Annotated in this window: 62 protein-coding genes and 2 pseudogenes (2 of these 64 cut by a window edge); 32 read left to right on the plus strand and 32 right to left on the minus strand. The window is 68.9% G+C overall.

What is annotated here, in order from left to right; all coding sequences use genetic code 11:
* Both ACFFC4_RS05015 and ACFFC4_RS05020 read right to left on the minus strand, forming a co-directional pair.
* Positions 1-284: the start of a YncE family protein gene (locus ACFFC4_RS05015; protein ID WP_375498394.1), read on the minus strand. It extends 712 nt beyond the left edge of the window; 284 of the gene's 996 nt are visible here — the first part of the coding sequence; its start codon is at positions 282-284; its stop codon lies off the left edge, out of view.
* A 45-nt stretch (positions 285-329) separates the two neighbouring features.
* Positions 330-1,073 (minus strand): YcnI family protein, encoded by a 744-nt coding sequence (locus ACFFC4_RS05020; protein WP_375498396.1) that lies wholly within the window; start codon positions 1,071-1,073, stop codon positions 330-332.
* 173 nt (positions 1,074-1,246) lie between these two features.
* On the opposite strand from ACFFC4_RS05020, the gene ACFFC4_RS05025 reads away from it, so the two are divergent.
* From ACFFC4_RS05025 to ACFFC4_RS05035, 3 genes are all read left to right on the plus strand, one after another.
* The gene (locus tag ACFFC4_RS05025) at positions 1,247-1,366 is read left to right on the plus strand and encodes an ArsR family transcriptional regulator (RefSeq protein WP_375498398.1); all 120 of its coding nucleotides are present in this window, start codon (positions 1,247-1,249) and stop codon (positions 1,364-1,366) included.
* A 6-nt stretch (positions 1,367-1,372) separates the two neighbouring features.
* Positions 1,373-1,513, plus strand: coding sequence for a hypothetical protein (locus ACFFC4_RS05030; protein ID WP_375498400.1), 141 nt, complete (start codon positions 1,373-1,375; stop codon positions 1,511-1,513).
* Between the two features lie 570 nt (positions 1,514-2,083).
* Positions 2,084-2,386, plus strand: coding sequence for a hypothetical protein (locus ACFFC4_RS05035; RefSeq protein WP_375498402.1), 303 nt, complete (start codon positions 2,084-2,086; stop codon positions 2,384-2,386).
* A 212-nt stretch (positions 2,387-2,598) separates the two neighbouring features.
* Here ACFFC4_RS05035 and ACFFC4_RS05040 read toward each other — a convergent pair whose 3' ends face one another.
* Both ACFFC4_RS05040 and ACFFC4_RS05045 read right to left on the minus strand, forming a co-directional pair.
* Complete coding sequence (locus ACFFC4_RS05040; RefSeq protein WP_375498404.1) at positions 2,599-2,985, minus strand: carboxypeptidase-like regulatory domain-containing protein; 387 nt, start codon at positions 2,983-2,985, stop codon at positions 2,599-2,601.
* 142 nt (positions 2,986-3,127) lie between these two features.
* Positions 3,128-3,652 carry an RNA polymerase sigma factor gene (locus ACFFC4_RS05045; RefSeq protein ID WP_375498623.1) on the minus strand — a complete coding sequence of 175 codons (525 nt, stop codon included), beginning with the start codon at positions 3,650-3,652 and terminating at the stop codon, positions 3,128-3,130.
* Positions 3,653-3,804: 152 nt separating this feature from the next.
* Between ACFFC4_RS05045 and ACFFC4_RS05050 the strand changes: the two genes are divergently transcribed.
* From ACFFC4_RS05050 to ACFFC4_RS05060, 3 genes are all read left to right on the plus strand, one after another.
* Entirely contained in the window at positions 3,805-4,146 is a 342-nt protein-coding gene (locus ACFFC4_RS05050; protein WP_375498406.1) for a hypothetical protein, read from the plus strand.
* A gap of 115 nt (positions 4,147-4,261) precedes the next feature.
* A complete protein-coding gene (locus tag ACFFC4_RS05055; protein WP_375498408.1) occupies positions 4,262-4,618 on the plus strand; it encodes a hypothetical protein in 357 nt (118 codons plus the stop codon).
* 734 nt (positions 4,619-5,352) lie between these two features.
* Positions 5,353-5,559 (plus strand): hypothetical protein, encoded by a 207-nt coding sequence (locus tag ACFFC4_RS05060; RefSeq protein WP_375498410.1) that lies wholly within the window; start codon positions 5,353-5,355, stop codon positions 5,557-5,559.
* Between the two features lie 3 nt (positions 5,560-5,562).
* Here ACFFC4_RS05060 and ACFFC4_RS05065 read toward each other — a convergent pair whose 3' ends face one another.
* From ACFFC4_RS05065 to ACFFC4_RS05095, 7 genes are all read right to left on the minus strand, one after another.
* A complete protein-coding gene (locus ACFFC4_RS05065) occupies positions 5,563-6,492 on the minus strand; it encodes an ATP-binding cassette domain-containing protein (protein ID WP_375498412.1) in 930 nt (309 codons plus the stop codon).
* Positions 6,489-7,217 (minus strand): ABC transporter permease, encoded by a 729-nt coding sequence (locus ACFFC4_RS05070; protein ID WP_375498414.1) that lies wholly within the window; start codon positions 7,215-7,217, stop codon positions 6,489-6,491. The genes ACFFC4_RS05065 and ACFFC4_RS05070 overlap by 4 nt, the downstream gene beginning before the upstream one ends.
* Positions 7,214-7,597 (minus strand): DUF2149 domain-containing protein, encoded by a 384-nt coding sequence (locus ACFFC4_RS05075; protein ID WP_375498416.1) that lies wholly within the window; start codon positions 7,595-7,597, stop codon positions 7,214-7,216. Before ACFFC4_RS05075 ends, ACFFC4_RS05070 begins: the two co-directional genes overlap by 4 nt.
* A complete protein-coding gene (locus tag ACFFC4_RS05080; protein ID WP_375498418.1) occupies positions 7,594-8,265 on the minus strand; it encodes a MotA/TolQ/ExbB proton channel family protein in 672 nt (223 codons plus the stop codon). Before ACFFC4_RS05080 ends, ACFFC4_RS05075 begins: the two co-directional genes overlap by 4 nt.
* Positions 8,262-9,578, minus strand: coding sequence for a PKD domain-containing protein (locus ACFFC4_RS05085; protein ID WP_375498420.1), 1,317 nt, complete (start codon positions 9,576-9,578; stop codon positions 8,262-8,264). Before ACFFC4_RS05085 ends, ACFFC4_RS05080 begins: the two co-directional genes overlap by 4 nt.
* 20 nt (positions 9,579-9,598) lie before the next feature.
* Positions 9,599-11,224: a substrate-binding domain-containing protein gene (locus tag ACFFC4_RS05090; RefSeq protein ID WP_375498422.1), complete on the minus strand. Its 1,626-nt coding sequence runs from the start codon at positions 11,222-11,224 to the stop codon at positions 9,599-9,601.
* Positions 11,225-11,362: 138 nt separating this feature from the next.
* Entirely contained in the window at positions 11,363-11,584 is a 222-nt protein-coding gene (locus tag ACFFC4_RS05095) for a hypothetical protein (protein ID WP_375498424.1), read from the minus strand.
* Between the two features lie 413 nt (positions 11,585-11,997).
* On the opposite strand from ACFFC4_RS05095, the gene ACFFC4_RS05100 reads away from it, so the two are divergent.
* From ACFFC4_RS05100 to ACFFC4_RS05110, 3 genes are all read left to right on the plus strand, one after another.
* Entirely contained in the window at positions 11,998-13,443 is a 1,446-nt protein-coding gene (locus ACFFC4_RS05100) for an aldehyde dehydrogenase (RefSeq protein ID WP_375498426.1), read from the plus strand.
* Between the two features lie 178 nt (positions 13,444-13,621).
* On the plus strand, positions 13,622-14,377 hold the full coding sequence (locus tag ACFFC4_RS05105) for a phosphohydrolase (protein WP_375498428.1): 756 nt from the start codon (positions 13,622-13,624) through the stop codon (positions 14,375-14,377).
* A 144-nt stretch (positions 14,378-14,521) separates the two neighbouring features.
* The gene (locus ACFFC4_RS05110; protein WP_375498430.1) at positions 14,522-16,729 is read left to right on the plus strand and encodes a catalase; all 2,208 of its coding nucleotides are present in this window, start codon (positions 14,522-14,524) and stop codon (positions 16,727-16,729) included.
* Between the two features lie 157 nt (positions 16,730-16,886).
* Here the strand turns inward: ACFFC4_RS05110 and ACFFC4_RS05115 are convergent, their stop codons facing one another.
* A complete protein-coding gene (locus ACFFC4_RS05115) occupies positions 16,887-17,369 on the minus strand; it encodes an AAA family ATPase (RefSeq protein WP_375498432.1) in 483 nt (160 codons plus the stop codon).
* A gap of 88 nt (positions 17,370-17,457) precedes the next feature.
* Complete coding sequence (locus ACFFC4_RS05120) at positions 17,458-18,144, minus strand: hypothetical protein (protein ID WP_375498434.1); 687 nt, start codon at positions 18,142-18,144, stop codon at positions 17,458-17,460.
* Positions 18,145-18,204: 60 nt separating this feature from the next.
* Between ACFFC4_RS05120 and ACFFC4_RS05125 the strand changes: the two genes are divergently transcribed.
* Entirely contained in the window at positions 18,205-18,741 is a 537-nt protein-coding gene (locus ACFFC4_RS05125) for a hypothetical protein (protein ID WP_375498436.1), read from the plus strand.
* On the opposite strand, the gene ACFFC4_RS05130 is transcribed toward ACFFC4_RS05125, so the two are convergent.
* From ACFFC4_RS05130 to ACFFC4_RS05140, 3 genes are all read right to left on the minus strand, one after another.
* The gene (locus ACFFC4_RS05130) at positions 18,738-19,910 is read right to left on the minus strand and encodes a hypothetical protein (RefSeq protein WP_375498438.1); all 1,173 of its coding nucleotides are present in this window, start codon (positions 19,908-19,910) and stop codon (positions 18,738-18,740) included. The genes ACFFC4_RS05125 and ACFFC4_RS05130 overlap by 4 nt on opposite strands.
* Positions 19,907-21,013, minus strand: coding sequence for an SPFH domain-containing protein (locus ACFFC4_RS05135; protein WP_375498440.1), 1,107 nt, complete (start codon positions 21,011-21,013; stop codon positions 19,907-19,909). Before ACFFC4_RS05135 ends, ACFFC4_RS05130 begins: the two co-directional genes overlap by 4 nt.
* A 77-nt stretch (positions 21,014-21,090) precedes the next feature.
* Positions 21,091-21,984: a PAC2 family protein gene (locus ACFFC4_RS05140; RefSeq protein ID WP_375498442.1), complete on the minus strand. Its 894-nt coding sequence runs from the start codon at positions 21,982-21,984 to the stop codon at positions 21,091-21,093.
* Positions 21,985-22,065: 81 nt separating this feature from the next.
* Between ACFFC4_RS05140 and ACFFC4_RS05145 the strand changes: the two genes are divergently transcribed.
* The 5 genes from ACFFC4_RS05145 (at position 22,066) to ACFFC4_RS05165 (ending at position 24,947) form a co-directional block, all read left to right on the plus strand.
* Complete coding sequence (locus tag ACFFC4_RS05145) at positions 22,066-23,103, plus strand: SDR family oxidoreductase (protein WP_375498444.1); 1,038 nt, start codon at positions 22,066-22,068, stop codon at positions 23,101-23,103.
* Between the two features lie 26 nt (positions 23,104-23,129).
* Entirely contained in the window at positions 23,130-23,264 is a 135-nt protein-coding gene (locus tag ACFFC4_RS05150; RefSeq protein ID WP_375498446.1) for a hypothetical protein, read from the plus strand.
* Between the two features lie 3 nt (positions 23,265-23,267).
* Positions 23,268-24,089, plus strand: a complete 822-nt coding sequence (locus ACFFC4_RS05155; protein WP_375498448.1) for an alpha/beta fold hydrolase — start codon at positions 23,268-23,270, stop codon at positions 24,087-24,089.
* A gap of 42 nt (positions 24,090-24,131) precedes the next feature.
* Positions 24,132-24,470: an ArsR/SmtB family transcription factor gene (locus tag ACFFC4_RS05160; RefSeq protein WP_375498450.1), complete on the plus strand. Its 339-nt coding sequence runs from the start codon at positions 24,132-24,134 to the stop codon at positions 24,468-24,470.
* Between the two features lie 222 nt (positions 24,471-24,692).
* Positions 24,693-24,947 carry a hypothetical protein gene (locus ACFFC4_RS05165; protein ID WP_375498452.1) on the plus strand — a complete coding sequence of 85 codons (255 nt, stop codon included), beginning with the start codon at positions 24,693-24,695 and terminating at the stop codon, positions 24,945-24,947.
* 77 nt (positions 24,948-25,024) lie between these two features.
* On the opposite strand, the gene ACFFC4_RS05170 is transcribed toward ACFFC4_RS05165, so the two are convergent.
* The 3 genes from ACFFC4_RS05170 to ACFFC4_RS05180 form a co-directional block, all read right to left on the minus strand.
* Positions 25,025-25,258, minus strand: coding sequence for a hypothetical protein (locus ACFFC4_RS05170; RefSeq protein ID WP_375498454.1), 234 nt, complete (start codon positions 25,256-25,258; stop codon positions 25,025-25,027).
* 68 nt (positions 25,259-25,326) lie between these two features.
* Positions 25,327-25,977, minus strand: a complete 651-nt coding sequence (locus ACFFC4_RS05175; RefSeq protein WP_375498456.1) for a hypothetical protein — start codon at positions 25,975-25,977, stop codon at positions 25,327-25,329.
* A gap of 18 nt (positions 25,978-25,995) precedes the next feature.
* A complete protein-coding gene (locus ACFFC4_RS05180) occupies positions 25,996-26,517 on the minus strand; it encodes a hypothetical protein (RefSeq protein ID WP_375498458.1) in 522 nt (173 codons plus the stop codon).
* 42 nt (positions 26,518-26,559) lie between these two features.
* Here ACFFC4_RS05180 and ACFFC4_RS05185 point away from each other — a divergent pair, with 42 nt between their 5' ends.
* On the plus strand, positions 26,560-28,074 hold the full coding sequence (locus tag ACFFC4_RS05185) for a YdiU family protein (protein WP_375498460.1): 1,515 nt from the start codon (positions 26,560-26,562) through the stop codon (positions 28,072-28,074).
* 16 nt (positions 28,075-28,090) lie between these two features.
* Here the strand turns inward: ACFFC4_RS05185 and ACFFC4_RS05190 are convergent, their stop codons facing one another.
* Both ACFFC4_RS05190 and ACFFC4_RS05195 read right to left on the minus strand, forming a co-directional pair.
* On the minus strand, positions 28,091-28,828 hold the full coding sequence (locus tag ACFFC4_RS05190) for a GAF domain-containing protein (RefSeq protein WP_375498462.1): 738 nt from the start codon (positions 28,826-28,828) through the stop codon (positions 28,091-28,093).
* A gap of 81 nt (positions 28,829-28,909) precedes the next feature.
* On the minus strand, positions 28,910-29,410 hold the full coding sequence (locus tag ACFFC4_RS05195) for a hemerythrin domain-containing protein (RefSeq protein WP_375498464.1): 501 nt from the start codon (positions 29,408-29,410) through the stop codon (positions 28,910-28,912).
* A 129-nt stretch (positions 29,411-29,539) separates the two neighbouring features.
* Between ACFFC4_RS05195 and ACFFC4_RS05200 the strand changes: the two genes are divergently transcribed.
* From ACFFC4_RS05200 to ACFFC4_RS05250, 11 genes are all read left to right on the plus strand, one after another.
* Positions 29,540-30,328 carry an alpha/beta fold hydrolase gene (locus ACFFC4_RS05200; protein ID WP_375498625.1) on the plus strand — a complete coding sequence of 263 codons (789 nt, stop codon included), beginning with the start codon at positions 29,540-29,542 and terminating at the stop codon, positions 30,326-30,328.
* Complete coding sequence (locus ACFFC4_RS05205; RefSeq protein WP_375498466.1) at positions 30,328-31,479, plus strand: PP2C family protein-serine/threonine phosphatase; 1,152 nt, start codon at positions 30,328-30,330, stop codon at positions 31,477-31,479. Before ACFFC4_RS05200 ends, ACFFC4_RS05205 begins: the two co-directional genes overlap by 1 nt.
* 149 nt (positions 31,480-31,628) lie before the next feature.
* The gene (locus tag ACFFC4_RS05210; RefSeq protein WP_375498468.1) at positions 31,629-32,390 is read left to right on the plus strand and encodes a VIT family protein; all 762 of its coding nucleotides are present in this window, start codon (positions 31,629-31,631) and stop codon (positions 32,388-32,390) included.
* Between the two features lie 29 nt (positions 32,391-32,419).
* A complete protein-coding gene (locus tag ACFFC4_RS05215; protein ID WP_375498470.1) occupies positions 32,420-33,433 on the plus strand; it encodes an LLM class flavin-dependent oxidoreductase in 1,014 nt (337 codons plus the stop codon).
* A gap of 87 nt (positions 33,434-33,520) precedes the next feature.
* On the plus strand, positions 33,521-33,811 hold the full coding sequence (locus tag ACFFC4_RS05220; protein WP_375498472.1) for an STAS domain-containing protein: 291 nt from the start codon (positions 33,521-33,523) through the stop codon (positions 33,809-33,811).
* Between the two features lie 7 nt (positions 33,812-33,818).
* A complete protein-coding gene (locus ACFFC4_RS05225) occupies positions 33,819-34,193 on the plus strand; it encodes a YchJ family protein (RefSeq protein ID WP_375498474.1) in 375 nt (124 codons plus the stop codon).
* A gap of 13 nt (positions 34,194-34,206) precedes the next feature.
* A complete protein-coding gene (locus tag ACFFC4_RS05230; protein ID WP_375498476.1) occupies positions 34,207-34,608 on the plus strand; it encodes a VOC family protein in 402 nt (133 codons plus the stop codon).
* A gap of 77 nt (positions 34,609-34,685) precedes the next feature.
* Entirely contained in the window at positions 34,686-36,365 is a 1,680-nt protein-coding gene (locus ACFFC4_RS05235; RefSeq protein ID WP_375498478.1) for an FAD-binding dehydrogenase, read from the plus strand.
* A gap of 15 nt (positions 36,366-36,380) precedes the next feature.
* On the plus strand, positions 36,381-38,042 hold the full coding sequence (locus ACFFC4_RS05240; protein ID WP_375498480.1) for an acetolactate synthase large subunit: 1,662 nt from the start codon (positions 36,381-36,383) through the stop codon (positions 38,040-38,042).
* Positions 38,043-38,088: 46 nt separating this feature from the next.
* Entirely contained in the window at positions 38,089-38,538 is a 450-nt protein-coding gene (locus tag ACFFC4_RS05245; protein ID WP_375498482.1) for a VOC family protein, read from the plus strand.
* Positions 38,535-38,684: a hypothetical protein gene (locus tag ACFFC4_RS05250; protein WP_375498484.1), complete on the plus strand. Its 150-nt coding sequence runs from the start codon at positions 38,535-38,537 to the stop codon at positions 38,682-38,684. The genes ACFFC4_RS05245 and ACFFC4_RS05250 overlap by 4 nt, the downstream gene beginning before the upstream one ends.
* A 129-nt stretch (positions 38,685-38,813) precedes the next feature.
* On the opposite strand, the gene ACFFC4_RS05255 is transcribed toward ACFFC4_RS05250, so the two are convergent.
* Genes ACFFC4_RS05255 through ACFFC4_RS05265 form a run of 3 tightly spaced genes read right to left on the minus strand, consistent with a single transcriptional unit; the run spans position 38,814 to position 40,819 of the window.
* On the minus strand, positions 38,814-39,917 hold the full coding sequence (locus ACFFC4_RS05255; RefSeq protein WP_375498486.1) for an adenylate/guanylate cyclase domain-containing protein: 1,104 nt from the start codon (positions 39,915-39,917) through the stop codon (positions 38,814-38,816).
* Complete coding sequence (locus ACFFC4_RS05260) at positions 39,862-40,152, minus strand: zinc ribbon domain-containing protein (RefSeq protein WP_375498488.1); 291 nt, start codon at positions 40,150-40,152, stop codon at positions 39,862-39,864. The genes ACFFC4_RS05255 and ACFFC4_RS05260 overlap by 56 nt, the downstream gene beginning before the upstream one ends.
* Before the next feature lie 37 nt (positions 40,153-40,189).
* Positions 40,190-40,819, minus strand: a complete 630-nt coding sequence (locus tag ACFFC4_RS05265; RefSeq protein WP_375498489.1) for a PASTA domain-containing protein — start codon at positions 40,817-40,819, stop codon at positions 40,190-40,192.
* Between the two features lie 124 nt (positions 40,820-40,943).
* Between ACFFC4_RS05265 and ACFFC4_RS05270 the strand changes: the two genes are divergently transcribed.
* Positions 40,944-41,099, plus strand: a complete 156-nt coding sequence (locus tag ACFFC4_RS05270) for a DUF6131 family protein (protein WP_375498491.1) — start codon at positions 40,944-40,946, stop codon at positions 41,097-41,099.
* A gap of 619 nt (positions 41,100-41,718) precedes the next feature.
* Complete coding sequence (locus ACFFC4_RS05275; protein WP_375498493.1) at positions 41,719-43,044, plus strand: DUF222 domain-containing protein; 1,326 nt, start codon at positions 41,719-41,721, stop codon at positions 43,042-43,044.
* A 15-nt stretch (positions 43,045-43,059) separates the two neighbouring features.
* Here the strand turns inward: ACFFC4_RS05275 and ACFFC4_RS05280 are convergent.
* Positions 43,060-43,727: pseudogene (locus ACFFC4_RS05280) on the minus strand (undecaprenyl-diphosphate phosphatase).
* 168 nt (positions 43,728-43,895) lie between these two features.
* On the opposite strand from ACFFC4_RS05280, the gene ACFFC4_RS05285 reads away from it, so the two are divergent.
* Positions 43,896-44,819, plus strand: a complete 924-nt coding sequence (locus tag ACFFC4_RS05285; RefSeq protein ID WP_375498495.1) for an SMP-30/gluconolactonase/LRE family protein — start codon at positions 43,896-43,898, stop codon at positions 44,817-44,819.
* Between the two features lie 3 nt (positions 44,820-44,822).
* On the opposite strand, the pseudogene ACFFC4_RS05290 reads toward ACFFC4_RS05285, so the two are convergent.
* Positions 44,823-45,149: pseudogene (locus tag ACFFC4_RS05290) on the minus strand (DUF1348 family protein).
* 53 nt (positions 45,150-45,202) lie between these two features.
* Between ACFFC4_RS05290 and ACFFC4_RS05295 the strand changes: the two are divergent.
* Both ACFFC4_RS05295 and ACFFC4_RS05300 read left to right on the plus strand, forming a co-directional pair.
* Positions 45,203-46,021, plus strand: coding sequence for a phosphatase PAP2 family protein (locus ACFFC4_RS05295; RefSeq protein WP_375498497.1), 819 nt, complete (start codon positions 45,203-45,205; stop codon positions 46,019-46,021).
* A complete protein-coding gene (locus tag ACFFC4_RS05300; protein ID WP_375498499.1) occupies positions 46,012-46,755 on the plus strand; it encodes a TIGR00266 family protein in 744 nt (247 codons plus the stop codon). The genes ACFFC4_RS05295 and ACFFC4_RS05300 overlap by 10 nt, the downstream gene beginning before the upstream one ends.
* 262 nt (positions 46,756-47,017) lie before the next feature.
* Here ACFFC4_RS05300 and ACFFC4_RS05305 read toward each other — a convergent pair whose 3' ends face one another.
* From ACFFC4_RS05305 to ACFFC4_RS05330, 6 genes are all read right to left on the minus strand, one after another.
* Complete coding sequence (locus ACFFC4_RS05305; protein WP_375498501.1) at positions 47,018-50,065, minus strand: bifunctional [glutamine synthetase] adenylyltransferase/[glutamine synthetase]-adenylyl-L-tyrosine phosphorylase; 3,048 nt, start codon at positions 50,063-50,065, stop codon at positions 47,018-47,020.
* The gene (locus ACFFC4_RS05310; RefSeq protein ID WP_375498503.1) at positions 50,062-50,940 is read right to left on the minus strand and encodes a type 1 glutamine amidotransferase; all 879 of its coding nucleotides are present in this window, start codon (positions 50,938-50,940) and stop codon (positions 50,062-50,064) included. Before ACFFC4_RS05310 ends, ACFFC4_RS05305 begins: the two co-directional genes overlap by 4 nt.
* Before the next feature lie 36 nt (positions 50,941-50,976).
* Positions 50,977-52,335 carry a type I glutamate--ammonia ligase gene (gene glnA, locus ACFFC4_RS05315; protein WP_375498505.1) on the minus strand — a complete coding sequence of 453 codons (1,359 nt, stop codon included), beginning with the start codon at positions 52,333-52,335 and terminating at the stop codon, positions 50,977-50,979.
* Positions 52,336-52,384: 49 nt separating this feature from the next.
* On the minus strand, positions 52,385-53,686 hold the full coding sequence (locus ACFFC4_RS05320; RefSeq protein WP_375498507.1) for an Ig-like domain-containing protein: 1,302 nt from the start codon (positions 53,684-53,686) through the stop codon (positions 52,385-52,387).
* A 264-nt stretch (positions 53,687-53,950) separates the two neighbouring features.
* Complete coding sequence (locus ACFFC4_RS05325; RefSeq protein ID WP_375498509.1) at positions 53,951-54,190, minus strand: CocE/NonD family hydrolase C-terminal non-catalytic domain-containing protein; 240 nt, start codon at positions 54,188-54,190, stop codon at positions 53,951-53,953.
* Positions 54,163-55,372, minus strand: the 3' portion of a protein-coding gene (locus ACFFC4_RS05330) for a CocE/NonD family hydrolase (RefSeq protein ID WP_375498511.1). The gene runs 389 nt beyond the window's last position; only the last 1,210 of its 1,599 coding nucleotides appear in the window; its start codon lies off the right edge, out of view; its stop codon occupies positions 54,163-54,165. Before ACFFC4_RS05330 ends, ACFFC4_RS05325 begins: the two co-directional genes overlap by 28 nt.

Consider the following 55,372-nt stretch of genomic DNA (forward strand, 5'->3'; position numbering starts at 1 on the left):
GGCAGGGACACGCTGCGCCGAACGGTCAGGGTTGCCGGGTCCAGTAGCTGGAGCCGGTCCGGGTTGTGGACGGCGACCGCGACCAGGTCGGTCGTTCTGTCGTAGACGAGGCCTTCGGGCTCATCGCCGATCCGTCGGAATGTGCCGGACGGCGCGGTGGACGTCGGCGGCGCGGTGGCGGGTTCGGCAGCACCCGGCCCCTTGGACCCGTCCGATCCGCAGGCGACCAGCATCGCCACGGCGGTGCACAGGACTGCCGCACCGGCCATCCGTCTGTTCGCCATTGCCTCACTCCATTATCGTCCAGTGACAGAGGGTGTACGAGCCGCTCAACGTTTCAAGGTCGTGCTCCCGCACGGCGCGATTCCGTCCGCTCGGGAACATCTCAGGCTGCGGCGCCGCACCACGGCCAACGCCAGCGCGCCGCCGCCCAACACGACGCCGATCGCACCGAGGACGACGCCGGTTGTGGCCGTCGCGCTCGATCCGTCGGACGACGACGCCGCTGCTGCGGGCTCGCTCGTTGCGGTCACGCCCGCGGGCGGTGACGTCGAGGCCGCCGCCGCGTCCTCGCTGGTTGCAGCGGCCAGCTGCAACGTCGGGGCCGGATGATCGGGCGCGGTCGTGCTGCCGGGTGCGGACTGCTCCACCCACTTGACCACGTGGCCGTCGCTGTAAGTCCGGATTGCCTTGAACGTCATGCTGCCGACCTTGGGCAGCGGACCGGCGCTGACGCTGAATTGATCGAATTCGCCCGGCTTGATCGCCGCGGCCGCGCTTGTGGCCTTGCAGTCGATCTCGCTTACCGCCTCGCTGACCTCACCGTCGTCGGTCTGCAACGCCGGGGTGAGCTTGATCTTCTTCACCGTGAACGTCCATCCGGCGTGCGGCTGCACCGACACAGCGGCGATCGGGTGATTGGTCGGCAGCTGGACCGCGAGAGCGGTGGTGCTCGCCGTGTCGCTCTCGGTGGGCGCCTTGACGTTCACCGTCGAGTAGCCGCCCTGCGTGGCGCTCGGGGAGTTGACCGTGACGTGCGCTTCAGCGGCCGAGACCAGGCCCAACCCGACCACGCCCAGACCTGCGAAGCAGCCCGGTGAGTTTGACTAAAGTGACGCCGCCACGATCCGATGACACTGGTTATTCCCTTCGCCGGGGCCCGACGTCTTCGCGCCCTCGGTTCAATGCACGGTGTCGACGCCTCCATCCAGGTCAGCGTCGATGAGCCGAGCAGGTTGCCCGGCCGATGTCAGCGCTGGCGACGGGCAGCAGGGTGCGCATTCTGGCCCGGTTGCGCGCAGCTCCGGCGTCGGTCAGCGAGCTGACCGACGCGGTCGGCATGGCACAGCCGGCGGTGCCGCATTAACTGCGCGTGCTGCGCGACCTCGGTCTGGTGGTCGGCACGCGCGACGGACGCAACACGGTCTACGCGGTGCATGACACGCACGTCCGCGCCCTGCTCGACGAGGCGCTGCGACACATCGACCATCGCCGGACATCCGCCGGCGATTGACGCACTACCCAACCTCGGCACCTGCGACGATCACCACCCTTATGCGGGCCTGGCCGAGGCTGCTCGTATCGGCTGACTCGGTCAGGGGTGCGTCGGGGCCGGTGTAGGTGCCGCTCTCAGTACTGCGCGCTTCATCAGGACGGACTCGACGGCAGTCGCGTCGCGCACGAACACTCACCGTGTCCTATTCGCCGTGGATGTGGGCACCAGACCTACCAGTGACGGGTCGGGCGCTGCAAGGTTCCGGCCGGGACCGCCTTGAGCGAGTCGGTGGACGCGATCCCCACCGCGGCGCGGTAGCGCGCCGCCGTCCAACCGGGCGCGCGCAGGTGCGGCCCGAGGTGCTCGAACCAGCGACCGCAGAGGTGACACGCGATGCGCCCGTCCCGCGTCATAGGTGAGCCGCCCGGGTGGCGAGTGCGAGGGCGTGCCGTCGAAGAGCGCCCACAAGTGGCGATGGGCCCGATACGGCCCAGTCCCGAGTGAGGGCGGAGGAGGCATGGCCCCAGCCCCGCGCTCCTCCGCCGTCACTCCGAGCTCAGCCACCGACGGTCGGGCTAGCCCGGCAATGTGCAGGCACAGTTCGCCGGCGTCGTCGCCGATGTCTCGTCCGTTGGCCTGGGCGAGCAACGCGACAGCGAGGTCGGCAAGGAACAGGCTGCCGGACGCACGGGATTCGTCATCGAGGCTTTCGAGCAGGGTGGCCGCGCCGGCGAAGTCACCGCGATGCCGCGCGGCGATGACCCCGGCCGCTCCCTGGGCTGCATCGGCGGTGGCGCCGAAGCCACGTGGGGTTCGACCATCAGACCGGCGCCGCTGTCCTGGCCGTCGGCGACGGCAGCCCAACGCCCGCCGCCGCCTTCAACCCGGTGAGCCATGACTGGCGCACCCTGTCTGCGCAACGGGGGACGACGCAGTTCGACAGCGTCACCGTCTGGACCGGACACGAACTTATTCACCGGGGTGACGGCGACGCCCGCGCGTCCCAACCTGGGTTCGAGTTCGTACGAACATAGGCGCGGGACGTCACCGGGCCGATCGTCGGGCACTCGCTGACCCGCCCGCCTCACGCCGTCTGCAACGGGCTACTTCATGTTGCACTCGACGTCCTTCTTGGTCGTTCCCGCCGTCGCGTTGACGGGACCTGTCTGACACAGACGGTCCTGCGGCCTGGGGTTGATCCGGTATCTCGGTGAGGTCGCGGCCAGGTAGTAGATACCGGGCGGCAGACGAACTCGGTAGCGCCCCTTTGAGTTGGTAGTGACCGACGTGATCGGCGGTCCTTCGTAAGTCGCCGACCCGTACACGAAGACCGTGCCCGGGATTGCGCCCTTGCCGGTCAGATTCAGGCTGGGCGCGCCGCCTGCCAGTCGCAGCGTGCCAGTGATGACAGCCTGGTTCGCGCCGCTTGCGGGGCGAGATGTTCCCGCCCTGTGAGCGATGGCGAGGGCGGCGCCGGCGATGATCAGCACGACGACGACGACGACGCTCGCGACGCTGAGCAGACCCCGGTTCGAGGTCCGGTGCGTAGCCGTGCGTTCGATGGTTCGGAGCAGGTCTGGTGGTGGTGGCTCGTCTTCTCGCCACTGCCGGGCGACAGCACGAAGATCGTCGTCAATATCTTTCACTACCGACCTCCAGGCGGTCTCGCAATTTGCGTCGTGCGTCAGACAGGGTCGACTTCACCGTTCCGACTGCGATCCCCAGGACTGCGGCGATGTCACTGACGGGGAGGTCGAGAAAGTAGTGCAGTTCGACGACGGCGCGTTGACGGTCGGTCAACTCGGCGATCGCCCGTTGCAAGTCCACCCGGAGTTCCCAGGCCGGGTGAGGATTGACAGCACTGACGTCGGTCAACTGCAGGTGTGGCCGTCGACGCCGGACCGATTTCCCGGCCTGATCGTGGACCAACATCAACAGCCATGTGCGGGCGGTGCCACGTGCAGGATCGAAGCTGTCGAACCGACGCCACGCCAGAGCGAGCGCGTCCTGAGCGACGTCTTCCCATTCGGCTGCACCGAGCCGTCGCGCGAGTCGAACCATCACCGCCCAGTGCGGTGCCACGAACGCCTCGAAACTGTCGCGCCGGATCGACGGAGCCGCTGGCGCGCCCCTGACGCGGCGACTCCTCACGCCCATGTATAGCCACCTCGCGGACGCCTGGTTGGACGAGACCAGAAATATCGCATCCCCGGGCCGACACACCTCCGGCCGGCTGCGCGAGGTGGTTCCATTAAGACGTGCAGGAATCGCCAGGGCGCTTCGTCAGCGCCGCGCTCAGTCCCGTCGTAGTGGGCGCCGGCTTTGCCGAAGGTCAGGGTGGCGACAGCGGCCAGGTCACCTTCTGCGCCGCCTTCGACGACGTCAACGACCGTTATCCGTGGCTGCCGCAGGCAACCGAGCAGCAGCGTGGCGCCGGCGAATGCACCGATTTGATAGTCGACGTGTGTCCGAACGGGACGATTGAATCGATCAGGTTGGAGGCGTGGTCATTGGAAGACACGCTGCGGTACACCGGACGGGCCGAAGACGCGCACACGGCAGCGCAATTGGCGGGACAGCCGGTCTACGCAGCCGTCCCGGCGCTGGTCCGACTTCTTGAGAGGCTGTTCGACCCCAGACACCCGACGTAGCTTCCCCTCGGCTTCGTCTGGTGGACGATGGATCCGTGTCTCAGCGTTCGAGATCAAACGCACGCTCAAAGCCGACAACAGCCTCGAGGGCTGGCAGGGGTTCTAGCCTGGTCCGGTGATCGAGATCGGAAGCCGTGCGCGCAGTCAGCCACCGCCGCCGCATGCCGTGTTCGAGGCTCTTGTTCTCCCGAACCGGGATCCAGCCCGACCCTGGCTGGCGGTCCTCGACAACGAGCAGTTCCCGACGATCGGAGAGACCGAGGAGTTCACGCTTGTCACGTGGTCGTCCTTGTGGGTGAAGCGCTCGGACGTTGTGATCCGTTTCGACCTCACCGGGGACTCAGGCGGGACGAGCTTGCGCTGGACCCTGCTTGTCGACGAGCCGCCACCGGACGACGCGTTCGTCGGGCATATGCGCAAACGGATGAACCAACTGATCAACGCGAACCTAAGATACACCTTCGGCCAATAGGCGCCGGCTGCTGGAGGTCGTAGTTCACGGCGAAGTGCTCTTCGCCAACAGTGACGATCTGGTGGTCAGGCGCAACATCCACACCGGAAGCATGCAGTCGGTTGTCAACACGTCCTTGGCCGAGCGTTCGTTCTGCCGCGCTCTCCTGCCTGTGGACAGCGCGGCCAGGGTCACATCGCTATGCGTCCGATTTGTGCCCGTAGCGCTGACGGGCGGCCTCGCCGGAGGTCCCGACTATCTGGCCGATGAATGCCCAGGAGTAGCCCTGGACCCGAGCCTGCTCGACGGCATTAACGACCGCGCGCTCGGAGTCCGAGCGGCTCGCATAGCGTGCACGATGACCGAAGTCTGGACCCCGTCGATGACGCCGATCTCGTAGTGATCGCTGCACGGTTGGCGCCGATGATCATCGTGAAGCCGTCGTCTAGCTCGAAGATCCGGATCGGGTTCGCGTAGGCATGCCGAATGTCGTCGTCACTGACGCCGTGCTTGCGTGCGCTGTCGCGATGATCGGATCATCGTCCACTATGCCAAAGTTAGCTGTCGCGACCAGCGCGGCAAGTTAACTTGCCCGGTCGCTGACAGCCATGGAGCCTCTGCCTCTCAGAACACCCGGGATGGCCCGTGCACGATCAGGCCAGGGCTAGCACGCTTGGCCTCCGAGTTTCGAGCTGTTGCGGTTTCGGGGGCAGCGAGCGTTCTACGCTCCGGTGATCACGGACCGAGGAGGAGCAGTGCCCACCCTGAACTACGGCACCGAACGTTTCCAGCTCGACGACGACACTGCGCGGGCGGTGATCAACGCATTCGGCGCCAAGCTCGGCAGCAGCAACGGTGTCGGGTGGGTGACGTTCACGGACAACGCGGGGACCACCTGGTCGGTGATGGCGATGGCCGGTGTGCCGCTGTTCATCAACGCTCAGCCGGACGGGCCGAGCTGAGCTCTACCGGTCAGGTGTCTCGAAGTCGACGGACTGCACGACCCGCACGAGGACGTGGTCGCCGGCTCGCGTGACTGCCAAGCGATCGGTAGCCCAGACTGTTCCGACGTCGGTGACCACCCGAACCCGCGCCCCGTCCTCGACAGGTACGACCCGGACGGCCTTGCCATCCAGACCAGCGTCAGTGGCTATGAACACGTCCTGAGCCCGGGTGAGCACGGCGCGGCCATCGATCACCAGCTCGCCGTCATAGCCGAGGAAGCGGGCGACGTTCCTGCTTGGAGGATGCGCGAGAAGCTCGCGCGGGGGCGCATCGGCCCCTACCGCTCCGTCGATGAGCACCACCAGCCGGTCGGCCATCGCCCAGGCGTCGCGCCGGTCGTGCAGCACCACGGCCACCGCCGCCCCGCTGGCCCGCAGCGCTTCAGCAGTGTCATCGCGCAGGTCGGCGTGGGTCTGGGGATCGAGCCCGTCGAACGGCTCGTCCAGCAGCAGGACATCGGCATCGAGCGCCAACGCGCGGGCGAGATGGACGCGGCGGGCCTCGCCGCCCGACAGCTCGGCGGCCGGGCGACGGGCGAGGTGCTCGGCCTGCATGCGCTCGAGTGCGGCCACCGCCCGCGGCCGGCGCTGGACCCTCGGAACTCCCCACCAGGCCAGAGCCAGTTCGACGTTGGCGCGGACGCTTCTGCGAGCCAACCCGGGGGTCTGCATGAGCAGAGCTCGCCGACCTGCCGCCGTGACTGAGCCTTGAGAGATCGGCAGTGTTCCGGCCAGGGCTCCGATCAGCGTGCTCTTGCCGGCGCCGTTGGGTCCGAGAACTGCAACGATCTCCCCCGCCGACACAGCCAGGTCCACATCGTGCAAGACGTCGCGCCCGCCGCGGCGCACGCGAATCCCGCGAGCCGTCAGGGCGGGCGGCGGATCACTCACGCGAGCCGGCTCCGGCGGCGCCGCCTCCCCGGTGCACCGCGGTGCTGCAGGACGGTCAGCGCAGCGCTGATGATGAGCAGCAGCCCCAGCAGGACCAACCCGATGGCTAGGCCGGTGACGAAGCGTCCTGCCTCAACCTGCTGGAGCGCAGCGCTGGCCAGGGTCTGATCGAGGCCCTGGATATTTCCGCCGGCCAGGACGACGGCACCGACTTCGGACAGCGTTCCCCCGACCGCAGCTATCAGGGCGGCGACGATACCGACGCGCGCCTCGCGAATCGCGAGACCGGCAACCTGGACCCGGCCGGCCCCGAAGGCGCGCGCCTGGTCCAGCAGGCCAGTCGAGACGGCACCGATGGAGGACGCGGTGAGAGCCACGATGACGGGCAACGCGAGCACGGTCTGCACCACAAAGACGCCCTCCAGCGTGAACAGCAGGTGGAAACGCGCCAACGGCCCGTTGACCGGCAACGTCAACATCACGAACACGAGTCCGACGACGACGGGCGGCAGTCCGAGGCCGGCGTTAGCGAGCGCAAGCCCGATTCCTCGACCTCGAAAGCGGCCCACGCCCAGAACCACACCAAGAGGTATGCCGAGCAGTGCTGCGATGCCGGTCGGCACCGCTGCGACCTCGAGGGTGATGCGGATGACGTGCATCAGGTAGGGGTCGCCGTCGATGATCATGTGCCAGGCCTGCGAGAAGGCCTGCGTCCAGTAGCTCACCGGCTCGGGCTGGGCGTGGTCGGCGACGGGCTGGCGCTGGGCGCGGTCGGTGAGTTGAGCGCCGAGCTGGGGACGACGTAGACCAGCTGGCCGTCGTTTAGGCGGTAGACGCGTCCGATAGGCGTTCCGCTGCCGCTGGCGGAACGCTGATCTGCGGGTACCGACCGCAGTACCTCCCCCGGCCGCACGGTCACCGGCTGTCCCGACGGGGCCTGTCCGGCGCGACCGGTAATGCGCCCGGACAGGTTGAAGGACGCCAGCGCGGCGAGCAGGAAGGCCACCGCGAGAACGATGCCGACATCGAAGAGGTTGACGAGTCCGTCGAGGGGATCGCCGGCTCGGTCCTCGTGTCGTCGGGCGCGCGGCGACACCTGAATCACGACGGCGGCTCGATCGCTGCAGCCGGCGTTGATTCGTCGGTCAGAATCGCGGCGACGTACTCGAGGTCGGAGTAGTCCTGGCCGTACAGGTTGTCGCGAATCAGCGACAGGCCGAAGGCCACGGCCCCGACGAACAGACCGAGCACGGTGACGCTGAATGCGACGCGCAGGTTGTCCGTCAGGGCCCGCACGTTTCCCTTGGCCAGGCCGTCCAATGCAGGGGTCAGCGGAATCAGGGTGCCCATCAAGCCGAGTGCCGGCCCGATGCGCACGAGCAGCCGGGTGCGCGCGAGTCGGCGTTGGCACGACAGGTCGAAGTCGGCGAGATCCTTGGCGATGTTGTTGTTCGCCTGCGCGTCCGACCCGTGATGAGCCACGATGGCCTCGTAAGCCCGCGCCATCGGCGAACTCCACGCGAGTGGCGCGAGTACCGACAGCGCGCGTGGACGCTCGTCCGACCTCAGTGCCGCGCGTGCCGCGCCAGCCGCGCGCTCGAGATCCCTTGTGCGCGATAGACCAGGCCGCCGTCGGCTTCGCATGGCGACCTCGACGACGAGCCTGCCAACCTCCACCACGACGAGCGCCAGGGAAACCACGGCAGCGACCACGACGGGGATCTCGAGCACCGAGGCCACGTGAAAGATCGTCGTATAGAGCGGGTTACTCACCTGTGTCGCCATCTCTTTCGCCCGTACAGCGGGCCCGGGAGCGCGCGTCGCCGCTCGAGACCGGCGCCGGCCAGCAGCAACGCGAGTATGCAGGCCAGGCCGACCCACGCGAGCGAGGCGCGCACGTGCGTCCCGCCGGCGCGGGCCGCTGCGGCAGCGGCCGGAGCGGCGGTGTCGCGCTGATTCGGGGTGACGCCAGCAGGATCGATCAACGCGAAACCGGCGACGAGCTGTCCGCCGGACGGTCGTTCGAGCGGTGACGTGGCTGTCGACACCTCCGGCGAGGACGGCCCGGCCGTCGGTGACGTGGACGTGGAGTCCGATCCCGGGCGTGCCGCAGTTGGCGATCCCGGTCCGCCGGTCGCGGTGCGGGGCGCACCCGGGCGCCCGTTGTACCGGCTACCCGCGCCGGTCACCGGGCCGCCGACCGGGTTGCTGCTCGTGCCGAGTCCACGGCCCGGTCCGGTGGTCTTAGGCGGCTTCGGCACCTTCGCCTGCGACTTCACCGTGATCGGCACGGTGGCGGACTCACCGCTCGACCCGCTCGCGCCCGCCACGCTCACCTGCGCGTAATAGGTGCCGGGGGCGGCGTAAGAGTGCGTGACGGTCGGTGTAGCGCCGGTGTCGACGTCCCTGCCGCCGTCGGCGAAGCTCCATTTCCAGTCGAGCGACTCCCCGGAGATCGGGTCCGACACCGTGGCAGACAGACGCACGGGTGCGCCGACGCGAACGGTGGCGGCACTGGCCCGAAGCGTGGGATGCAACAGGGCGCCGGACGTGTGCACCTGGACGATGAAGGCGCCCCCACGGGTCACCTGCATGAAATCGGCAGCGTTGGTGTCGTCCAGGTCGTTCGCGCGCAGAGCCCGGACGTAGCCCAGGCTGTCGCCTACCTGATAGAAGAGCGGTTGCAGACCGTCCTTGAACCCGTTGCTCGTCGGCGGGTCGAAATCGCGCGTCGAAGCCGACAACGGGGACCGATACGCCGTCGAGCCGATGACGTAGGCGTAGGTCACGGAAGCCGGCGTGACGCCGGCCTGTTGCATCAATTCACGGATGGGCACGCCTGGACCGTCTCTGTCACTTCCAGGCCCGGGCCGCACCTCGTAGTCGCCACTCTCCTGGTCGGGAAATGCGGCAAGTTGAGTCGACGAGAACAGGGCTGTCTGCGTCGGCGTGGCACCCGCTCCGTACACCTCGACCTGCACGCACGACTCGCCGGTGCCGCAACGCCGCGCACTGGCCTGGGCCATGGGTGCGCTCGTCACGGCTACGCAGAGTGCAGCCGTGACGAGCGCCGCGACGCGGTTCACTCGCCGCACATTAGTGCGACTCAGCGCACCGTCCGCGTGTGAACACCGGACGCGGCACTGGCAAGCACCCCGTTGTTGACGTAGCGGAACTGCACCCGCCACTTCCCGCGCGGCAGGGCGAAGGTGAAGCTCCTGCTGTTCTGACCCCGCGCGACCGACCGCTGCGCCACATAGTGCAAGGCAGCCTTCGAGCCGACCCGCGCCGCGTACAGCTGCAGCAAGCCGCGCTGGTAGTGCACGCCTGGCAGCAACGCCACCGATCCCGTCACGCTGCCCTTGTCGCCGTCCAGCGAGGTGATACTGACCCGACCGTGCACGGTGACGCGAGCGGATCGCGCGGTCGTGGTGGCGCTGAGCAGGTCGCCGAACTGCGGCTTCAAGCCGGCGTTCTCGATCTTCGTTATCGCGCCGACCGAGAGCGTCACGTAGGCACGGGTGCCCAGCGGCTGATAGCTGATCGAGAAACGGCCTGCGCTGTTCGTCGTTGCGGTGGCAAAGACGTTGGAGGTCGACCCGGGCAGGGTCAGCGGGCCGCGGAGGACCACCTTCACCCCGGACAGCGCCGGCGTGCCCGGCACGACGTTGCGCACGGTCCCGGTGATGGTGATCTTTCCGCCGCCGTAGACGTTCTTCGGAATGGCGGAGGTGGAGATGACGGGAGCTGCATCGGGCAGGAAGGGCGGACCGTCACTGGACTTCGCCAGGTAGTTCCCGACCGCAGCCTGCGCGGTGGGCGAGGTGAGCCAGGTCAGGAACTGGTGCGCGGCGGTGCTGTTGATCTGAACGTTGCTGTTTCCGGCGAACTTGGCTGGGTTGATGGCGTACGCGTGAAATGAATTCACGAGCAGGGTGTTACCACCTCGTGCGGAGGCAGCGTTGTCGCGGGTCACGATGCCCAGCTTGGACAACGACTTCTGCGATTCCAGGTATTGAAAGGTGCCGCGATCGGTGAATACGTAGCAACCGCCGCCGGAGTAGTTGCAAGCGTCGGCGTTGATGACGTTCGGGCCCTGCGTAAGGCCGGTCGCCTGGTACCAGCTCGGCGTCTTGGCCTGGGTGATGTCCGACGGGCACGCGCCCGTCGCGGTGCTCGGCGTGGTGCCGCCGCCGTTCGCATCGCTGACGGTGCACGTTGTGACGCCGTTGGTCAGCTTCCAGATCGCATGTTCCTGGACGGTCGTACCGGGTGTGCCGCCTCGCGACACGAAGTTGGCGTGCCCCGCTGCGCCTGCCGCGGCAATCTTCTCGAACGCGCCGACGATGTCGTGCTTGTCGCTGGTGAGCACACCGGCCGGGTCGTTGGCCGGGCCGAGCAGCACATAGTCGCCGTAGAAGATCGCGCGACCGTACTTCTCCGCCGAGTACCCGTCGGCCACGAACTGGTTCTCCAGCGAGGCGGCGTGCACGATCAGGGCGCTGGCACTGCCCGCCTCGGCGTACGTGATGGCCGCCCCGGTGCCCTTGCTGACGTAGTTCAACGTGACACCGGGATAAGCCTTCTCGAAGCCAGGCTTGATCACTGATTGGACGAGGTTGGAGTCGTACACGTCGCTCGTGCCGACCACAGTCAGGGTGCTGCTGTCATCGGCCTGCGCAGCGGTCGGTGCCACCGCGGCGAGCGCCGCTACGGCGGTCAGAACGGACAAGACAGCAGTACAACGTCGACCGTGACGCAGGCGAGAGATCATGTCGCGGACATTAGCACCGCAGCTGCGTCGGACAAGTACCTGTCGGCCCGCAGTTGGAGGCGTATCGCCGGTGACGACCCGCGGCTACGGATCGGGCTAGACGGTCACCTGAACATTGACGACGAGCTGCCGTCCAGAACGGGCCGCCAGGACCACGCGAACGAAGCCGGGTTTCCGCCCGATGAGCTCTGCCGTGCCGGCAGCGGACTTCGGGGCACGGCACAGCACCGCATCGTCGCCGGGCTCGACGGGTGCCCCCAACCCCAGCGTCGAACCGCTGGGGACGTCGAGTGACAACGCATCATCGGTGCGAATCACGACGGTCGGCGGCAAGGACTCACTGGGAACGGCGCGCGTGGAGTCGTTCGGGATGCTTACCGAGGGAGCACATGTGCTGACCGCTATCGGAGCCGGCGGCCGTTCCGACGGATGCGGGCTCGACGACCCATCGCAACCGGTAAGACCCAGCGCAGTCGCCGCGAGCACGCCGAGCAGCGCCGGGCCGGACGTCCGCACGCAGCACCCCTTGCTACTTCTCGGCCGAATCGACGCGGCAGTGGCGCAATCGCCGATACGGGAGAGTCAACCACGCACACGAGGTGTGGACCGGTCTCCCGCAGATGTGCAACGTGCTACAGGAAAACTCCGTTTCTGCGGATCCCAGTCTCGCTTTTCTGCCGTGTCGGCGTTTGAATGGGTCGACGGGACCCCACGACGAGAGCAGGCCTGAGATGACCATCGACTACGACAAGCTGTTCATCGGCGGCCAGTGGGTTGCGCCGGAGTCCTCCGCGCGCATCCAGGTCACCTCGGCCAGCACCGGCGAGCCGATCGGCTCGGTGCCAGAGGCGCAGGAAGCCGACATCGACACCGCCGTCGCGGCGGCGCGGCGCGCGTTCGAGGACCCGTCCGGCTGGTCGCAGTGGGAGCCGGCACGACGCGGCGCCGCCATCGAGAGCCTGGCCAACGAATTCGAGAAGCGCGCCGAGGAGTTCGGCCGACGCGTCAGCCTCCAGAACGGCATGCCGATCTCGATTGCGACGCAGCTCGAGGGCGGCTTCCCGACCATCGTCATGCGTTACTTCGCCGAGTTGCTGAAGACCGCCTCGTTCGAGGAGGAACGACCGCACCTGCTCGGCGGCACCACCACCGTCCGTCGAGAGCCCATTGGCGTTGTCGGTGCGGTGGCTCCGTGGAACTACCCGCAGACCCTTGCCGCCTTCAAGCACGCCCCGGCCATGGCCGCGGGCTGCACGATCGTGCTGAAGCCCTCACCAGAAACTGTCCTTGACGCCATGTTGTTCGCCGAGGCTCTCGAGGCCTCCGACGTCCCGGCCGGCGTCATCAACATCGTGCCGGGCGGCCGCGAGGTCGGAGCCTACCTGGTCTCGCACCGCGACATCGACAAGGTTGCGTTCACCGGTTCCACCGCCGCCGGCCGACAGATCGCCGAGACCTGCGGGCGGCTGCTCCGCCCGGTCACCCTCGAGCTGGGCGGCAAATCGGCCGCGGTGGTGCTCGACGACGCGGAACTAGACCTCGCGAAGATCGGCGAGGACCTGTTCGCGGCCACCCTGATGAACAACGGCCAAACCTGTTACCTGGGCACCCGCGTGCTGGCCCCCGCGTCGCGCTACGACGAGGTCGTCGACATGCTGCAGGCTTTCGCGTCGTCGTTGACGGTGGGCGACGCGCTGGACCCCGCGACGCAGATCGGCCCGATGGCGTCGTCAACCCATCGCGACCGCGTCGAGGGCTATATCGCCAAGGGCCTCGGCGACGGCGCCACCCTCGTCACCGGCGGCGGCCGTCCCAAGGACCTCGACGCCGGCTGGTTCGTCGAGCCGACAATCTTCTCCGAGGTCGACAACCACTCGACCATCGCGCAGGAGGAGATCTTCGGCCCGGTGCTGTCGGTCATCCGCTACACCGACACCGACGACGCGGTGCGCATCGCGAACGACTCCGACTACGGACTCGGCGGCACGGTGTGGACCTCCGACCCCGAGCGCGGCAAATCTGTCGCCCGCCGCATCCACACCGGCACCATCGGGATCAATCGCTACCTCGTCGACCCCGGTGCGCCTTTCGGCGGCATCAAGGCCAGCGGCATCGGACGTGAGTTGGGTCCGGACGCGTTGCATGCCTACCAAGCGGTGAAGACGATCTACTCCTAAGGCCCCAAATTACCCGGCCGTACTCAGTGCGGACAGAGCGGGCGTCAGTTTGCTCCGGGCTGAGCGATACTGACGCACGCTCCCGCCCCCAATCCCGACTGCCGCGGAACGGCTGCGCACATGGCATCGAATTCTGGCTGCCTTGTTCCGTGGCCTGGGCACGAGTTGACTGCCTGGCATGGGTAGGCCTGCGAGCCTGGACTTCGACTGGGCGATCCGAACGGGCGGGAGACTGAGCGGCCGGCAGAAGGTGCAGCTGATCAGCGCGATGGTGCCGATGATGCTGCGGTATCCGGCGGTCCGGCTGAGGCTGAGCACGGGTCGGCGTGGGACGGCTCGACTGGACCTCGACGCGCTCATGTGGCCGGACTCGGCGCTCGCCAGGGACGCTGAAGAGCACGCTCGGGAGGTCCTGACGCCGTGGGTCCTCGAGCACTCGTTCCGGACCTGGATCTTCGGTCTGCTGCTCGCCCAGCAATACGCCGTGACGGTCGACCAGGAGCTGACGTTCGTCGCAGCCGTCCTGCACGATCTGAATCTTGAGCACCCGACGCCCGGCCGCTGCTTCGCGGTCGTCGGCGGGGAGCGGGCCGAGCGGTTCGCTCTGGAGCACGACGCGCCGCCCGATCGGGCGGTGGCCATCAGTGCTGCGATCTGCGGTCACCTCACGCCTGGCGTGTCCGACGATCTGAGCGACCCGGCCGGCTTCATTTCCGGTGGGGCCCTGGTCGACATCTACGGATACGGCCTCGACACGATGGACCCCGCATGGGTCGACGACGTCCATCGCCGTCATCCCCGTCGCGATCTACGGCGCGAGCTCATCCCGGCGTGGAAGGCGGAGGGCAAGGCCGTCCCGCACGGGCGGGCCGCGACGATGACGCGCTACGCGCGATTACCGGCGTTCGTGCGCCTGTCCCCCTACGCCGAATGACTGGTCCGAAGCGCCTACCGGGCTCGGAGTGGTGGGACAGCTGTTTGATCAGCGAAAGTTGTCTCCGTGACGGTCTGCTGCGTTGCGCAACCGGGTAGGTCGGCGCTAGGCCGCAGTAGTCCTACGAAGATCAGGAGACCGCCAATGGCGAAGAAGAACGCACAGCGCAGCGTGTCCGTCCCGGGAGTTCCCTCCCCTGAGGCGCCCGCCTACAAGGAGCCGACGAAGCCTCGCGAACCCCTGTCACCCAAGCAGGATCAGGGTGGTCCCGAGACCCGCACTCCGACCGGTGCGGCCACGGGACAACCGCCGGAGAACGTTGCCCAGCAGGGTGAGTTCCTCACCACGGCGCACGGCGCGCGCCTGACCGACACCGACCATTCGTTGCGCGTGGGCTCCCGCGGCCCGACGCTGCTGCAGGATCACCACCTGCGCGAGAAGATCAGTCATTTCGACCACGAGCGGATCCCCGAGCGCGTGGTGCACGCCCGCGGAGCCGGCGCCCATGGAGTGTTCGAGGCCAACGGGGCCGCTGCGAAGATCTGCCAGGCCGCGTTCCTGAAGTCCGGGGCCAGGACCCCGGTGTTCGTGCGGTTCTCGACAGTGCTCGGGTCCCGCGGATCGGCGGACCTCGCGCGCGACACCCGCGGGTTCGCGACGCGGTTCTATACCGACGAGGGCAACTACGACCTGGTCGGCAACAACATCCCGGTCTTCTTCATCCAGGACGGCATCAAGTTCCCCGACGTCATCCACGCCGGCAAGCCGCACCCCGACCGGGAGATCCCGCAGGCGCAGAGTGCGCACGACACGTTCTGGGATTTCGTCTCGCTGCACACCGAGGCTCAGGCACACACGATGTGGAACATGTCCGACCGCGGCATCCCGCGCTCCTACCGCACGATGGAGGGCTTCGGGGTGCACACCTGGCGGCTCGTCAACGCCAAGGGTGAGACGAGCCTGGTCAAGTTCCACTGGAAGCCGCGCCAGGGCGTCCACTCGGTGACCTGGGAGGAGGCGCTGCTGACCAACGGCACCGACCCGGACTTCCACCGCCGCGACCTGGCCGACTCGATCGAAGCCGGCGCCTTCCCGTCCTGGGACCTGGGTGTCCAGGTCATGCCGGACTCCGAGGACCAGACGTTCGAAGGCATCGACCTGCTGGACCCAACGAAGTTCGTCCCCGAGGAACTGGCACCGGTCCAGGTCCTCGGCACGATGACCCTGAACGCGAACACGACGAATTACTTCGCCGAGACCGAACAGGTCGCGTTCAACCCGAACAACCTGGTGCCAGGCATCGACGTCACGAACGACCCGCTGTTGCAGGCGCGGCTGTTCTCCTACCTGGACACCCAGATCACCCGCCTGGGTGGACCCAACTGGAACCAGCTGCCGATCAACCGCGCGCACGCCCCGATCAACGACATGCTGCGCGACGGGTTCCACCAGGACGCGGTGCACGGCGGCGTGGCGCCGTATCGCCCGAACAGCCTCGACGGCGGCAACCCGTCCGTCGCTGGCAAGAAAGATCACCCGTTCATCGACGTCCCGGCGCCGGTCGCACCAGGGGTCAAGGAACGCGTGCACCCGGCGTCCTTCGACGATCACTTCAGCCAGGTCTCGTTGTTCTACCGGTCGATGACCCCGATCGAGCAGGACCACATCACCGCGGCGTACACCTTCGAACTGTCGAAGTGCTTCGACCAGACGATCCGCGAGCGGCAGCTGCAGTCCCTGGCCAACATCGACCCTGACCTGTGCAAGAAGGTGGCGGACGGGTTGGGCCTGACGCCGCCCAAGCCGACGGTGACCGACCCCGGGGGCCCCGTCAGCGCAGCGCTGACGCAGCTCGGTGGGTCCTGGCCGATCGACGGACGCCAGCTCGGCATCGTCGTCGGCGCGGGCGTGAACCCGGCCGATGTAGCGCTCGTCAGCGAGGCTGCGCAGGCCGCCGGTGTCGTGCCGCTGGTCGTCGGACCGCACGGAGGAAACATCGGCGGCCTGACGGTGCACCGCACCTACGCCAATGCCTCCTCGACGGAATTCGACGCCCTGGTGTTGGTCGGTGACCTGCCCCCGGCGCCCGACGCCATGGTCAGCGGAGACGCCAAAGCCGGCACCCCGGCCGCCGTTGTCGACCCCCGGGTCGTCAAACTGGCTGGCGAGGCGTGGCGGCACGCGAAAGCGATCGCAGCGGTGGGCGATTCGACCGCTCTGACCGACGCAGGCATCACCGATCAGAACCCTGGCGTCCTTGTCGGTTCCGCCGCGGAACTCGCACCGCAACTGCTGGCCCTGCTCGCCGAGCACCGCTGCTGGGACCGCTTCGCGACCAGCGTCGAGGTCTGAGTAACGCGTCCTGGCTCGTGGCCGGGTGGCGGGCCAACCGGACCGCCACTCGGCTGCAGCCGACCTGCCCGTGGCTGATGTCTGCGTGGTTAAGCTTCCGAGCCTTGTGTCAGTGACACCTCGTCCACCTCTGTCGGCGCCATGAGACTGCACCGTTCTAAGGTGACCCGGTGCCGCCAGCCGCGGTGGCGAGGGCCCGCAGCGGGTGTCTGCGGTTGAGGTCGTCGCTGCGGACGGTGGCCAGCACCGCGAGGGACACGCCGGGCAGGTCCGCCATGCGGGTGAAGACGTACCCCAGCAGGTCACGCATCGCCATGTCGGCCCAATGCAGGTCCTCGATGACGAGCAGCACGGGCTGCTCCTCGGCCAACGCACTGAGGGCGGCGAGCACCGCGTCCAACATGGCGCCGCGATCGATCCGCCCGTCCTGGACGGGACTGTTCCTGTGCAGCAACCGGGCGATCGGCGGGTACCGGGACGCGAGCGCGTCCGCGCGTGGTGCGGGCAGCCGGGTGAACGCCTCGACAAGCGGCAGGTAGGGCGGCGGAAGTGTCGCCGAGGTCGACGCAGTGCCCGACCAGGACCAGTCTGCATGGCTGCTCCTCGGTGCTGCCGGGCCACTGAGGTGACCCGCTGACACGCATGACTGTCCTCGTCTGCGGAGGCCGCCGGCATCGGGACAATTCCCTATCCGGCTCGCTGTCGGCTCCTAGGTACGGTCGGGTGCCTCAGCGTCTGCGGCCGACGAGCACCCGGTACCAGACCGGATCTCCGTTCGTGAGCCGCCGATGCAGGAACCGCTCGTCGAGCTCGAAGGTCGTGTGTGCCTCGAAGTCCGACCGGGCACCGTCGGCGTGCTGCTCGGCGCAGGTGAAGGCCAGCCAGTCGCCGGTCGCGAACGTCGCCCACGTCTCGGCGAGGACGGGCGGTTCGATATGCCGGCCGGTGAGCGCACCCGCGCTGACCAATGCATTGAGCCCGAGCCGTCTTACCAGGGCGGGCAGCTCGACGTCGCCCAACGCACCCACGACGTACTCGACGTACAGCCCGGGGCGGTCGCGGGCCGCGGCGTCCTTCGCGGCCGCACTGATGTCGAGTGCTGCCACCGGCGACAGCCCCGCCGCGGTCAGCGCTTCACCGGACACGCCGTTGCCTGCGCCGACGTCCAAGCACCGAACGCTCGACGGCGCCGCCCCCGCCGCGACTACCCGGACGGCGAGGGCAGCAGCAAGGGTCTGCGGGGACGTACAGCCCAATAGGTCCTGGACGACGTGTTCGTACAGACCAGGGACGGCGTAGACCTCGTCGTAGTCGTGGATACGCATGGTGCGGCGCGATCCGCCGCGTTCCAGCCCGAAGGTCTCGCTGCCCGGCGTGGCGGGCGCAGACGGGTCGATGTCGACGCGGAAGTCCATGACCACACCATCGCCGCACCTATGCTGGACGTTTCTCGAACCCCGGAGAGGTGATCGACGGTGACGACGCTGATCGTGGTGCTGGTGATCATCGCGCTGCTGGTCGTTGCGGGCGTTGTCATGGCCAAGCGGGTGGACCGCAGCAGCCACGATGCAGTCGACCGGGTCCGCGTGCAGTCGCAGGTCCGGCAGACGCGGCTGATGGCCGACGGGCCCAGTCGCGACGTCGCGCTGTTGCGCCAGCGGCTCGACGCCCAGCTTCGGGCAGCTCGGGCGGTGCTCGAGTCGCCGGATGGCGAGGTGTTCCGGGCCGACGGTCCCACCGTGCTCGCCGAGGTCACCAAGTCGGCGCACGAGCTCGACGCGTCGCTCGTTGCGATCGGCGAGCTCACCGAGGCCCAGCAGCGCGAGGCGCTGCCGGCGATCACAGCGCAGGTCGATCAGTTGATCGACACCACCGACACCGCCTGCCGCACCCTGCTGCGGACGCGCGCCAAGACCCGCTCTGGTGAACTCGACGCACTGTCAAGTGACATCGACTTCGAGGCTGCGTCGCTGGCGACCTACGAGCGCGAACGCAACGACCTCACCCTCTAGGTGCTGTTCGACGAGCCGCTCTTGTGATTCGCCAGATACAGCGTCAGCACCACCGCGATCACGATCAGCGCCGCGAGCACGGCCAGCGCCACCTTGACCCTGCTGATCGGGCGATCGCCGACGACCTCGCCGGTGTTCGCGTTGACCAGCACCTGAAAGGTCTTGCCGGCGTGCAGGTAGGACGCGATCCACAGGGGTAGCAGCATGAGCTTGAACATGACGGCGGCGTAGCGGACGTCGATGTGCGACACGATCTGCTCGTCGCCGCCGATGTCGGCGCGACAGTCGTTCTCGACGACGCTCTCCATCTGGCCGCGGGCGTCCTGCAGGCCGACATCCGGGTCGACGTCGTAGCGCAGCGCGGAGTAGCCGGCGAGGAACTCCGGCCGATATGCGACCGCGCGAGTGAGGTCCCACGGGCCGGCCTCGTCCAGTCGCTTCGGCGGCAGTTGATGGCTCGCCCGGACGACGACGTCGTCGAACCAGCGCGAGACCTGCCCGTACGCGGGCCACCAGCGAGTCCGCATCTCCTGGACGTTCTCCTGCCGGGTGCCGCCCTGGCCGTCGGACACCGTCCGCGTCACCGTCACCCAGTAGTGCTCACCGCGTTGGCCGGTGTAGTCGGTTTCGGTCTGCGCGTCGTAGGTCCAGTGCGGAACGTAAGTCCCCTTGATCGCCTCGGTGGAGCCCACCTTCTTCAGCGCGTTCGGCGCGAACCACCGCGAGCGCACCCAGGTGGCGAAGGCTGCATTGGCCGCGCCCTGATCGATCCCGAACGGGACGACGGCTTCGGGAACGATCAGCCCCGGCGGCGACGACAGAGCGATGAGTACGCCGCTGCAGAACTGGCAGCGGTCGGCCAGCAGGTCGGTCTCGGTCGACGCACCGCAGTTCTGGCACTGCAGTACCTGTGCGGCAATGGTGTCGACCGGCTTGGGTGGCAGGCTCGCCCACTCGTCGTAGGAGTGCTCGACGATGGCCCGCCCGTCGTCCGTGATGGCCTGCTCGGTGCCGCAGGCGGAGCAGCGCAGCACCGACGTCCCAGGCGCGTAATAGGTCTGCGCGCCGCAGTTCGAGCAGGTGAAACGCGGGGCCGGAACCGCGGCCTGGGACTCGTCGGAGGGCGGCTCGTCGGCGGCCGGCAGCGGCGGCGGAGCCGGTTCGCTCATGCCGGCGGTAGCGGCGGCGGGGTGGCGCCGAACAAGCCGGCGATCTCAGGCACCGTGCCGGCGGCGACCCAGCCGGCCATGCCCTGACGCCACACCAGCGTCTCGGTGGTGACCTCGCCCGCTGTGATCTTCTGCTGCACACCCGCCGTGTCGACCGGGCCGATCTGCTGACCGCCGATGCCGAGGTAGAACGGCGCGCCCTGGCTGGGCAGGGGCGGCGGGCCGGCCGGCGCAGGCGCCGGTGCAGCACTGGGCGCGAGCGCGTCTCCGACCTGGCGGCCGAGCGCGACACCGACGCCCAGACCCAGGCCGCTGTTGCCGCCGCTCGGGTTGTTCGCCGCGTCCTCGATGGCGTTGGCCGCCTGGAACTTCGTGTACTGGTCCAGGTTCCCGACGACGTTCATGGACGTGCGCTTGTCGAGCACCTCCTCGACCTCGGGCGGCAACGAGATGTTCTGGATGACGAGCCGGGGCACGCTGATGCCCATGTCGGCCAGGTTCGTCGTCAATGTGCCGGCCAGCGTCGCGGCGATCGTCTGCTGGTTCGCGGCGAGATCGAGCATCGGCAGGTTCGAGTTGGCCAGCGCCGAGCCGACCTGGCCGACGATCGTCTCGCGCAGGAATTCCGAGACCTCTTCGGTACGGAACTGCGGGTCGGTGCCGACGAGTTGGCGAAGCAGTTTGGTGGGGTCGACGACCTGTATCGCATAGGCGCCGAAGGCCCGCAGCCGAACGACGCCGAACTCCGGATCGCGCAACGTGACGGGGTGCTGCGTCCCCCACTTGAGGTCGGTGAACAACCGGGTGCTGACGAAGTACACCTCGGCCTTGAACGGCGAGTTGAAGCCGTACTTCCAGCCCTTGAGGTCCGAGAGAATCGGCAGGTTGCGCGTCTCGAGCGTGTACGTGCCGGGCGTGAACACGTCGGCGATGGTGCCCTCGTTGACGAAAACCGCGTTCTGGCCCTCGCGGACGACGAGCTGCGCGCCCATCTTGATCTCGTTGCCCTGCCGCGGGAACCGCCAGACGATGGTGTCGCGGCTGTCATCGAGGAACTCGACGATGTCGATGAACTGACCACGGACACGGTCCAGCAGGCCCATGGCTGCACTCCCTCTGCCGACAGCGGCGACCTCACACGCCGTGCGGACGGCGCCCCTGGAGCCTACCGGCGGTGGGCCTACTCGCCGCGCGACTCGTTGGCGAGGAAGCGCTCCAGCTCGGCCCCCAGCTCATCGGCAGAGGGCAGGTCGCCCTCGACGATGGCGCTCTGGGCCGCGGCGGCCGCCGCGTCGTACTGCTGCTCGAGGGCAGCAACCAGGGTCTGCAGCTCCTCCGAATCGGCGACCTCGCGCTCTATGGCCGCACGGTTCACCTGTTCGGCATCCTCGAGTGACGTCGTGTCGAACCGCAGCCCGGCGCGCGCGCTGACCTCGCGCAGCAGCGCCAGCGCGGCGGCGGGGTACTCGGTCTGCGACAGGTAGGGCGGGACGGGTGCGGCGATCCCCAGCGAGTCGACCCCAGCGGAACCGAGGCGGTACTCGACGAGGTGACCGGCGCTGGCCGGCACGATGATCTGGCCGAGCCACGCGCGGTGGTCGGCGAACAGGTCGCGCCGTGAACCGTGCACGATGATCGGCGTCGGGCGGCTGTGCGGCACCGACATGGGGAAGGCGTCCAGCCCGACGACCAGGCGCACCCCGAGCCGCTCGACGAGCAGCTGCACTGCTGCCGCATATCGCTCCCACTGGATGTCCGGCTCGGGGCCGGCAAGCAACAGATAGGGCGTGTCGTCGTTGTCGTGCAGCAGGTGCAGCGCCAACTGCGGGGTCTCGTAACCGCTCCAGTGGTCGACATCGAACCGCATGATCGGACGACGGGCACGGTAGTCGTACAGCTGGTCAATGTCGAAGCGGGCCACCACCGGTGCGTCGTGGGCCAGCAACGCATTGCGGGCAAGCCGCACCGCGGCGCCTGCGTCGACGAAACCGTCGAGGGTGTGCAGCAGCACCGCGCCGGACAGATCCGGGCGGTCTGCGTCGAGGTCGAACAACTCTTCGGGATCCAAAGTCACCACTCCATCTTGGACCCCGGTGTCGAACTGCGGCAGCAAGCAGGCCCCAGTAGCAGTGACGGACGCGACGCCGGGGCCGGTATGCGGTTTGTGCGACCGCGGTGCGGGTACCCGCACGGTATGCAAACGCAGGGCGTAGCAGTGGTGACCGGTGGCAGCGCAGGCATAGGTCGAGCGGCGGTGCGGCAGTTGGCCGCAGCCGGCTACGACGTGGCGGTGCTCGCCCGTGGTCGGGCCGGCGTCGAGGCCGCCGCCGACGAGGTGCGCGCCGAAGGCCGGCAGGCGCTGGCCCTGCAGGTAGACGTTGCCGACAACGCAGCCGTCGACGAGGCCGCCGAGCGGATCGAGAACGAACTGGGCCCGATCGAGGTATGGGTGAACAGCGCGTTCGTTGGCGCCCTGGACTACACGTGGGACCAGACGCCCGAGAAGTTCCGGCGGATCACCGAAGTGACGTACTACGGCCAGGTGCACGGGATGCAGGCAGCACTGCGGTACATGCGCCCACGCGACCGGGGTTCCATCGTCAACGTCAGCTCGTCGCTGGCCCACCGAGGAATTCCCCTACAGGGTGCCTATTGCGGCGCGAAGCACGCGATCAAGGGTTACACCGAGTCGCTGCGGGTCGAGCTCGCGGCCACCGAGAGCAAGGTCAGCGTCTCGATGGTGACGCTGCCTGGAGTGAACACCCCGCAGTTCGACTGGAACGACGACCAGCTCCAGCAGGGGCACCCGATGCCCGTCCCGCCGATCTACCAGCCCGAGGTCGCGGCGAAGGCGATCGTGGACGTCGCCCAGCGCCCCAGGCACGACGTCTGGGTCGGCACGCCGACGGTCATGACCGTCCTGGGTGCTCGGTTCGCTCCTGCGGTCGTGGACTGGCGCCTCGCACGGACCGGCATCTCCTCGCAGACCACCGACGCTGACCTGGACCGGTACGGCAGCAACCTGTTCGAGCCCCGGGACGAGGAGCACGACGCCGGCGCGCGGGGCGGCTTCACCGACCAGTCGCGCGGGGCCGACCCGGTGAGCGCGATCGGTGCCGTGGTCGGGCGAGCGGTGGGCATAACAGCCGGCTTCGGGCTACGCACGGTCTCTGCGGTCCTGGATCGCCTCTGACCGGTCACTTGGGGTAGACCAAACCTATGTCAACCCCAGACCCACGCCGTGGCGACGAGCCCGGCGACCCCGATGTCACCCCCGGCCAGCCGAACCCGAACAGCGGCAACGCACCGAACGATCCACCGCCGCCGGACGATGACGACGCGCCCAACTCCTAGAACATGGACAACTATTCGCAAGACGGTCTCGTCTTCGAGGTGTCAGATTCCGGCCCGGCCGGCGCCGAGGTGGTCGTGCTGCTGCACGGCTTCCCGCAAAATCGCCGGGAATGGGATCACGTCACCCCGCACCTGGTCGGGGCGGGCTACCGCGTGCTCGCGCCGGATCAGCGCGGTTACTCGCCAGGCGCCCGGCCGGCCGGGCGGCGGGCGTACGTCCAGTCGCACCTGGTCGACGACGTCGTCGCGCTGATCGACGCTGCCGGAGTCCAGAAGGTCCATCTCGTCGGTCACGACTGGGGCGCACTCGTCGCCTGGGCACTGACGTCCCGTTATCCCGAACGGGTGAGCACCCTGACCGCCGTGAGCGTGCCGCACCCGAAAGCCTTCGCCTGGGCGATGCCGCGCGGGCAGGCGCTCAAGTCCTGGTACATGGCAGCCTTTCAGCTTCCCGCTTTGCCCGAGCGCCTGTTGGCTACCGACCGCGCACTGGCCCTCCTGGGCGGCAGTGGTCTGACCGCGGAGCAGATGAATGCCTACATCGAGCCGCTTGGTCGCCATGGGCTCACTGCAGCACTGAACTGGTACCGGGCGTTGCCGTGGTCGCAGCGCGAGAAGGGCCACGCCCGCCGGTCGACGGTGCCGACCACCTACGTGTGGAGCGACGGCGACACCGCGCTCGGCCGCGCCGGCGCCGAGGCCACCGAGCGCTTCGTCGACGCGCCCTACCGCTTCGCCGTCCTGCCCGGCGTGAGCCACTGGATCCCGGACGAGGCCCCGGACGCGCTGGCGGACCTCATCCTGGAGCGCGTTGCGAGTTCGTGACGGGGTTGACGTTGCTTCCGCGGCATGCCAACGTACAACCAAATGGTTGTACAAGATGAGCTGAGCGACGCCGAGGTCGACCGGATCTTCCGGGCCCTGGCCGACACGACGCGCCGTGACATCGTGCGGCGGACCCTGGCCGGCGAGGCCACGGTCTCGGAGCTGGCTACCGCGTACGACATGTCCTTCGCCGCGGTGCAGAAGCACGTCGCGGTGCTGGCGGGGGCCGGCCTGGTGACGAAGCGCCCGCGCGGCCGGGAGCGAGTCGTCCGGGCCGATCCCGACCTGATCCTGCGTGCCCAGGCGCTGCTGGACTCCTACGAACAGATCTGGCGTACGCGCATCGATCGAGTCGATGCTCTGCTCGCCGAGGACACCTGACCCCCAGACAACGACAGGAGCCACCAATGCCCGTCACCTCGGTCAGCACGGATGCCGAGTCCCTCACGATGACCGTCGTCGCCCAGTTCGACGCTCCAGTACGTCGGCTCTGGGACGCCTATCTGGACCCCCGCCAGCTCGAACGGTTCTGGGGGCCGCCCAACTACTCGGCGGCATTCACGCGGCACGACGGCTGTGTCGGTTGGTCGCAGCAAGTACGCGATGACCGGACCGGACGGGGAGGTGTTCCGTGGCGCGTGGGAGTGGGTTGCCGTTGAGGAGTTGAAGGGCTTCGAGGTGCGAGACGGTGGCGCCGTGGTCGAGCCCGACCCGGGCGAGGGGATCGGCCGTATGGTCTTCACCTTCGAGGCGACGCCCGGCGGCGGTCTAGACGGGGTGTGGCGAGCGCACCAGGAGCCGGCGCTGCTGCGGCAGTGGCAGTCCTCGTACGCCCGCCTGGGGTCGCTGCTCAGCTGACGGATCTCACGGGTGCCCAGCAGCGCGGCATCGACCCTTACCGGCGATTTGCCAACCAACCTCGTGATCAGAGGCGCTTAGCCGGGCGGTTCGATCGCATCCCGCTTGTCCGCGGCGAGAGGGGCCTTCGTTGCGCTCGGGTGCAGAGCCGTCTGTACCCGGCCGATCCCGTAGCGCGTCATGCCTTCGTCGCCGAGAACGTGTCCGGCAACGATGTCGAGCGTGCCCAGGCCACAGTCGAACACCACCCGTACACCGGAATGACTGTCCAGACGGTGTACGAGTTGCCGATCGACCAGGTAGAGCGGCACCCGGACCAGCGCGAACGGGACCGCCAACAGATCCCGTGGCCGGGCCGTCGGGCCCGCGGCCGGCAGACTCACGACTCGGTGCGCGCCTGCCGTTTGGCCGCAGTCAGCTCGCTGAGCCGGTTGGCGTCGGCTCGTTCCTCGGCTGCTGCTTTCCGGGTCTGCGCAACCTCGTCGAGCTCTGCCTTGGCCTGACGCTGCGCCTTCGTCGCGCGGGCCTTCGCTGAATTCTCGACTGCCTTCGCATTCTGCTCGGCGGCGTCGATTCGCTGCTGCTTGCGCGCCTCAGCTGCCTGCTTCTTCTGCGCGGCCGTATCGCGCGCCCGGGTGGCGGCTTGCTGCTTACCCTCGCGCTCAGTCCGCTCAGCCTCCTGCAGGCCTTCGCGGGAACGGCGGCGCGCCTGGGCTGCCTTCTCCTTGGCCTGCCGCTCACCGGCCTGCGCGGCCTCGGCCGCTTGGGCGCGGGCGGCCGCAGCCTGCCGCTCCAACTCGGCGGCCTCGGCAAGGGCGGCTACCCCGGCCATCCGATCGCAGCCACGCTGGATGACCTCGGGGTCGGCAATCAAGCGCCCGGCCAGGTAGTCATACCTGCCCAGCGCACGATCGAACAGCATGCGCGGTCCCGAGTCGTCAGGCAGGCGGTGCGCCACTCGCAGGTCGAACACGGTCAGCGGCAACCGGGCAAGCCGGTACGAGGTGGCGATCAAAGTGCGGGGACTCACAGCAAACCTCATTCGTCGTCAGGCCTGCGCGCGCAGCTCGGCTGCGCGCCGCTCGGCTTCGGCTGCCTCGGTCTCGAGGCGGTGCTCACGGGCTCGGGCGACCTGCTCGGTCGCTGCAGCTTCCGCGTCGAGCTTCGCGGCGTCGTCGACGGCGTCCTCGGCCTTCGCCTCGGCCTCGAGCTCGGCCTGGCGGCGGCCGGCAAGCTCGATCCGCCTGGCGTCGGCCTCGGCCGTTGCCTTGGCGGCGGCGGCGTCCTGCACAGCCGCGTCCTCCTGTGCGCCGGCGCGGGCGTAGGCCTCGCGTTTGTCGGCTGCGGCCTCGGCGGTCTGCTGCTTCAGCTCGTCCGCAGTTTCCTTTGCACGCGCAGCGGCGATCGCGTCCGCGCTGTTGGCATCCTTGCGGGCTTGGGCATCGGCCTGCTGCAGCTGGCCCTCTTCGACCAGGTCGCTCTTGCCCGTAACGGCACCTGCGACCTCCTTCGCCTTTCCGGCGACGGAGTCGAACAGGCCCTTGCGCGCTTCATCAGCTTTGTCCGTCATGCCTATGCACTACCCCGATAACGACGTTCGCGCCCGGTCTGTATGACAAGACACTCGTCGGAGCTGATCACTCCGCGTACCGTCGAGGCGGTGCATGCCAGATCTCTGGACACCGTCGCCCTTGGCAACAGTTTCGCCCGCGAGCTGCCCGAACTGTCCCTGTCGTGGCAGGCCGACCACGCCTGCGACCCGCGTCTGCTCGTGCTGAACGAGGCACTTGCCGCCGAACTGGGGCTCGACGCGGCGTGGTTGCGCACTCCGGAAGGCACCTGCCTGCTCGTCGGCGTCGCGGTGCCAGAGGGGGCCACTCCGGTGGCGCAGGCCTACGCCGGTCACCAGTTCGGCGGCTACAACCCGCGACTGGGCGACGGGCGCGCATTGCTGCTCGGTGAACTCGTCGACGCCGCCGGCCACACCCGCGATCTGCACCTCAAAGGCTCCGGCCGTACACCGTTCTCCCGCGGCGGCGACGGGTTGGCTGCCGTCGGACCGATGCTTCGCGAGTACGTCATCAGCGAGGCCATGCACGCGCTCGGCATCCCGACCACCCGGGCACTCGCGGTCACCGCCACCGGGGAGCAGGTGCTGCGCGAAACCGTCCTGCCCGGTGCCGTGCTGGCTCGCGTCGCGAGCAGTCACCTGCGTGTCGGCAGCTTCCAGTACGCCCGGGCGACGGGCGACCTCGCGCTGTTGCGGCGGCTGGCCGACCACGCGATTGCCCGGCACTACCCGGACGCCGCCCGAGCGGATCGGCCGTACGTCGCCCTGCTCGACGCCGTGCTCACCGCCCAGGCCGAGCTGGTCGCGCGCTGGATGCTCGTCGGCTTCGTGCACGGCGTCATGAACACCGACAACATGACGATCTCCGGCGAGACGATCGACTACGGGCCGTGCGCGTTCATGGACGCATTCGACCCGGCTACCGTGTTCAGCTCGATCGACGAAGGCGGGCGCTACGCCTACGGCAACCAGCCGGCGGTAGCGCAGTGGAACCTCACCCGCCTGGCCGAGGCGCTGCTGCCGCTGCTGCACGACGACGAGCAGCAGGCGGTAGCCGTCGCGCAGGAGGCTCTCGGGGCGTTCGCCGGTCGCTTCGACGCCGCCTGGAAGGCCGGCATGCGCACCAAGCTCGGCCTGCCTGCGGACGTCGATCAAGCGGTCGCGACGGAACTGACCACCGACCTGCTGACGCTGCTGCGCGACGGGCACGTCGACTACACCTCGTTCTTCCGCGCGCTCGGCGCAGCCGCCCGTGGAGACGTCGAAACCGCGCGCAGTCTCGTGCTCGACCTCGCCGGCATCGACGCGTGGACGTCGCGCTGGCGCGCGCTGCGCCCCAACGCCGAGGTGATGGACCGGGTCAACCCCGTCTATATCGCCCGCAACCACCTTGTCGAAGAGGCGCTGACCGCGGCGAGCGACGACGGCGACCTCGAACCGATGCACCGGTTGGTGACCGCCCTGACCGAGCCCTTCACCGAGCGACCCGGTCTCGAGCGCTACGCCGAACCCGCACCGACCGACTTCGGCCGGTACCGCACCTTCTGCGGAACCTGATTCCGGCAGCGAATGGTCAGCTTGCCCAGTCGCCGGTCGAGGCCAGCGCCTCAGCAACCTCGCGAAGTTTGCGATGGGTTTGCTGGGACGCGACAACCAGCAGTTCGAAGGCTGCGAGAGCGCTGAGCTTGTACCGCTCCATGAGAATGCCCTTGGCCTGGCCGATCACGTCGCGACTCTCGATGGCGATGCGGAGGTTGGACTCGGTCATGCTGGCCGTCACGGCCACAGCGGCGTGGACGGCCAGCAACATTGCGGCACTCTCGTCGTGTTCGGTAAATGCGTTCGGCTTGTTCGCGTAGATGTTGAGCGCGCCGAGATTGTCTTCCCGGACGAACAACTGCACGGCCAGCATCGAGTGAATGCCCTCGTCCATCGCGGCGGCGACGAAGCGGGGCCAGCGGCCGTCTTTCTCGAAGTCGTCAGACCGGACGGTGACTTCCTCGCGGAGCGACGTGATGCACGGCCCCTCGTTCAGTTCGGACTCGCGGGCGTCGATTCGCCTGACCAGATCGTCCGTGGCCGCGCGGGTGTGCACGGTGCCCTTCTGGAACAGGCTGATGCACGCATGATCCGCGCCTTCGATATTGGTAACCACGGCAGCGGTGATCCGTTGCAGCAGGTGGTCCATGTCGGGTTCGGCCTGCATCTGCCGGGCCAGTTCGCCCAGTTGGCGCGCCAGGCCTACCTCGATGGCATCCCCGCTGCTCGCGATGGCGTTTCGAAGTTCGGGTCTCGGCTGGTCCTGCGACATCTGAAACCCCTTAGCGTATGCCGTCTCACGGCGGGCAGTGCTGACAACTAGTAGCTCGGCGGCCGGAGCACAACCGAGGGCCTACAGCGGGGCCTCGGCGTCGACCACGGCCTGCGGGTCCGCGTCCGCACCGGACAGACCACGCGCGTGCTCGTGCTCGTCGTGCAGCTTGAGCCACTCCATACCGAGCTGGTCGCGACGGTCTGCCTCAACGGCGGCCTTGAACTCGGGCATGAATTCGCGTTCCTCCTCAGCCATGTGGTCGCCGTTGACCTGTTGCGCGTTGCCGACCGCGTCCCACCACGGCTCCGAGCCGACCTCGTGCTCGGCAACGTCACGGACGGACTGCCGGATGTCATTGTGCTCGCGCACCGCCGTCTTGCCATCGCGCACACCGTCGTCGACCTCGTCGGCCAGCACGGGATAGAACAAGCGCTCCTCCGCAACAGCATGGACCTCGAGACGGTCGGCGAGGTCGGTCCAGGCCGCGGCGAGATCGTCGCTCTGCTCGAGGTCAGCGAACGCGCGGCGGAACGCGTCGTGCTCGTTCATGACCATCGCGGTGATCTCGTATTCGCTCATGACGCCCATGATCCGGACCGGAGTGATGGGTGCACGCGGCGGGGGTCATCGAGGTTGCCGCGCTGCGTAACATTCATGAGCCAGTCCGGGCGATAGGCTCTGATCGTGGACGCCCCGGCCCCAAACGCTATGGCCCGCAACAACGTGCAGGTGGGTGGCGTCCCCGGGCGGCCCGTGGTGGTGTTCTCGCACGGCTTCGGCTGCGACCAGCACATGTGGGTCGCCGTCACGCCGCACTTCGCCGACGGCTATCAGGTGGTGCTGTTCGATCACGTGGGCGCCGGCGCCTCCGACCTGACCGCCTACGATCCCGGCCGCTACGCGAGCCTGGACGGCTATGCCGCCGACGTCGTCGAGATCGTCGTCGAGCTCGGACTCGGCCCGGTCACCTTCGTCGGTCACTCGGTGTCGGCCATGATCGGGGTCCTGGCGGCCGCGTCGCGTCCAGAGCTGTTCGAACGCCTGGTGCTCGTCGGTCCGTCGGCCCGCTATCTCGACGACGGGGATTACGTCGGCGGGTTCACCGCGGCCGACATCGACGAGATGCTCGAGGCCATGGACAGCAATTACCTGGGCTGGTCCAGCGCCATGGCGCCGGTGATCACCGGCAACGCCGACGAACCGCGATTCGGCGAGGAGCTGGCAGCCAGCTTCTGCCGCACCGACCCCGCCATCGCCCGGCAGTTCGCCGAGGTCACCTTCACCTCCGACAGCCGGGCCGACCTCGCCCGCGTGCACACGCCCACGCTCGTGCTGCAGTGCGCCGACGACGCCATCGCCCCCGCGACGGCCGGCCGGTACGTCCACGAGCACCTACCGCACAGCACGTTTCGCCAGATGGCCGCGACCGGCCACACCCCGAACCTGACCGCGCCGGAGGAGACCGCCCGTTTGATCGTCGAGTTCCTCGGCTCCTGATGCCGGCACCACCTGAGGACGGCACGAGCTCCTGGGATCTTGCGCCCTGCGGGTACCTGATCCTGGCCGACGACGGACTGGTGCTCGAGGCGAACCGCGCCATCCTCGACGCGCTGGAGCGCACCCGCGAGGAGCTCGTCGGCCGCCTGCGGTTCATCGACCTGCTGCCCGCCGGCGGGCGGATCTACCACGAGACGCACCTCATGCCGATGCTGCGCCTGCACGGCCGGGTCTCCGAACTCGCGCTCGACCTGAAGCGTGCTGACGGCGGACGCGTGCCGGTACTCGTCACGGCCCGTCGGCACACACCGCCGGACGGACCGGTCACGATCCACCTGGTGAGCTTCGACGTGACGCAGCGGCGTGACTACGAGCGCGAGATCCTGCACGCCAAGCAGCTGGCTGAGCAGGCGGCCGCCCGGGCGCTCGCGCTGTCCCGCACGCTGCAGGCCACGTTGATCCCGCCGCTGCCACCGAGGATCGAGGGCCTCGACGTCGCCGCCGCGTACCGGCCGGCCGGCTCGGGCGACGAGGTCGGCGGCGACTTCTACGACATCTTCCAGGTCGCCGAGCACGAGTGGGTCGTCACCATCGGCGACGTTCAAGGCAAAGGCGTCGAGGCCGCCGCGGTCACGGCGTTGGCGCGGCACGTCCTGCGCGCTGCAGCCGTGCGCTCCCCCAGCCCGCGCGAGGCCCTGCTCACCCTGAACGAAGTTCTGCGTGGATCCGACACCGAGCGGCTACTGACCGCGTTGGTCCTGCGTGTGAAGCAAGTCGACAGCGGGTGGAGTGTCGTCTTCGCGTCGGGCGGGCATGAGCCTCCTGTTCTCAAGTGTGCCGGCCAGCCGGCAAGGGAACTGGACGTGCCGGGGACGATTCTCGGCGTCTTCGCGACGCCGCCGCTGTCCGAGCGCCGTCTCGTCCTCGGCGTGCATGACCTGATCCTGATGACGACGGACGGCGTCCACGAGGCCCGTAACCCGGCGTCGGGAGAGTTCTTCGACGTGACCGGGTTGCTCGCCCACGTCGACGCGACCCCGGACAGCTCCGCCGGTGCGGTCGTCGACTCGCTACTCAGCAAGGTCCTCACCTTCTCCGACGGAATCGCGCGCGACGACCTCGCCGTGGTGGGAATCTCGATCACGCAATAGCACCAGGGCAGCGGCGCAGTGACCAAGGTCAGCCTCGCCTTGCTGGCACCCAGGCGCCCCGCTCGGTTGACTGGACCAATGACCGCCCTCCACTTCGCTCCGGCCGCCCAAGGCCATGCCCATTGGTCATTCGCTCGCGGGGCTCGCTCATGACGTACGAGTCCGGGCCGACGCAGGAGCAGGTCCGCGCCGCGGCCAGCGGTGAACCGACGCATCTGGCCGAGCCGCACGACTCCGAGCGCACGGGCCGGCTGAACTGGCTGCGCGCCGGCGTGCTGGGTGCGAACGACGGCATCGTCTCGACGGCCGGCATCGTTGTCGGCGTGGCCGGCGCGTCGTCGGCCACCGGTGCGATCTTCACCGCCGGGCTTGCCGGACTCGTCGCGGGTGCGGTTTCTATGTCGCTCGGCGAGTATGTGTCGGTCAGTAGTCAACGCGACTCCGAGCGGGCGCTGCTGGCCAAGGAGAAGAGCGAGCTGTCGACGGACCCTGACGAGGAGCTCGCCGAGCTGGCAGCGCTCTACCAGGCCAAGGGGCTGTCGGAGACGACGGCCTACCAGGTGGCTGTGGAACTCACCGAGCATGACGCCTTGGCCGCCCACCTCGATGTCGAGCTCGGCATCGACCCCGACAACCTGGCCAACCCCGTGCAGGCCGCAGCCGCGTCGGGCGTCGCCTTCACCATCGGCGCAGTGCTGCCCCTGCTGGCAATCCTGCTGCCGCCGCCTGCGTGGCGGGTGCGGGTCTGCGTCGTCGCGGTCCTCGCGGCACTTGCCCTGGCCGGGACGATCTCGGCCCGGCTGGGTTCGGCTCCGGTCGGCCGCGCGGTGCTCCGTGTTCTGGTCGGTGGCGCGCTGGGCCTGGCATTCACGTACGCGGTCGGCTCGTTGTTCGGTACCGCCGTCGGCTGAGGCTGCGCAGGCACGACACAATGGCGGGCGTGCCTGAACGCGGAACCGCCCTGCGCCGTCTCGGCTTCCTGACCATCGGCCTGTTCGACGGCGACGACCCCGGCCCCGGCCACCGCTCGACGCTGGAGATCATTGAATTCGGCGAGCAGCTCGGCTTCGACAGCGCATGGTTGCGCCACCGACACCTGCAGTACGGGATCTCCTCGCCGGTGGCAGTGCTCGCCGCGGCCTCGCAGCGCACGTCGCGCATCGAGCTGGGAACGGCGGTGACGCCGCTCGCGTGGGAGAACCCGCTGCGCCTGGCCGAGGACCTGGCAACCGTCGACGTCCTCTCCGGGGGCCGGCTCAACCCGGGAATCAGCGTCGGGCCACCCATGCGCTGGGACGACGTGAAGGATGCGCTCTACCCAGACACCGCCGAGGCCGAGGACCTCAGCTACGGCCGGGTGGAGCGGCTGTTGGCCTTCGTGGCCGGTGAACCGGCGAGCCCATTCGCAGGGACCGAGGGCATCGAGGAGTACTCCGAGCGGGTGCAGCCGCACTCCCCCGGCCTGCGCGAGCGGTTGTGGTACGGCGGGGGCAGCCGGACATCCGCCCAGTGGGCCGGGGAGCACGAGATGAACTTCCTGACCAGCAGCGTGGTCCGGGCTGAGGGCGACGCCGACTTCGCAACGATCCAGCGGTCGCAGGTTGACACCTACCGCGCAGCCCGGCCTGCAGGGCGCGTCTCGCAGGGCCTCGTCGTGATCCCGACGGACACCGCCACGCCCGAGCAGCGGGCGAAGTACGTGGCCTATGTCGAGGCGCGCACGCCGCGCACCGCTGCACCGCAGGGTCCGGCGCGAATGCTGTTCGCGCCCGATCTCGTGGGGACGTCTGAGGAGATCGCCGACGCCCTCTATGCGCACGCCGGGTTCCAGGCCGTGGACGAGGTGGCCTTCGCCCTGCCGTTCAGTTTCGAGCACGCCGACTACGTCCAACTCCTGACCGATATGGCGACCCGGCTCGGCCCGGCGCTGGGCTGGACACCCACCAAGGCCTGACGGCGCCGACGGGTGTGGATCATTGCCTCAACCAGCGGTGTCGGTGAGGATGAGCCGAAACCACTGGACCAGTGATTGGCGGCGAACGTGACCCATGCACCTGCGGCGTACGCGCTCGCCGGCGAGGTGGACGCCAGCACGGCGCCGTTCCACCTCGAGCGGCTGCAGGCCATGATCGCGAAGAGCCCGTCGGACTCGGTCGTCGTCGAGCTGGACCGGACCCGGATGCTCGACACCACCGGGTTGGGCATGTTGATCAACGCGCGTAAGTCGGCGAGCGACGCCGGAAAGCGACTGGTGCTGCGTGGTGCCAACCATCGCTTGGTGCGGCTCATGGAGATCGCGGGGACGTACGAGCTGTTCGACTGGGAGCCCTGAGCGACGCGTGCGTTGTCCGTGCGGCAGCGGCGAGACCTACGACGCCTGCTGCGCTCCGCGGCACAACCGATCGGTCCCCGCGCCGACCGCCGAGACCCTGATGCGCTCGCGCTTCACCGCCTTCGCGCGCGGCGACGTCGATTACCTGCTCGCCACCTGGCATCCCTCGACCCGGCCGCGCTCGCTCGACCTCGACCCGGACCGGCGATGGACCCGGCTCGACATCGTCGACACGCTCGACGGCGGACCGTTCGACGAGACCGGCGAGGTCGAGTTCCGTGCCCATTACCGCGACGATGCGACTCGCGGGGCGCAGCACGAACGCAGCCGCTTCGCCAAACAGCGCGGCCGCTGGTACTACCTCGACGCGTTGCCCCGCTGACAGACTGAGCGTCATGAGCGACACTTCACCCCCACCTCAGGTCTGGCCGACGCTGCGCGCGAACGACGCGCCGGCCCTCATCCGCTTCCTGGTCGACGTCGTCGGTTTCGAGGAAACCGTCGTGTACACAGACGACGGCATCGTGCACCATGCCCAACTGTCCTGGCCGCTCGGCGGCGGCGTCATGCTCGGCTCGGTGCGGCCCGACAGCACCTGGAGCCTGCCGCCAGGAACCTTCGGCGCGTACGTCGTGGTTGACGACGCCGACGCGGCTTTCGCCCGCGTCCGCGACGGCGGGGCCGACATCATCGACGAGCTGCACGACACCGACTACGGCTCGCGCGACTTCGCCATCCGCGACCCAGAAGGAAATCGCTGGTCGTTCGGGACCTACCGCGGGGAACCGCGGCACTGATCAGCTTGCCCGTGAGAGCATCGTCGCGAGCCAACCTGCACGTCGGTGTACGACCGCTCGATCGAATCGGTGAGTTGATGGACGCAGATGTCATCGTCGTCGGGGCCGGGCTCGCCGGTCTCGTCGCCACGCACGAACTGACGTCGCGCGGCAAGCGCGTGCTGCTCGTCGATCAGGAGAACGCCGGCAACCTGGGTGGGCAGGCCTTCTGGTCGCTCGGCGGGTTGTTCCTGGTCGACACCCCCGAGCAGCGGCGGCTCGGGGTGAAGGACTCCTTCGACCTCGCGTGGTCCGACTGGTGCGGGAGCGCCCAATTCGATCGGCTGGACGGTGAGCACCCCCAGGACGAGTGGGCGCAGCGCTGGGCGCGCGCCTACGTCGAGTTCGCCGCCGGCGAGAAGCGCTCCTGGCTCGCCGAGCACGGCGTGAAGATGATGCCGACGGTCGGCTGGGCCGAGCGCGGGGACCTGCGCGCCGACGGCCACGGCAACTCGGTGCCGCGCTTCCACCTGACGTGGGGCACCGGCCCCGGCGTCAGCGAACCGTTCGCCGACCGCGCCCGCGACGCCGCAGCCCTCGGACTCGTGACCTTCGCCCATCGACACCGCGTCGACGAACTGGTGCTCACCGACGGCCTCGTCACCGGGGTGCGCGGCAGCGTGCTCGCCCCTGACGACGCGGCCCGCGGGGTGCCGACCAACCGCGACATCATCGGCGACTTCGCGTTCACCGCGCAGGCCGTCATCGTCACCTCCGGCGGTATCGGCGCCAACCACGACATCGTCCGCCGCTACTGGCCCGAGCGGCTGGGTACCCCGCCGACCACGATGATCACCGGGGTGCCGGCGCACGTCGACGGCCGGATGCTCGACATCACTGCCGAGGCCGGCGCCCGCCTCGTCAACCGCGACCGCATGTGGCACTACACGGAGGGCGTCCAGAACTGGGACCCGATCTGGCCGGGGCACGGGATCCGCATCCTGCCCGGCCCGTCGTCGATGTGGTTCGACGCCCTCGGTCGCCGGCTGCCCGACCCGTGCCTGCCCGGCTACGACACGCTCGGCACGCTGCGCTACCTGCGCACCACGCCGGAGATCGCCGGCTTCGACCACTCATGGTTCGTGCTCACCGAGAAGATCATCGCCAAGGAGTTCGCGCTCTCGGGCTCCGAGCAGAACCCTGACATCACCGGCAAGAACGTGCGCGAGACGCTGCGCAGCCGGGTGCTGAGCAAAGGCGCGCCAGAGCCGGTCGCCGCCTTCCAGCGCTACGGCGCCGACTTCGTGGTGGCCGACTCCTTGGACGAGCTGGTGGCCGGCATGAACAAGCTGACCGACGAGCCGTTGCTACAAGTCGACGGCCTGCGTCACCAGATCGAAGCCCGCGACCGGCAGATCGCGAACAGCTACAGCAAGGACGCGCAGGTGCAGGGCATCCACAACGCCCGCCGCTTCCTTGGCGACCGGCTCGGCCGGGTGGCCACGCCCCACCGCATCCTCGATCCGACGGCCGGCCCGCTCGTCGCGGTGAAGATGCACATTCTCACCCGCAAGACCTTGGGCGGCATCCAGACCGATCTGCAGTCGCGCGCTCTCGGCCCCGACGGGCAGCCGGTGGCGGGTCTCTACGCCGCGGGCGAGGTCGCGGGCTTTGGCGGCGGTGGCGTGCACGGCTACAACGCCCTCGAGGGGACGTTCCTGGGCAGTTGCATCTTCAGCGGCCGCGCCGCCGGACGGGCGGCCGCCGACTCCGTCTGACCTACGCTCGACGGTATGTCCGACCAGCGCAGCGCCGCCCACCTGATCGTCGAATGCCTCGTCAACGAGGGCGTCACGCACGTGTTCGGCATTCCCGGTGAGGAGAACATCCGCCTCGTCGAGGCGCTGTCCGAGTCCTCGATCGAGTACGTCCTGACCCGCCACGAGCAGGGCGCGTCGTTCATGGCCGAGACGTACGGACGCATCACCGGCAAGGCCGGCGTCTGCTCGGCGACGCTGGGTCCGGGTGCGATCAACCTGCTGCTGGGCGTTGCCGACGCGACCACCAACTCGACGCCGCTGTTGGCGCTGTCGGCGCAGGTCGGCATGAACCGCAACTACAAGGAGTCCCACCAGAGCGTCGACCTCGTGACGATGTTCCAGCCCGTCACCAAGTGGTCGGCGCTGATGGCCACACCGGGCGCAGCGCCCGAGATGATCCGCAAGGCGTTCAAGCTCGCCCAGACCGAGCGTCCGGGTGCGGTGTATCTGGCCGTGCCCGAGGACGTCGAGGAGGCCGAGGTCGGGCCCGAGCTGGTGCCGCTGCCCGTCAACGTCCCGCGCGCCGACGACCCGTCCGACGCCCAGGTCGCCCGCGCCGCCGAGATCCTGCGCACGGCCCGCAACCCCGTCGTGCTGGCCGGCCACGGCGCCGCCCGTTCCGACGCCGGCGCGGCTCTGCTGCGCTTCGCCGAGCAGCTCGACGTCTCGGTGGCCACGACCTTCCACGGCAAAGGCGTGTTCCCAGACGATCACCGCCTCGCGCTCGGCGCGGTCGGCTTCATGCGCCACGACTACGTCAACTTCGGCTTCGACCGCGCCGACGTGATCGTCTCCGTCGGCTACGAGCTGCAGGAGTTCGACCCGGTGCGGATCAACCCCAGCGGCGACACCAAGATCATCCACATCCACCGCTTTCCGGCCGAGGTCGACGCGCACTACGACGTCGCCGTCGGCCTGAACGCCGACATCTCCCGCAGCCTGGACGCGCTGGCCGACGCAGTCGGTCCTGACGTTGCGTTCGAGCCGGTGGGCGGCGAGCGGATCCAGGCGCTGCTGTCCGACGAACTGGACCGCGGCCGCGCCGATGATCGGTTCCCGCTGGCGCCGGCGCGGATCGTCGCCGACAGCCGCACCGCGCTCGGACGTAACGACATCGTCCTGGTCGACACGGGAGCGCTGAAGATGTGGATGGCGCGGCTGTACCCGACGTACGAGCCGAATACCTGCCTGATCTCCAACGGCCTGTCGACGATGGCCTGGACGGTGCCCGGTGCGATCGCGGCAAGGATCGCCCGGCCGGAGGCGAAGGTGTTGGTGGCCACCGGTGACGGTGCGTTCCTGATGAACTCGCAGGAAATCGAGACGGCGCTGCGCCTGGGCACCCCGATGGTGATCTTGATCTGGGTCGACGACGCTTATGGGCTGATCAGCTGGAAGATGGACCTCGAGATCGGCCACAACGTCGACACCGCGTTCAACAACCCCGACTTCGTCGCCTACGCCGAGAGCTTCGGTGCCACCGGCTACCGCATCTCGTCCGCCGATGAACTATTGCCCACGCTGCGCACCGCGCTTGCGGCTGACACCGTGTCCGTCATCGCCTGCCCCGTCGACTACTCGGTGAACAGCGAGCTGATCGCGTCGCTCGGCGAACTGGACGAGACGCTGTCCTGATCGCCGCGGTCGGTTCGCCGCCGCCCGTAGCGGGTACCTGATGCTCATGACGTCATCCACCGCAGCTGCCAAGCCGACCGGAATCAATCACCTCCGCCTGACCGTGACCGACATTGCCCGGTCCAAGGCGTTCTACGTCCAGGTCCTTGGCATGGACCCGGTCATCGACTTCTCCCACCAGGCCGACGAGCCGGGCATCCGCGAGGACCGTGATCGCTTCTACGGTGGCTGCGTCTTCTCCTTCGGCGAGCAGGTGCTCGGGCTGCGCCCGGTGGCCCAGCCCGGCGACACGTTCGACTCGACCCGCGTCGGGCTCGACCACGTCAGCCTGAGTGTCGCCTCGGTCGACGCGCTGAACGCAGCGGCCAAGTCCCTGGACGACGCCGGCGTCACGCACGGAACCGTCGACGTTCTCGAGGGCGCCGGCATTGCGATCCTGTCGATCCAGGACCCGGATGACATCAACCTCGAACTCGTCGCTCCGGTGTCCGAATGAGCGACCCGAGCGACATCGACACCCGCGTCGCGGAACTCGACGAGCAGCTGCGTGCGCTGGAGAGCGACGGCGAGCGGTCCTCGGACCGGTTCGGCGAGCTCAGCACCGAACGCGAGAAACTGCTCAACCAGCGCGACGACGGTTGACGGAGCCGGGCAGCGTCAGACGGGGACCGCGGACGCAGCGCGCTGCCTGAGATCGGCCGAGCCGAGCCGTTCCGCGATCTCCGTAGCCTCGGCCCGCGCCCCGCTGGCGTCGCGGCAGTGCTTCCCGTCTCACGCTGCTCGGTCGAGTAGGGCGTGGGCCAGGTGATCGGGGCTGGCAACGGTGCGCAACGTGGCGAGCGCATCGTCGAAGGCGGCTGCAGCTACGTCGTCGGTTCGACGTTCGGCGACCGCGACCTGCGCGGTGGCCAGCGTGCGGCTGGCACGCAGCACCGCGGGAAGATGGCCCCCGGGCACGTCGTCGAGAAAGGCGACGAGACGACGTACATCGGCCAGCTCGCCGAGCTCGACAGCACAGCGCACGGCCAGGGGCCAGGACCAGATCGCGGGGATCGCGCTCACGTCAAAATCTAAGTCTGGACGGGCTGTGCAGAGCGCGGCCGCGTGGCGAAGCGCCGTCGCCAGGTCATCGCGCCCGTAGGCGAGGACCGAGTCGGCGAATCCGGCATACGCACGGGATTGGACGTCGTCGGAATCCAAACGCTGCCGCACCGCCTCGGCGAGCGCCCAGAACGCGACGCCGTCGCCGTAGCTCAGGCAGCGACCGCTGTGCCACCACACCACCTCGGGCAGACCGTCGAGGTAGTTGCGCAGCTCCCAGCCCAGCCGTGTCTTGCCGCTGCCGGCCGCGCCGCTGACCAGGACCATCCGCGGCGCTCGCCGTTCGGCCGATGCGTGGAACAGCTCGCGCAATGTGTGGAACTCGGCGTCCCGGCCGACGAGCCCGGCCTGCAGACCGTCGACCCTGCGCGTGGCGCCGACCGCTCCGAGAACGCGGGTGGCGCACCAAAGTTGGTGCGGCTCGCTCTTGCCCTTGAGCTCGTGCTCCCCGGCGTCGTCGAACTCGTTCACCTCGCCAACCAGCCGTCGGGTGGTCGAGTCGGTCCACACCGTGCCCGGCGAAGCCGCGCTCTGCGCTCGGGCCGCCGTATTGACTGCGTCACCGGCGACCATGCCCTCACCGACGGCACCGATGCTGGCGGTCACCTCGCCGGTCACGACGCCCGCGCGCACAGCCAGTCCGTCTACCCCGAGGCTGTCGCCGAGAACCCGGATCGCGGCCACCAGGTCCAACGCCGCACGGACCGCTCGCTCGGCGTCACCCTCGGTCGCTTTCGTGATCGCGCGTCTCGGACAACGACGTGAATCCGACAAGATCCGCGAAGAGCACCGAGCACAGGCGGCGTTCGGACGTTGGTGTTGGTGTAGGTGTCGAGGCGGGTGCGGGTGCAGCACCCGCGAGGTTGGTGCCGCACGCTCCGCAAAAGCGTGCGCCTGGTCCGGCAGGCGTACCGCATGACGGGCAGGACGTGCCGCAGGTGCTGCAGAACCGGTGATCATGCGGGTTCCTGCTGCCACAGGAGGCGCACGTCACCTCGCCGGACATCATGACACGCAACAAGGGCGTCGAGGTCGATGGCGTTTCGTCAGCCGACGGCCTCCTCGGCGCGTTGATCGCGCTCGATCTGAAAGGCCCGCGGCGGGGTGGTGGGTCGCCGAGGTTCGCGGACGTCGGCTTCCCCGTCGCCACGTTCGAGCCAGAGCCTGACCGTCGAGGTGGTCTGGATACGGGTGCCCGGGTCGGGGTACTGCCGCACGACCACCGTCGGCCGCAGATCGTCGTAGTCCTCGAGCAACTCATGGTCAGGCGTAGCAGAGACCGCCTGCAGCCCGGTGCGGGTCAGGATGCCGACCGCGTCGGCGGAGGTCAGTCCGACGAGGTCGGGCACCGCCACCATTCGGTGGCGGCGAGCCCGTCCACCGACCTCGGGTACTGCGGTCCCGACCTTCGCAGGTTCAGCGGCGGGTGTCTCGACGTCGTCGTCAAGATCGCGCCACCGTTCCCACGCTGACTGGCGGGTGATCGCCAGCATGGTGGCGATCTCCGTCCACGATCTCTCGTGCCTACGAGCCATGCGGACAGCGAGTAGCTCCGCCCGCTCCAGCGACCGGCGGACGTCGGCAACGTCGGCAAGCGCGCGTAACGCAGCGTCGCCGTCGTTCGTCGGTGCACCGCCGGGCAGCCACGGGCCGAGCCGCTTCCACACCTTCGACATTCTGTCAGGTTATCCTGACAGCACCTCGGCGCGGAAGGCCAAGCTGTGCCGGTGGCCGTGGTAAGAATCCTGTGCGACCCCCTCCAGCTGGCGAGGGTGGGCGCGTCACGTCAAAGGAGACGTCATGATCGTTCTCGGCATCATCCTGCTCATCATCGGCTTCATCGCCGCAATCCACATCATCTGGATCCTCGGCATCATCGCGCTCGTCATCGGCGCCGTCTTCGCCATTGCCGGATTCCTCGGTCACGAGATCGGCGGACGCAAGCACGTTTACTGATTACCGCCAGGTCGACGGGCGCACGATGCGCAATCGACATCGTTCCTGACACGAACTCAGTTGCATTCACGCGCTCGTGAAGGGCGCCGGTCTGTCACCATCCGTCGATGACGACTACGGCTGACGCGCCCGGGTCGCCCATTGATGCACCCGTGACCCGGCGACCCCGATGGCGTCAACGGCTGGCCCTTGCCGTCGTCGTGCTGCTCGTTGCGGGTGGCCTCGCGACGTTCTTGTTGCTTCGGGCGCACTGTCGCAACGCTGGCCAGCTGAGCTGCGCATGCGGGTTGACGTGGGCCGAGCCGGATGCTGCACACATTCGCAGAGCACAGGCCGGTCCGTGGAGCGCAGAACCGAGTCCTTCACCGGGTTACATCTGAAGGTGCGAATCGGTGCGTGGACTCGTTACCAAAACATTGATTTCGGTGACTTCGCGTTCGTGCTGCAAGGGGAATAGTCAAAAAGCCCGGCGGTGTGGATCCTGGAGCACTATCCAGGAGCCTTCGTGGCGGTGCTGCCCACATTCTTCAGCGCCGACCGCATTCACTCTCGCCGCGCGCGAATGTTCGCTCGAAAGAGTGCTTGCTGTACGCATCACCCACCCGATATAATCGCCATTGTGTTCGATACCACGGGCGTCGGCAGCTCCGTCGAGCTGCTCGCAGGGCTCATCGACACGCTGAGCGTGCTGGGGCAGGACGTCGAGGATGTCGTACGCATCGACCGGATCGCCCTGCTGGAGAAGCTGAAGTCCGCTGCGTCTGCCGCGCAGGCCGTCGAAACCGTCGCATTCGCCACCTCGCAGCGCGCCCAACAAATCGCGCAGAAGGTACCGGCGAAGCGGGCCGACCGCGGCATTGCCGCCCAGATCGCCTTGGCTCGGCGCACCTCGCCCTACGAGGCGCGCCGCTTGCTGGGCTGGTCCCGCATTCTGATCACCGAACTCCCGCAGACTTTCGCCACGCTGCAGGCCGGGGACACCACCGAATGGCGGGCGATGATCGTCGCTCGCGAGACAGCGTGGCTGTCCCGTGAGCACCGCGCCGTCGTCGACGAGGAGCTCGCTGCGCAGCTAGAGCAACTGGGCAACCGGCGGGTCGAGAGCGCTGCCAAGACGGCTGCCTACCGGCTCGACCCCGAGGGATACGTCGGACGGATCCGCGGCGCCAACAGCGAGCGCCGGGTCAGCGTGCGTCCTGCACCGGACGTCATGTCCCGGTTGAGCGCGCTGCTGCCGGTCGCCCAGGGCGTGGCTTGCCAGGCCGCGTTGAGCAAGCACGCCGACACCCTCATCGGCACCGGTGACTCCCGCACCCGCGGTCAGATCATGGCCGACACCCTCGTCGAGCGGGTCACCGGCCAGGCGGTCGCCGACGACGTTGCCATCGAGATCAACCTCGTCATGACCGACGAGACCCTGTTCGCCGAAGGCGACGAGCCCGGCCGTTTCGTCGGTCACGCGCCGATCCCGGCGCCAATTGCTCGTGCCATCGCGCTGCGAACCGGCGGATCCAACGCACATAATGCAGCCCCGCGTTGGATCCGCCGCATCTACACCGCACTGCACACCGGCCAACTCATCGCCGTGGAATCCAGGCGCCGCCGTTTCACCACCGGACAGCGGCGGTTCATCGACATCCAGGACGACACCTGTCGCACCCCGTGGTGCGACGCGCCTATTCGGCACTACGACCACGTCAACACCTACGGAGACGGCGGCCCCACCAGCGTGGCCAACGGCCGAGGCGCCTGCGTCGCGTGCAACCTTGCCCGCCAAGCACCCGGCTGGCATGCCACGGCACCCGAGGGCGCCGGCATCGAAGTCATCCTGCACACCCCCACCGACCATCGCTATCCAAGTCGGCCACCAAAGCCACCTGCCCGCGAGCGAAGACCCACCTCACCGCTCGAACGTGTGGTCATCCGCTGGCTTCGTGTTGCCTGACGCTGCGAGCGCCACTCAGCGGACGGCAAACCAGAGTAGGCAGGCTGCGCCGACGGCCAGGCAATACGCCGAACGGTTGTAACGAGCGGCCGGCAAGGTAACGAGTCAGGAACCGTACCGAGAGGTATGCTCCGACGCCGGACAACAACGAGCAAGAAGCTGAACCGCGCAGCATCCTCGCGGGACAGCCCCGCGAACATGCCGCCGGTGGTGGCGACTCCCGAGCGCGAGATGCCCGGTGCCAGCGCCAGGATCTGCGTTGCCCCGATCGCCACCGCGCGCACCACCGGCATACCCACGATGCGCTGGTCAGACTCGACGCCACTGACCCGTTCGTCGACGTACTCCGTGGCCGACTCGCCGCCGGCGACCCCGCTCGATGGCCAGCAGGATCACACCGTTCGCCACCAGGAAGAGCGCCGTGGGCACCGGACGCGCGAGTTGCGTCCGGAAGAAGTGCTCACCGACCTGACCCACCAGGCCGACCGGAATCGTGCCCAGGACGAGCAGCCAGGCAAGACGTTGGTCGGGGTCGGCCACCTCGCGCCGGGCGATGCTGGTGACGAGCCCGCGGACGATCCGCACCGCACGCTGTGGCCCAGGCTCGAGACGGGGAACAGCTCGGCCACGCCCTGCACAGCTCCGACGACACCGGCCTCGAGCCAGCTCAGACGGTGGTGCACGTCGGGAACGTAGCCGACCTCACGGCACAGACCCGCGGCTCGTGCGGGGTTCCCACAGCAACGCCCGCCCACGAGTCGGTCTCGTACCGTGACGGCGTGTACCGCAGACTCCTTCGCCCCCGCCGCTGGTCCCCGCCGCGATCGGCACCCCGTAGATCCCACGAGCGCGTGCTGGCGCTGCGCCGCCTCGAGCTGCCCGGCATCGGCCCCGAAGACGTCGTGCTCGATGCCGATGGGCGCATCCTCGCCGGCGTCGCCGACGGGCGCATTCTGCGGGTCGACCCGGCGAACGGCGCCGTCGAGGAGGTAGCGAACACCGGTGGCCGCCCGCTGGGGCTCGAATGGTGCGCCGACGGACGGTTGCTCGCGTGCGATGCGGAGCTGGGGTTGCTGCAGATCGACATCGAGACGGGTGGGACGGTGACTCCGCTCGTCATCGCCGTCGACGGGGTTGCTCTGAACTTCGCCAGCAACGTGGTCGAGGCGCCCGACGGCACCATCTACTTCACCGCTTCCACTCGCGACTTCGACCTCGAGCACTACCTCGGCGACCTGCTCGAGCACGCAGGTACCGGGAGGCTGTTCCGGCGCGATCGCGACGGCCTGGTGCAGACACTGCTCGACGGCCTGCACTTCGCCAACGGCGTTGCGTTGGCCCCGGACGGATCGTGCGTCGTCGTCGCCGAGACCGGTGCCTACCGGCTCACCCGGTACTGGTTGACCGGCGAGCGCACCGGCGCACACGACGTGCTGATCGACAACCTGCCTGGCTTCCCCGACAACATCAGCCTGGGCAGCGACGGGCTGATCTGGGTGACCTTGGCTGCCCCCCGCGACCGGTTGCTCGACCTGCTGTTACCGCGTCCCGGGTTCCTTCGCCAACTCGTGTGGCTGCTGCCCGACCGCCTCAAGCCGGCACCGAAGCGGACAGTGCACGTGGTGACCGTGAGCTTCGACGGTCAGCTCGTGCACGACCTCCAGGCAGCCGGCGAGGAGTACTCGATGGTCACCGGCGTGGTCGAACGCGGCGGCGTGCTCTACCTCGGCAGCCTGCACGAGACCGCGGTCGCCGTCAGCGCAGTGGGACGATGACTGCTACAGCAGCGGGAAGTCGATGCCACGCTCGTGTTCGGGCCGCGGCCCGAAGTTTCGCCGCTCGTTCTCGGCGATGCGGTCGTCGGTGAACGACCACAGGTTCTTGCGCAGCGCGTAGTCCTGCTCAGGGGCCCACTTCTCCGTCTACAGCGCGACGATCTCCTCGCGCCCCGTGACGAAGGCGTCGCGGTTACGCCAGACGGAGTCCGCGGTGTACGCCTGCGAGACCTTGTCCGGATCACGCGTGTTCCAGGCGTCCTCTGCGGCCTGCACTTTCTGGGCAGCGGTCTCGCGGGTGAACGGCGGCAGCGGTGGGCGATCGGTCATCAGCAGAGCATCCCAGCCGGACCCGCTGTCGGGCCGTCCGGGAGAATCGACACGTGGCGGTGACGAGGGCGGTCAAGGCGTCGTCCGGTCACCGCCGCCGCTTTTCCGGGTTGCTGCCCTACGCGATGTTGCGCCCACGGCGTCCGCGGTGGTGGGAGGAAATCCTGATCATCGCCTTCGGTTACTGGATGTACACCCTGGGCCGCAACGCGATCCCGACGCACCCGGCGGTCGCCTTCCGGCACGCGCGCGCGATCGACGACCTGCAGGACAGGCTGCACATCGGCTGGGAGCTGACGTTCAACCACTTCGTCGCGTCGCACGAGTGGCTGGCGCAGGGCTTCGACTACTACTACGCAACGCTGCACTTCGTGCTCACGCCGGCAACGATGATCTGGCTGTTCCTGCGCAAACCTGACGTTTACCGCGGCGCGCGAACGGTGCTGGTGTCGATCACGCTCATCGCGCTGCTCGGCTTCTACCTCTACCCGACGGCCCCGCCACGGCTGCTGCCCGGATACGTCGACACGGTGATCAAATACCACACCTGGGGCTCGTTCGCCGACCCGAACATCGCCGAGCATTCGAACCAATTCGCGGCCATGCCCAGCCTGCACGTCGGCTGGGCCTTGTGGGTCGGGATCGCCGTGTTCCAGTGCGCTCAAGGCCGGTGGCGCTGGCTTGGCCTCGCGTACCCAATGGGGACGTGCGTCGTGATCATCGGAACGGCCAACCACTTCGGCCTCGACGCGGTGGGCGGTGCGCTCGTCGTCGCGCTGGCCTTCGGCCTGCAATATCTACTGTCCGGGCACGGCGCGTTCACCCCTCCCCGCGCCGCGGCCCCCGTGGCAGGATCCGGCGCATGCGAGTAGACACCCGACACGCGCCGGCGTTCACCGTCGCGCGCTGCATGCTGGCCGGCAACGAGGCGGTTCGCGTCGAGGGCGGCGCCATGATCGCGCACAGCGCCGGCGTGCAGCTCGAGTCCAAGGCGCAGGGCGGCGTCATGGCCGGCCTCAAGCGCAGCGTCCTGGGCGGCGGCTCGTTCTTCGTCACCACCTACACCGCGCCGCCGCAGGGCGGCTGGGTCGACGTCGCCGGGGTACTGCCCGGCGACACAGTGTCCATCGACGTCGAGCCGGACACGCCGTTCTTCCTGCGCCGCGGCAGCTGGATCGCCAACTCCAGCGGCGTGCAGATCGACACCCAGTGGGGCGGCATGGCCAACCTGTTCGGCGGCGAGGGCGGCTTCGGCTTCCGCGCGTCCGGCCAGGGCCAGGCCATCGTCAGCATCTACGGCGCGGTGGACATGATTGACCTCGCCGACGGCGACATGGTCACCATCGACACGGGCCACGTCGTCGCGTATTCGCTGAATGTTCGCTTCCAGATGCGCCGAGCCGCCCAGGGCCGCTCGATCCAGTCGATGAAGTCTGGCGAGGGCTGGGTCTTCGACTTCTGGGGTCCGGGGCTGGTGCTGCTGCAGTCCCGCAATCCTGACGCGTTCGCGACCTGGGTCGGCGAGGCCGTGCCGGGCGAGCAGCCGCGCGAGGGCTTGGGCGGCTTGGGTGGCCTCAGCGGCGGAGTCGGTGGGCTGTTCCGCTAACCGGCTCAGAGGCTGAGCCCGTCGCGGGGCAGTGCGTGTCGCCCGACCGAGACCACCGCGGATTCCGCGCTGCGCCATGCGGCCGGCGGCTCGATCGGCGTGTAGAACACGGCCACGACGCAGACTGCGATAGCGGCCAACGCGGCCCAGACGGTTAACAGCCACTGCGGCGCGGCGCGGCCGGTGGCGTGGCGGCCCTACGACGTCCTCAAACAGCGATCAAGGCTGGGTCAAGGCCTCGTGTGCACCGGCACTGGACCCGTCACGAGCCGTAGAAAACATCCTCGACGACCTTTCGGGCTCGCCGGCCGGCTCGGCGGTAGTCGTCGATGAGCTGGCCTGGGTCCGTCCCACGCGGGTAGCCGAGTACCCGGGCGACCGCGACCAGCTCGGCGCCCATGTCCGGCAGCTGGTCACCGGGCTTGTCGCGCACGAGCATCAGGGCGTTCCGAACGCGGGTGGCGAAGCGCCAGGCGGTGTCGAGCACGTCGGCCTGGTCGCCGTCGATCAGGTCGGCGTGCGCCGCGGCGGCGAGGGCGTCGAGCGTGCGGGTGGTGCGCAGCTCGAGCACCTCGGCGCCGTGACCGAGCTGCAGCAGCTGCACCGTCCACTCGATGTCGGCGAGTCCCCCGCGCCCGAGTTTGGTGTGCGTCGTCGGATCGGCTCCCCGCGGGAGCCGCTCGCTGTCGATCCGGCCTTTGAGCCGGCGGATCTCGAGCAGGTCCGCCGGCGAGACCCCACCGATCGGATAGCGCACCGGGTCGATCATCTGCACGAACAGCCGGCCGAGTTCGGCATCGCCGGCAACCGGTCGTGCGCGCAACAAGGCCTGTGCCTCCCACGGTGACGACCAGCGGCCGTAGTAGCGCTCGTACGCCGCCAGCGTGCGCACGAGCGGTCCGCTACGTCCCTCGGGTCGCAGGTCGGCGTCGACGACCAGTGGCAGGTCGCTCGACGACGGCGCGCCGAGCAACGCCCGCAGCTCACCGGCGATGTCGCGGGCCACGTTGCTGGCCAGCTCGCCGTCGGCGGCGCCGGTCGCTTCGCCGTCGAAGCTGTCGTGGACGAACATGACGTCGGCGTCGGAGCTGTACCCGACCTCCGCACCCCCGAGGCGTCCCATGGCAATGACGGCGAACCTGATGGGCAACTCGTCCAGGTGGCGGCGGTCCAGGACGGACCGGGTCGCCACCTGCAACGCTGCCTCGAGCGTGGCCTCGGTGGTGGCGCTGAGCGCGGCGCAGACCTGCCGGACGTCGGACACCTCGAGCAGGTCGGCGAACGCGGTGCGCAGCAGCTCCTGGCGACGAACAGCACGGACGGCGGTGACGGCCGTCCCCGGTGTGTCCTGACGCTCCGCCGTCTCGCGCATCGACGACAGGATCTCCTTCGACTCCCGCGGGCGCAGCTGCTCCGCCGAGCCCAGCATCCGCAACGCATCCGGCGCCCGACCGAGCATCCGGGCGGCGTAGCGACTGGTGCCGAGCACGTAGGCCAGCCGCGAGACCACCGTGTCGCCGTCGCGCAGGAAGCGCAGGTACCAGGGCGTGGAGCCGAGGTCGTCGGACAGCTTGCGGTAGGCCAGCAGGCCGGCGTCGGCATCGGGCACGTCGGCGAGCTCGGACAGCAGCACCGGCAACAACGTGCGCTGCAGGGCGGCCCGTCGGCTCAGGCCCTGCGTCAGCGACTCGATGTGCCGCAGCGCCCCGGCCGGGTCGTTGAAGCCGAGCGCCTCGAGCCGACGACCGGCCTCGGTGGGCGTCAGCCGCAGCTCGGCCGACGGCACCCGCGCCACCGCCTCGAGCAGCGGGCGGTAGAACAGCTTCTCGTGCAGCCGTCGGACCTCGCGCACGTGCAGGTTCCATTCCGCCTCGAACACCGCACGTGAGGACCCGCGGTGATCGGGCCGGTACCCCATCGCCCGGCCGACCCACTCGAGCGTCTCGGGATCGTCAGGCAGCACGTGCGTGCGCCGCAGCCGGCGCAGCTGCAACCGGTGCTCGGTGGCCCGCAGGAAGCGGTAGGCGTCGATCAGGCTGACCGCGTCGTCACGGCCGACGTAGCCTCCGTTGCGCAGGGCATCGAGCGCGGGCAGCGTCTCGGGCACGTGCAAGGTCTCGTCGGCGCGACCGTGCACGAGTTGCAGCAGCTGCACGGCGAACTCGACGTCGCGCAGGCCGCCGTGGCTGAGCTTGATGTCGCGGGCGGCGATGTGCTTGGGAATGTGGTCGACGACGCGGCGCCGCATGGCCCGCACATCGGCGACGAAGTTCGGCCGCTCGGCCGCCGTCCAGATCATCGGCGCGATGACGTGCGCGTAGTCCTCGCCGAGCGCGAGGTCGCCGGCGATCGGCCGTGCCTTGAGCAGGGCCTGGAACTCCCAGGTACTGGCCCAGCGTTTGTAGTACGCCTCGTGGCTGGCCAGCGTGCGCACCAGCGCGCCGTCTTTGCCTTCCGGACGCAGGTTGGGGTCGATCTCCCAGGCCGCGCCGCGGCAGACCTGCATCATCTCGCCGGCCATGCGGGACGCGGTGAGCAGGGCGGCGTCGGTGTCGGCGTCGTCCGTCGGTTCGGCCACGAACACGACGTCCACATCGGAGACGTAGTTGAGCTCGCGTGACCCGGTCTTGCCCATGGCTATGACGGCCAGTCGGCACGGCGCGGCGTCATCGGGTTGCTCGGCAAGGGCGACAGCGAGCCCGGCCTGCACGGTGTGCCCGGCGAGGTCGGCGAGCAGTTCCGTGACCACCCGCAGGTCGAGGTCGCCCGACAGGTCGCGCCCGGCGATGGCGAGCAGCTCCCGGCGGTAGGCGTCGCGCAAGGCATAGACGGCGTCGAGTCCGCGCACGGTGGCGCGGGTACCGCCGGTGCCTGTGACCGGGTCGTCGACGTCGGCCCCTACCGAGGCGGCGATGCGCCGTCCGGCGCCGGTGAGGTCGAAGTCGTCGAGTAACACCTGCCAGTCAGCCGGATGTACGCGCAGGTGGTTCGCCAGCTCGACGGACACCCCGAGCAGCGCCAACAGCCGGGCCCGCAGCTCGGGCAGCAGTTCCAGCGCCTCGCGCAGCCCCCGACCTTCGTGCGTGCCTGCGATCTCGGCCAGCGCGTTCAGGGCGCCGTCGGGGTCGGCCGTCCGTCCGAGAGCAGCGACCACGACCGCGGCCGCATCGCTGACCGGCGCGTTGGTCGCGGCGTTCCACCAGGCCAGTGGTTCGTCGACGAGTAGCTGCGCCGCAGTGGCTGCCTCGGCGAACGAAAGCCGGGACAACCGGCCCGCCACCCGCGGGGGAACCTCCGGCGCGGCGGTCACCGGCTCGTGTCCCCCGCGTCCGGGCGCAGCATAGGCATCGGCATCGGCATCGGCATCGGGGCGCGGGCCGCCGTCTGCTCGGCAGCCAGCCCGTTCAGAGCTGCCCGGATCGCCTCCTGGTCGGTGACCGGCGCGGCGGTCGACACCGCCGGCCCGCGCGCGGGCTGCACCGCGTCCGGGTCACGGACGACGTCGGCGAAGGATTCGGCGAACGGCCGCCAGACCTCTTCGACGTCGGGATGCACGGCGGCGGCCCGGGCAACGACCGCGTCGAGGTCGTACTCGGCCAGCTGTCCGGCGTCCTGGTCGGCCCACGCCCGGACGACCTCGGGCGTCGTCTCGATGTGGAATTGCAGGCCCCACGCGACGCGGCCCAACCGGAACGCCTGGTTCTCGCAGACCGGCGAGCTGGCCAGCTGGACCGCCCCCGGCGGCAGGGTGGTGATGGTGTCGAAGTGCCACTGGATGACGTCAGGGGTGATCGGCAGCGTGCGGAACAGCGGATCGGTGGCCGCGGCCGAGCGCTTGGCGACCAGCTGCGCACCGAGCTCGGGGCCGTCCGGATCGCGCACGACCCGTCCACCATGCGCTGCGGCCAGCAGCTGCCCCCCGAGGCACACGCCCAGGACCGGCACCTCCGCGGTGACCGCGGCACGCAGCAACGCCCGCAGCTGCGGCAGCCACGGAACGTCCAGATCGTCGGTGGCCCCCATCGGGCCGCCCATGACGACGAGGCCGGCGTAGCCCTCGACGGTGTCCGGGAAGTCCGGTGCGTCCACGACCTCGAGCGACAACCCCGCGTCGCGCAGCCAGTCCCCGAGGCGGCCCACCGGGTCGCTGCCGGACGGCTGCACGACCAGGACGGGAGCGCTCACACCGTCGAGCTTAGTGAGCCGGGGGCGGGCGCCGGCTCAGAGCGTCGGCAGGTACCGGCGCAGTTCGAACGGGCTGACCTCGGCGCGGTACTCGATCCACTCCTCGCGCTTGTTGCGCAGGAAGAAGTCGAAGACGTGCTCGCCGAGCACCTCGGCCGCTAGCTCGGAATCCTCCATGACCCGCAGGGAGTCGGCGAGATTGTGCGGCAGCTCGTCGTAGCCCAGCGCACGTCGTTCGACGTCGGACAGCGACCACACGTCGTCCTCGGCGCCCGGCGGCAGCTCGTAGCCTTCCTCGATGCCCTTCATGCCGGCCCCGAGGATGATCGCGAAGGCCAGGTAGGGGTTGCAGGCGGAGTCCGGGGAACGCAGCTCCACGCGCGTCGACCCGGCTTTGCCCGGCTTGTAGCGCGGCACCCGGACCAGCGCCGAACGGTTCGCGTGGCCCCAGCAGACGAAGGTCGGCGCCTCAACGATCGAGCCGGGCGCGCCGAAGCCCCACAGCCGCTTGTAGGAGTTGACCCACTGGTTGGTGATCGCGGTGATCTCGCGTGCGTGCACCAGCAGCCCGGCAATGAACGCTCGCGCGGTCTTGGACAGGTTCAGCGGGTCGCTGGGGTCGTGGAAGGCGTTCTGGTCGCCCTCGAACAGCGAGAGGTGCGTGTGCATGCCGCTGCCCGGCTGGTGTCGGAACGGTTTGGGCATGAAGGTCGCGTGCGCGCCGTGAGCGATCGCGACCTCCTTGATCACATGCCGGAACGTCATCAGGTTGTCGGCCATGGACAGCGCGTCGGCGTAGCGCAGGTCGATCTCCTGCTGTCCCGGCGCGACCTCGTGGTGACTGAATTCGACGGAGATGCCCAGCCCCTCGAGCGCGCCGACCGCTGCCCGGCGAAAGTCGTGCGCGACGTCGTGGTTCGACATGTCGAAGTAGCCGCCGTTGTCGATCGGCAGTGGCTCCGAACCGTCGGACGGGCGATTCTTCAGCAGAAAGAACTCGATCTCGGGATGCGTGTAGAACGTGAACCCGCGCTCCGCAGCCTTCGACAGCGCCCGCCGCAGGACGTAACGCGGATCGGCCCAGGACGGGGAGCCGTCGGGCATCTGGATGTCGCAGAACATGCGCGCGGAGTCCGGGGTGCGGCCGTCGCTCTCGGGCAGGATCTGGAACGTTGCCGGGTCGGGCCGGGCCAGCATGTCGCTCTCGCTTGCGCGGCTGAACCCTTCGATGGCAGAGCCATCGAAGCCGATGCCTTCCTCGAAGGCCCCGTCGAGTTCGGCCGGCGCGACCGCCACCGACTTGAGCGTGCCCAGAACGTCGGTGAACCAGAGCCGCACGAAGCGGATGTTGCGCTCCTCGATGGTGCGCAGCACAAACTCCTGTTGGCGGTCCATGCACTCCACTCTCACGCCCTGGCGTTACCAGGACATTACGCCGTCGGCGTCAGCTCGCTACCTTGCCGCTCGTCCAGGTCGTCCACGGGACGGACCAGTCGCCACCCTGCCAGACCTCGATCTTCGGCCCGCCGGAGTGCACCACCTGGACGACGTCGCCGACGCGGGCGTTCTTGTAGAACCACTTGGCGTTCTTGAGGTTCAGGTTCAGGCAGCCGTGCGAGACGTTGCTGCGCCCCTGCTCGTAGACCGTGCTGTCGAGCTGGTGCAGGTAGATGCCGTCGATGCTGATCTTCGTCGCCCAGTAAACGTTCTCGGCCGCGTAGCCGTAGGGCGAGCTGGCCGGCAGGCCGTAGCTGTCCGACGACATCCGCGCCGGGTTCTCGTGGTTGATGACGGTGTAGATGCCCGGCATCGTCCACAGCGAGATCTGGCCGTTCTTGCCCTGCACGTAGCCGCCCTGCCCCATCGACGTCGGCATGGTCCGCACCAGCTTGTCGTTGAAGTACACCTTCACCTGGTGGGTCTTGGCGTTGGCCACCGAGTAGCGCTTGGCGCCGATGACGAAGTTGGTGCTGACGTCGGACTGGCCGTAGAGCCCGCCGCCCAGGTTCTTGCCGTAGACCTTCGCGGTGACGCTGACCTTGGTGCCGGGGGGGTAGTAGGACTGCGGACGCCAGTGCGCCGTGTGCTGGTTCACCCAGTACCACGCGCCGTTGACGTGCGGGGTAGTGGTGACCTCGAGGGCCTTGGTGGCCGCCGCCTTGTTGGGGATGTCCTCGTCGAAGTAGGCCGAGACGACCATCCCGACGCCGTAGGTGGCGCCCTTGTCGAGCGCGGAGCCGTAGATGTTGTTGAGGTAGGGCTGCGTCAGATTGTTCGGCGAGACTGTGTCGATCTTCTGGGTCTTGGTGGCGACCCGGCCGGCGCCGTCCTTGCTCGTGGCGGTGAGGGTGTAGATCTTCGAGTAACCGAGGTCCTCACTCGAGGACCAGGACGTCGCGCCCGCCCCGAGCGCGCCCTTGACAGGCTTGCCCGCAGCGTTCTTCAGCACGACCGCGGTCAACGTGCCGTTTGCGACCTTGACCGTGACCGGTTCGGCCGGGTCGGCCTTGGTGAACCCGCCCGTGGCCGCCACGGTGACCGCGGCAGCCGGAGCGGCAGGTAAGGAGGAGGGCGCCGAGGCGCCGCTGGAGCTGTCGGCCGAGGCCGAGCCGTTGTCGGCTGCCGACGCGTTGGCGTCGGGCCGGTTGTCGTTGCCGGAGGTACACGCCGAGAGGGTCACCAGCGCAACGAGCGCCGCGCCGATGGCGGCCATGCCACGCTGACCAGTACTGCCGACCCGATGCATCCAAATCCTCCGTACGCGCTGCGACAACCAGTCGCTCCAGTGTCGTCCAGTGTCTACCGACCCGCACCGACAACACGGCGCGTCGTTATTACGATCGGTGCACACTTGAGGAGACGAATCCGGGCGGACTTCGGTTGCCTGGTGAGACCGATCAGTCACCGACGAGCGGTGCTCACCGGGCTGCCGCGCCGGGTTGAGGCCATTCTGCCTGACCGAGAACCTTTTCGCCGAATGCGCGGCGCCTGCCCGGTATGCCGTCGCGCCTCAGCCGACGACCGGCAGCGCCAGAGTCTGACCGCTCCCGCCGACCACCGTCACCGGGGTGGGCACGAGACCGCCGCGGTAGTTGACGTCGCCGCCGGCGAGCACGATCCGGACGCGGTGGCCCGGCGCGAACCGGTGGGCGATCGCCGGCAGCGTCACCTGCAGTGTCGCGTTCGGGTCGGCCACCCGCACCGGCGCGACCAGGCCCTTGATCAGGGCGGCCGTCCCGTCGGAACCCACGTCGTAGATCTTGGCGAACAGCACCACCTGCCCACCCGGACCGGCCGCTGAGGACGCGGTCGCGGTCGGCGCTTGATCCGAACCCGGAGGACCGGAGAACCGACGACGTCGGTATTCGCCTTCAGGACCGGAGTACGCCAGGACGCGAAGGTGCCGGGCGCGTTCGTGTCCGGCACGCTGGGCAGCACGCCGCCCGGCACCTCACCGCCGATCGCGTCGAGGTCGGCGAGCGAAGTGGGCACGCCGGCACCGGTGGTCGTGAAGCTCTGCGAACCGGGCTTGACGAAAGCTGTCGACGCTGCCAGCGCGCCGTCGCCAGACAGGTAGTAGGTACGCGACCGGCCGACCGGGTAGCTCGAGGCCTGCGCGAAGGTGCCCGTCCAGTCGCGGTAGTAGGCGAACGCCGAACCGGTGCTCACCGACGAGCCCTTCAGGTAATGGTCGAACCAGGCCTGGATGCGGCCGTCCTCATAGGCCTTGCCAGCCGCCGACGGGGTACCGCCGGAATGGCCCTGCTCGCGCCACAGCATGGCCACCGGCGTGCCCTGCTTGCGCAACGCCGTGTAGGTGGCGATCGCCTCGTTCAGATTGAACAGCGTGTCGGTCTGACCCTGGTCCAACAGCACCGGGACGCGAATGTGCGACAGGTAGCTGGACACCGACGCGTGTCGCAGGGCCGCGACGTCGCTCGGCTGAAAATATCCGGTGCTGCCGCCCGCAAGCAATGCGGTGCAGACGAAGTCAGCGAAGTTCGGGCACCCGACCAGCCGGTAGGGGTCGGCCTGGCCGTACTGCACGCCGTCCAGGATGCCGACGGAGGAGAACAGCAGGCCCCAGGTCAGCTTGACTGCGCCCGGGTCGGCCACAGTTACGGAACCGGGCGCCGTGGCGTTGTTCGGGCCGAGCGAATACGACAGGTCGTTCCAGGTGATCTGCGGGTTCAGCGCATCGATTCGTGGGTCCACGGACGCGGCCGCGAACTGCACCTCTCCCCCGTAGCTGCCGCCCCACATGCCGACGCGCGGGTCGTAGGTCCGCGCCGTGCCGGCGTGGTCCCTGGCGTCGTGCACGACCGAGGTGAGTCGCGGAGCCGGCGTCGTGTGCGCGGCGTCGGCGAAGGCGATGCCGGGGGCTCCGCCGAGGTAGCTGACGAGCTGGCTCGCGGCCTGCCCGTCGTAATCA

It is taken from the genome of uncultured Jatrophihabitans sp. (genome assembly GCF_964244045.1).
GTDB lineage: Bacteria > Actinomycetota > Actinomycetes > Mycobacteriales > Jatrophihabitantaceae > Jatrophihabitans.

What these genes read in the sequence shown, in the direction of transcription:
- ACFFC4_RS05025 (WP_375498398.1), top strand. Translation starts at nt 1,247, where the DNA reads ATGTCAGCGCTGGCGACGGGCAGCAGGGTGCGCATTCTGGCCCGGTTG.
- ACFFC4_RS05045 (WP_375498623.1), bottom strand. Translation starts at nt 3,652, where the DNA reads ATGGGCGTGAGGAGTCGCCGCGTCAGGGGCGCGCCAGCGGCTCCGTCG.
- ACFFC4_RS05100 (WP_375498426.1), top strand. Translation starts at nt 11,998, where the DNA reads ATGACCATCGACTACGACAAGCTGTTCATCGGCGGCCAGTGGGTTGCG.
- ACFFC4_RS05105 (WP_375498428.1), top strand. Translation starts at nt 13,622, where the DNA reads ATGGGTAGGCCTGCGAGCCTGGACTTCGACTGGGCGATCCGAACGGGC.
- ACFFC4_RS05110 (WP_375498430.1), top strand. Translation starts at nt 14,522, where the DNA reads ATGGCGAAGAAGAACGCACAGCGCAGCGTGTCCGTCCCGGGAGTTCCC.
- ACFFC4_RS05120 (WP_375498434.1), bottom strand. Translation starts at nt 18,144, where the DNA reads ATGGACTTCCGCGTCGACATCGACCCGTCTGCGCCCGCCACGCCGGGC.
- ACFFC4_RS05130 (WP_375498438.1), bottom strand. Translation starts at nt 19,910, where the DNA reads ATGAGCGAACCGGCTCCGCCGCCGCTGCCGGCCGCCGACGAGCCGCCC.
- ACFFC4_RS05135 (WP_375498440.1), bottom strand. Translation starts at nt 21,013, where the DNA reads ATGGGCCTGCTGGACCGTGTCCGTGGTCAGTTCATCGACATCGTCGAG.
- ACFFC4_RS05145 (WP_375498444.1), top strand. Translation starts at nt 22,066, where the DNA reads ATGCGGTTTGTGCGACCGCGGTGCGGGTACCCGCACGGTATGCAAACG.
- ACFFC4_RS05150 (WP_375498446.1), top strand. Translation starts at nt 23,130, where the DNA reads ATGTCAACCCCAGACCCACGCCGTGGCGACGAGCCCGGCGACCCCGAT.
- ACFFC4_RS05155 (WP_375498448.1), top strand. Translation starts at nt 23,268, where the DNA reads ATGGACAACTATTCGCAAGACGGTCTCGTCTTCGAGGTGTCAGATTCC.
- ACFFC4_RS05160 (WP_375498450.1), top strand. Translation starts at nt 24,132, where the DNA reads ATGGTTGTACAAGATGAGCTGAGCGACGCCGAGGTCGACCGGATCTTC.
- ACFFC4_RS05165 (WP_375498452.1), top strand. Translation starts at nt 24,693, where the DNA reads ATGACCGGACCGGACGGGGAGGTGTTCCGTGGCGCGTGGGAGTGGGTT.
- ACFFC4_RS05180 (WP_375498458.1), bottom strand. Translation starts at nt 26,517, where the DNA reads ATGACGGACAAAGCTGATGAAGCGCGCAAGGGCCTGTTCGACTCCGTC.
- ACFFC4_RS05185 (WP_375498460.1), top strand. Translation starts at nt 26,560, where the DNA reads ATGACAAGACACTCGTCGGAGCTGATCACTCCGCGTACCGTCGAGGCG.
- ACFFC4_RS05190 (WP_375498462.1), bottom strand. Translation starts at nt 28,828, where the DNA reads ATGTCGCAGGACCAGCCGAGACCCGAACTTCGAAACGCCATCGCGAGC.
- ACFFC4_RS05195 (WP_375498464.1), bottom strand. Translation starts at nt 29,410, where the DNA reads ATGAGCGAATACGAGATCACCGCGATGGTCATGAACGAGCACGACGCG.
- ACFFC4_RS05200 (WP_375498625.1), top strand. Translation starts at nt 29,540, where the DNA reads ATGGCCCGCAACAACGTGCAGGTGGGTGGCGTCCCCGGGCGGCCCGTG.
- ACFFC4_RS05205 (WP_375498466.1), top strand. Translation starts at nt 30,328, where the DNA reads ATGCCGGCACCACCTGAGGACGGCACGAGCTCCTGGGATCTTGCGCCC.
- ACFFC4_RS05210 (WP_375498468.1), top strand. Translation starts at nt 31,629, where the DNA reads ATGACGTACGAGTCCGGGCCGACGCAGGAGCAGGTCCGCGCCGCGGCC.
- ACFFC4_RS05230 (WP_375498476.1), top strand. Translation starts at nt 34,207, where the DNA reads ATGAGCGACACTTCACCCCCACCTCAGGTCTGGCCGACGCTGCGCGCG.
- ACFFC4_RS05235 (WP_375498478.1), top strand. Translation starts at nt 34,686, where the DNA reads ATGGACGCAGATGTCATCGTCGTCGGGGCCGGGCTCGCCGGTCTCGTC.
- ACFFC4_RS05240 (WP_375498480.1), top strand. Translation starts at nt 36,381, where the DNA reads ATGTCCGACCAGCGCAGCGCCGCCCACCTGATCGTCGAATGCCTCGTC.
- ACFFC4_RS05245 (WP_375498482.1), top strand. Translation starts at nt 38,089, where the DNA reads ATGACGTCATCCACCGCAGCTGCCAAGCCGACCGGAATCAATCACCTC.
- ACFFC4_RS05250 (WP_375498484.1), top strand. Translation starts at nt 38,535, where the DNA reads ATGAGCGACCCGAGCGACATCGACACCCGCGTCGCGGAACTCGACGAG.
- ACFFC4_RS05260 (WP_375498488.1), bottom strand. Translation starts at nt 40,152, where the DNA reads ATGATGTCCGGCGAGGTGACGTGCGCCTCCTGTGGCAGCAGGAACCCG.
- ACFFC4_RS05265 (WP_375498489.1), bottom strand. Translation starts at nt 40,819, where the DNA reads ATGTCGAAGGTGTGGAAGCGGCTCGGCCCGTGGCTGCCCGGCGGTGCA.
- ACFFC4_RS05270 (WP_375498491.1), top strand. Translation starts at nt 40,944, where the DNA reads ATGATCGTTCTCGGCATCATCCTGCTCATCATCGGCTTCATCGCCGCA.
- ACFFC4_RS05300 (WP_375498499.1), top strand. Translation starts at nt 46,012, where the DNA reads ATGCGAGTAGACACCCGACACGCGCCGGCGTTCACCGTCGCGCGCTGC.
- glnA (WP_375498505.1), bottom strand. Translation starts at nt 52,335, where the DNA reads ATGGACCGCCAACAGGAGTTTGTGCTGCGCACCATCGAGGAGCGCAAC.
- ACFFC4_RS05320 (WP_375498507.1), bottom strand. Translation starts at nt 53,686, where the DNA reads ATGCATCGGGTCGGCAGTACTGGTCAGCGTGGCATGGCCGCCATCGGC.